Raw genomic sequence first — 56513 nt, 5'->3', positions numbered from 1 at the left:
GCTTGGTCATCTGGATGCAGCGCGAGGGCATCCTCGACGCCGTCGAACGAGCCTTGGCAGACCGCGGCACCAGCCTCGAGCGCGAGCTACCCGAGCTGTTCGTCTCCGACGACCTGCACGCCGCGCTGCTCGCCGCCAAGCCTGAGCTGGCCCCGGATGCGATGAGCGTCGGCGATCGCCTCATCGCCCAATACCCCGAGGTGCGGGACGTCTCCAACGACGAGATGATCCGCGCCATCAAGGACGCGCTGACCAACGACGACGGCTTCCCGCTCACCCTCATCGTCCTCGACGAGGTCCAGCAGTTCATCGGCGACAGCGGCGATCGCGCCTACAGCATCCAAGAGATGGTCGAGTCCTGCAGCAAGCACTTCGGCGGGCGCCTGCTGTTCGTTGGCACCGGCCAGACCGCCATGTCCGGCACCCCCTCGCTGCAGAAGATCAAGGGCCGCTTCACGGTCCCGGTGCAGCTCTCGGACACCGATGTCGACGCCGTGATCCGCAAGATCATCCTGCGCAAGACCCAGAGTGCCATCCCCGCCATCCGCCAGACGCTGACCGACAATCTCGGCGAGATCTCCCGCCACCTGCGCGGCACCAAGCTCGAGCACAGCACCGAGGATGAGACCTTCCTGGTCGACGACTATCCGCTGCTGCCGGTGCGCCGCCGGTTCTGGGAAAAGGTCCTGCACAAGCTCGACGAGTCCGGCACCATCTCGCAACTGCGTAGCCAACTGCGCATCGTCCACGAGGCCGCTTGCGCCACCGCCGCGCAGCCGCTTGGGCAGGTCGTCGCTGGCGACTTCATCTATGACCAGGTCAGCACCGACCTGCTGAACACCGGGCTGCTCTCGCGCGAGGTCTACGACCGCATCGGCAAGCTCGCCGCCGGCGATGAGGACGACCGACTCAAGGCCAGCCTGCTCAAGCTTATCTACCTGATCGGCAAGCTGCCCACTGACCCGATGGCCGACAGCGGCCTGCGCGCCACCGAGGACAGCCTCGCCGACCTGCTGGTCACCGAGCTGGCCGGCGGCTCCAGCGCACTGCGCAAGCGCATCCCCGGCCTGCTCGATGCACTGCACAACACCCAAGGGCTGGTGATGGCCATCGCCACGCCAGCGGGCACCGAATACCGGTTGCAGACCGCCGAGAGCAGCGCTTGGCACGACGAATACCGCAAGCAGGTCTCCGAGCTGTCGGCGAATACGCAACGCCTTGAGATGGAGCGCGTCGACCTGCTCAAAGGTGCCTATCGGGAGGCGCTCAAGGCGGTCCATCTGACCCAGGGCCAGACCAAGGAGGCGCGGACGCTAACGCCCTGCTACGACGACGCGCTGCCGCCGAACGCCGATCAGCAGATCGTCGCCTGGTTCCGCGACGGCTGGAGCAGCTCCGAGGCCGAGGTCAAGGGCGACGCCCGCAACGCCGGCCCCGGCAGCCCGGTCATCTTCGTCTTCCTGCCCGCACAGAATCGCAACGCACTGCGCTCGGCCATGATCGAGCACAAGGCCGCCCAGCTCACGCTCGATGTGCGCGGCCAGCCCGCCACGCCCGAGGGCCAGGACGCCCGCTCAGCGATGGAGACCCGGCGCAACGATGCCGCCCGGCGCATCAGCCAGTTGGTCAAGGCCCTGGTCGCCGACGCTCAGGTCTACCAGGGCGGCGGCCAGCGCGTCCTCGGCAACGACCTGAGCGAGCAGCTACAGAGCGCCGGCGCCGCCTCGATGGTGCGCCTGTATCGCGATTTCGATACCGCCGACCAGCTCGGCTGGGACAAGGTCATCGAGCGCGCGCGCAAGGGCGAGACCCAGCCCCTGCAGCCGATCAAACACAGCGCCGACACCGATCAACACCCGGTCTGCGCTGCCCTCATCAAGCATCTGGGCGCCGGCAAGAAGGGCAGCGACCTGCGTGACGACTTCAAGGCGCCGCCTTACGGCTGGCCGCAGGACGCCATCGACGGCGCCCTCTACGCCCTGGTCGCCAGCGGCCATCTGCTGGCGCTGAACAGCCTCGGCAAGCCGGTCGACGCCAAGGGCCTGGAGCGCCGCCAGATCACCCAATGCAGCTTCAAGCCCGAGACCGTCACCATCAGTCCAGTGCAGAAGATCCAGATCCGCAAGGTGTTCCAGGCCGCCGGCGTCGGCTGCCAGCCGGGTCAGGAGATCGACAAGGCACCGGAGCTGCTGCGCCGCCTGCGCGATCTGGCCGCCAAGGCTGGCGGTGAGGCGCCAAGGCCCGAGGTGCCAGGCCAACAGCAGCTGAGCGACCTAGAGGCGCTCACCGGCAACGCCCTGCTCGCCGAGCTGTTCAGCCAGCGCGCGACCCTGATCCAGCACAGCCAGGACTGGCAAGCCACCGGCGAGCAGATCAGCCAGCGCTGGCCGCACTGGAGCCAGCTGCAAACGCTGCTCGCGCACGCCAAGGATCTGGCACCTTACCCAGCGCTCGCCGCCGAGGCCGAGCAGATCCAGCAACAGCGCGCGCTGCTCGCCGAGCACGACCCGGTTCAGGCCCTGCTCGACAAGACCGTCGACCTGCTGCGCGCCAGCCTCAACCACCAGCGCGACGCCTACCAACGCAGCTATCAAACCGAGCTGGCCGCCTTGGAGCAGGACAGCCACTGGCTCGCACTCGACCCCGAACAGCGCCAGGCGATGCTCGCCAGCCACAACCTCAACGGCGGTATGGCGCTGGACCTGTCCAGCCCGGACAGCATCCTCGACGAGCTGGAGCGCTGCTCACTGGCGCAATGGCCCGACCGCACCCAGGCCCTGAAAGGTCGCTTCGAGCAGGCGCGCATGGACGCCGCCCGGCTGCTGGAGCCCAAGGTGCAGCGCGTCGACCTCCCGCGCCGCACCCTCAGCGACGAGGCCGAGCTGGCCGACTGGCTCGCCGAGGCCGAGGCGCGCATCCGCGCCAAGCTCGTGGATGGGCCGGTGATGATCTGACGGGCGCTGAGCCTCACCGATGAGACACATCATGCCAATCACCGTCGATCTCGAGGACAACCTGCTGCATGGTGCCCAAGCGAGTATGAGGTTGGCTCTGGGGTAGCCATCTGCACCCGTCCATGCCTATCCTTGAGCGACATTGGCCCACGGCGAGGATAGGGAGGATGGTCGCAATATCGCTCAAATTGCCCGATGACCTGGTCGAAGAAAGTACTCGACTTGCCAACAGGCTTGGAATCACGCAGGCGCAATTGATGCAGCAAGCGCTTCGGCATGAGCTCACGCACATCGAGCGTGAGCAGGAGCGGCGCGCGATGGCGTCCAGCTTGCGCGCGATGCGCGACGATCCAGACTACCTTGTGCAAGCGGATTCACTCGATCAGGAGTTCGCGGAGGTCATTGCTGATGAACCGGAGGCCTGGTGGAACGGCCATTCCCGCTAACCCGCGGTGCTGTCCACCTGGCTCGGCTCGATCCAGCAAAGGGCGCTGAGGTTGGCAAATGCCGCCCAGTGGTTCTCTTGACTGCGCAGTACCTCCTCGATGTCGATCCGCCGGTCTTTTTCATCTGCCCACTGAGTAGCCGATCGGACCCTGCCTTTGCGGCGATCCACCTTGCTATACCCGCTCGTGATCAACTTCAGCGAGAGAGCTACGCCTTGGTTGAGCACTGCCGTGCGATCTCCCGCCGACGAGTTCTCTCGGATCGAATTGCACTCCTTAGCGGCGATGAGATCGATGCGATCCTGAACCGCCTAGAGCGGATGCTTGGCCGTTGATCTGCTGGGCTTGGCTCCTTGTTGCATGTAACGCATCGACCATCTAAGCTGTTTCATGTAACGCAACGCAGAGGGAGAGCAACATGGCATCCACGCACGTCAACGCCCGCGTCCAAAGACACCGCGAGGCACTGCGCCGGGCGGGGCTGCGTCCGGTGCAGATTTGGGTGCCCGATACACGCCGGGCAGACTTCGCGGAGGAATGTCGCCGACAGTCTCGCCTCGCGGCCCAAGCAGATGTCGCAGACAGCGACATGCAGCACTGGCTGGACGAAGCCCTCACCGATCTGGATGGCTGGTCCGCATGACGCGCGGCGACCTGGTGACCATCGCCCTGTCCGGTGACTTCGGCAAGCCGCGGCCGGCGTTGGTGATCCAGGCCGATCAATTCCAAGAGCATGCCACCCGGGCAGTGCTGCCGGTGACCAGCACAGTGGTCGCGGCGCCGCTGTTTCGCATCACGCTGGAGCCCAGCGCGGACAACGGCCTGAAGCAGCCCTCTCAGGTCATGGTCGACAAAGCGATGACGGTGAAACGCGACAAGATCGGCCCCGTCTTCGGGCGTATCGATCTCGACAAGCTGGTCGAGATCGAGCGCGCCCTCGCCGTGTTTTTGGGTATTGCGAAATAACAGACATGCGAGTGACAGTCGATATTGATGACGACCTGCTGCAGCGCGCCCAAGCACTCAGCGGCATCAAAGAACCAACGGCCTTGGTGCATGAGGCACTCAAGGCGCTGATTGAGCGAGAGAGTGCGCACCAATTAGCGCAGCTTGGCGGCTCTAAGCCCTAGATCGACGAAACGCTCGACTGGCTCCGTCGCGCAGTCTGGTCCCTGCCCATCCTCGACCCTCGCAGCGACGATGAGATACTGGGCTACAACAGGTTTGGCCACTTTGACTGATCCAACGGCCAGATTGAACGCCCAATCAAAGCACTAAGGAGCACACCCCCCATGGACCCCCTCGCCAAACCCCTGCGCCGGCAGCTTGAAGACGCCATCGTCAAGGCCCGCGACCTGGCCGAGCAGGCCGCCCAGGCCGCGCTGCAGCATCTCGGGGTCGGCGACGCCGAGGCGCCTCCGCATCTCACCGACAGCGAGCGCGCCCTGCGCCGACGCCTGCGCGCCCACGGCCGCCAGCTCGGCGACCAGCGCGCGCCCAACGGCGTCCAGGCCATCGAGCAGCTGGCGCAGGAGACCGCCTACGAGCACTGGCACCGCATGCTCTTCGCCCGCTTCCTGGCCGAGAACCAGCTGCTGATGCACCCCGAAGGCGTGCCCCTGTCGCTCGCCGAATGCCAGGAGCTGGCCCAGGACGAAGGCGCCGCCAACGGCTGGGAGCTGGCCGGGCGCTATGCCGCGCGCATGCTGCCGCAGATCTTCCGCCCCGACAGCCCGGTGCTGGCGCTCGACCTCGCGCCCGAGCACCAACGCGCGCTCGAGCGCCTGCTCGCCAACCTGGCGCCCGAGACCTTCCACGCCAGCGACGGCCTCGGCTGGGTCTACCAGTTCTGGCAGACCAGGCAGAAGGACCGCGTCAACGCCTCTGAGGTCAAGATTGGCGCCCGCGAGCTGCCCGCCGTCACCCAGCTCTTCACCGAGCCCTACATGGTCGCCTTCCTGCTCGACAACAGCCTCGGCGCCTGGTGGGCCGCGCGCCAGCTGAGCGACGCCGACCGGCGCAGTGCCGAGAGTGAGGAGGCGCTGCGCCGCAAGGCGGCGATTCCTGGCGTGCCGCTGGAGTACCTGCGTTTCGTCCGCTCCGAAGCTGAGGTAGTCAGGGCTTCTAGCCCTGAGTCCCCAGGCCAAGATGGCCTGACGACGCAGCCAGGCATCGACGAACAAACCCTCACTAAGACCCGCGGCGAACACCTACCGCACTGGACCTGCGACAACGCCATCTACCACGTCGTTTTCCGACTGGCCGACTCGATCCCCCGAGCCAAACTCGACGAATGGACCGCAGCACGCGAAGCCCGGTACGAGCAAGCACGCTCCCCTGACGGCCAACTGCCGGAGCCCGTGCGCAGACAGGCCAACAACGAGTACCAGCAACGTATTGACACCTATCTCGATGCCGGGCACGGCGCCTGCTGGCTGAAACGACCCGAGAACGCCCAGATCGTCGCCGACGCTCTCCAGTACTTCGACCAACAGCGCTACCGGCTCCACGTCTGGTGCGTCATGCCCACCCATGTGCATGTCATCGTCGAGCCGCTGCCCGGCCATGCGCTGTCCAAGATCCTCCATAGCTGGAAGTCCTTCACTGCCAGCGCCATCAACCGGCACCTGAACCGCACCGGCGCCTTCTGGCAAGAGGACGCCTACAACCACATCATCCGCAGCGACAAGGAATATGGCTTCCAAGTCCGCTACGTCTGGCACAACCCCGACAAGGCCGGCCTGCCCGACTGGCCCTGGCGCGGCAGCATCTACGCCGACGCCCACGCCAACGTAGCCAGGGCTTCCAGCCCTGATAACGCCAACGTAGCTTCCAGCCCTGATACCCAAGATTCATCAGGCCAGGATGGCCTGACTACGTACGCGCAACACTGGACCACCGCCGCTGGCACCTTCGACGCCTGGCCGGCGCGGCTTGGCGAGCTGAAGCTGATGGACCCCTGCTGCGGCTCCGGGCACTTCCTAGTCGCCGCCTTACAGATGTTGGTACCGATGCGCATGGCACTGGAAGGGCTCGACGCCCGCGCCGCCATCGATGCCGTGCTGCGCGACAACCTGCATGGCCTGGAGCTGGATCAGCGCTGCGTCGAGATCGCCGCCTTCGCGCTGGCCCTGACCGCCTGGCGCTGGCCCGATGCCGGCGGCTACCGTCCGCTACCGGCGCTGAATCTCGCCTGCTCCGGGCTGGGGATTCATGCCAGCAAGGCCGACTGGCTGCAACTGGCCGAGGGCGATGTCGATCTGCAGCATGCGCTGGAGCGGATCTATGAGCTGTTTCAGGACGCGTCGACGCTGGGCAGCCTGATCGATCCGCGCCGGGCCTTCCGCGATGATGATCTGATCGACCTGGGTCCACAGCGGGGCTGGGAGCGGGTCGCGCCCCTGGTCGAGCGGGCGCTGGCGTCGGAAGACGAGCAGCAGCGTGAGCTTGGGGTGGTGGCGGCGGGTTTGGCGCGGGCTGCACAGCTGCTGGCCGATCGCTACCATTGGGTAATAACCAACGTTCCCTACCTGTCGCGCGGCAAACAGTCGCTCAAGCTTCGTGACTACTGCGAAACCCGATATACCGATGCGAAGAATGATCTCGCCAACGTTTTTCTCGAACGCTGCCTAGAATTCACAGAGAAAGATGGCTCCGGCGTTGTTCAGGTCGTCATGCCTCAGAATTGGCTATTTCTAGCTAGCTATCGTAAGCAGCGAAAGCGTCTACTACGGCAAACGAGCTGGAATCTTATCGCTCGGCTAGGTATGGCCGCATTCCAAGTTATGGACTGGTGGGCTTTCAATGTGATTCTTCTTACTCAAAGCCGAACGCCGCCTGATGAGGAGACGGGCTTGCGAGGCATTGATGCAAGCGAATCGCGAGAAATCTTAACAAAATCAAGCTTGCTCCAAAAAAACGAGCTGTATTTGGCGAGACAGTTGCAGCAGCTAAAAAATCCAGACTCTCGTGTTGCCTTTGAGGACTACTCCGACATGGTTTTACTAGCCAATGTCGCAGACTACGGAAAAGGTAGTACAACTGGAGACGGACCGCGATTCATTTTATGCTTTTGGGAATTTCCCTTAGTAGATGAAAATAGAGTTTATTGGCTTAATTCTCCAGTGGAGTCGTCAGCTTGGTCCGGGCGTTCGCAGCTATGCAAGGTTCCAATCGATGACGCGGCATTAAGGAGCCAGCTTGGCTGTCGCATTCATGGACAAATTGTTTTTGGACGTAACGGCGTCGCAGTTAGCAAAATGCGTAAGCTGGAGCCGTTTCTTTATAGCGGAGAGGTATTTGATGATAACATTTGCCCGATTGCACCTAGCAGCCCTTCTTTAATTCCCACTATCTGGGCTTTTTTGGAATCTGGCGAGTATCATGAGAGCGTCCGCGCAGTAGATCAAGCTCTCAAAGTAACCGCAGCCACACTGACCAAGGTTCCTTTTGAACAATCCAAGTGGGAGTCAATTGCCGCCGAGCGCTACCCCAACGGCCTCCCCAAACCCTATTCCGACGACCCCACCCAATGGATCTTCCACGGCCACCCCTGCGCCTCGGTGATCTGGGATGAGCAAACCAAATGGACCGCCATCGGCCCCAAGCGCACCGACGCCAGTGTGCTGCAGGTCGCCGTCGCCCGGCTGCTTGGCTATCGCTGGCCGGCCGAGTTCGATTGCGGCAGCGTAGTCAGGGCTTCCAGCCCTGAGGATTCTACGAGTGGTTTGTCAGGCCAGGATGGCCTGACTACGTCGGAGTCGGAGTCGGAGTCGGGTGCAGAACCAGTGTCGCGGGGGATGGAGCTGTCCGACGAATCCCGCCAGCTCCTCGCCGAGGCGCGCCAGCTCGATGCGCTGAGCGATGACGACGGCATCGTCTGCCTGCCGGCGCTGCGCGGTGAGCCGGCAGCGCATGAGCGGCTGCTCAACCTGCTGATCGCCGCCTATGGCGAGGACTGGACCACCGGCACCCTCTCGACCCTGCTGCAGGCCGCCGGCGCCGGCGGCAAGTCCCTGGAGGTCTGGCTGCGCGATTCTTTCTTCGAGCAGCACTGCAAGCTGTTTCAGCACCGCCCCTTCATCTGGCACATCTGGGACGGACTCAAGGACGGCTTCGCGGCCCTGGTCAATTATCACCAGCTCGACCGCGCCAAGCTCGAGCGGCTGATCTATACCTACCTCGACGACTGGATTCGCCTGCAACAGCGCGCGGGCGCGGGCGGTGGCGCCAACGCTGGCGCGGAGATTGGCGCCGACACTGGCGCGGAGACTGGCGCAGATCATGGCGCCAACGCCCGTGGCGGCGCCGACGAGCGCCTCGCCGCCGCCCGCGCGCTCAAGACCAAGCTCGAGGCCATCCTCGACGGCGAGGCCCCGCTCGACATCTTCGTGCGCTGGAAACCGCTCGCCGAGCAGCCGATCGGCTGGAACCCGGACCTCAACGACGGCGTGCGCCTGAACATCCGCCCGTTCCTGCTCGCCGGCGATGTCGGCAAGAAGGGCGCCGGCGTGCTGCGCGCCAAGCCCAACATCAAATGGACCAAGGACCGCGGCAAGGACGTCGAAAGCGCCCCCTGGTTCCCGTTCTTCAACGGCGAGCGCATCAACGATCATCATTTGACCTTGGCCGAGAAGCGCGCGGCCAGAGGGGACGCTTGATGCTGTTGACAGGCTTGAAGATTGAACACTACCGAGGCATCAAAGCACTGGAGCTTGCGTTCGGGAACACGACCGTCCTGATCGGCGAGAACAATTGCGGCAAGACCAGTGTGCTCCACGCGCTGCGCGCCTGCTTGCACACGCTGCGCTCGGGCGGTCGCGGCTCGCCCTTCGACGAGTTCGACCTGCACTTTGACAGTCGTGCCGCCGATCCGACGACAGCACCGCCCATCGTCATGACCCTCAGGTTCGAGGAGCAAACGCCCGGAGAGTGGTCAGAGGAGATCGAGCAACGGCTTGGAGGGGATGCTGGGGTGATTGCCCTCGTGCCCCCCGATGACCGCAGCCGGGTTGAGCTGCGCGTCAGCGCCGAGTACTCGCAGGTCACCCAGGACATCGAGACCACATTTGACTTTCTCGATGCGGCCGGAAACGCGTTACCAGCGAAGAACCGGGGCCGCTTGAGCACGCTTCAGCAGTTGCGCCCGCTGTTCTACCTCTCGGCATTGCGTGATGCCGGCAAGGAGTTTTCCCGTCACTCCCAGTTCTGGTCCCCCTTCGTCAAGAATTCCCAGATTGACGAGGCGGCCAAGACAGCCATCGAAGCGCAGCTTGAGGACATCAACGCACGGATCATCGAGGCCCACGGCACATTCAAAGGCGTCCGAGAACACCTGGCCAAGGTGCAAGAACTGGTCGCCTTGGGCAACCAGGATGTCGTCAGCGTCGACGCTGTTCCGGCGCGAGTGTTCGACATGCTCAACCGAACCCAAGTCAGTATCGCGTCGGCAACGGGGGCACGGCTACCAATCGGAAGACATGGTGAAGGCACCCAGAGTCTGACGGTGCTGATGCTCTTCGATGCGTTCCTGAAATCCGAGCTCGCCAGGAAGCAGGGAATGCTGCAATCGAAGCCGATTGTCGCGATGGAAGAGCCGGAAGCTCACTTGCATCCCAATGCCGTCCGGGCGCTCTGGAAGACCATTCGCGACATCGATGGACAGAAATTGATTGCCACGCATTCTGGGGATCTTCTATCCGAAGTCGATCTGAGCGCCATTCGCCGAATCCACAAGTCTCGCGGCCAAGTGAAAATAGGTGCCGTTACAGAGACGCTGCTCAAGCCCCGCGACCAAAGAAAGTTCGATTTTCTGGTGCGCAGGACGCGTGGCGAGCTGTTGTTCGCCCGTTGTTGGCTGCTCGGCGAGGGCGAGACCGAAGCCATTTTGTTCGCCGGGGCGGCGGAAGCGCTCGGCTTGGATTTGGAGCAAGCCGGTGTTCGCTGTCTCGAATATCGACTGGGCGACATTGGCTGGTTTCTCGACGTCGCCAACGCCCTCGGGATTTCATGGCACTGCCTAACCGATGCCGATACGCAGGGTGATCGCGATGCAAAGAAGGCCGCTGACCGCATTCTAGATAAGCCAAAACGCCCTTGGCGACACATCTCTGTTCTGGCCAACGCCGCATCGATTGAGCCCTATCTGGCTGCGAATGGCTTCCTTGATGTCTACGAGGCCATTGCGGTTCCTGCTAAAAGGCGCCAGACGCTGCAATCCGCTCCCGGTGACCCTGAGTACGCGGAGCAAATCATCAAATGCATTCCTGACAAGCCGAGCGCCGCATACGCGGTGGTCGAGGCGATGCGCGAGCGTGGCCCTGCCGCTGTTCCCAAGGTGCTGAGAAGCGCGATCATGAAGGCAATGGCCCTTGCGAGGAGGCAATGATGGACGATCAGAAAACGTTCAACGCCAATCAGCTCGCGGCGGCGCAGTGGGACAGAGGGCCGCTCCTTCTCCTAGCCGGACCTGGCTCCGGCAAGACAGCGACGCTGACCGCCCGCGTTGCCCGGCTGGTCGAACAAGGGCGCGATGAGTCCTTCCGTATACTCTGCCTCACCTTCACTAGAAAGGCGGCAGCCGAAATGCGAGAGCGCCTACTGAAACTGGTGCCAGAAGCGCGAGACAGAGTGCTTCTGACGACGTTTCACGCGTTCGCCACCGACATCCTGCGGCAGCACGGTAGCCATTTCGGGTTGAGTCCAGACTTCGAAATCCTTGAGGAGGCCGAGCGCGTCGGCATCCTCAAATCGGTGCTTGAAGAGAAATCGGACGTGCTGACAAGGTTGGTATCTGCCGAAAAGGTTCTAAAAGCCATCGACTTTCTGCTCAGAAATGTGACCCCTGACGCCAACGTATCGACCTTGGTGAAGGACGCCGAGACGGGCAGACAGCTTCAAACCCTCTTTGTCCGCTACAAGGAGGTATTGAAAGAGCGCAACTGCCTAGACTATGGGTCAATCCTGTATTGTTGCGAGGAGTTGCTTCGCCAAAGGCCACGCCTCAGCGCGCAATTGCGGACTGTTTATCGATACGTCTGCGTGGACGAGTTTCAAGACACGAATCTCGTGCAATACCGATTGCTCCGTGCGCTCGTTCCTGATAAGGATGGCAATCTCTTTATCGTGGGAGATGACGATCAGATCATTTATCAATGGAATGGCGCGAGCCCGGCGCGTGTTAGGCAGCTAGAACAGGATTATGAGCTGACCACCATCCAATTGCCGGAAAACTACAGATGCCCACCGGAGGTCGTGGAGTTAGCAAATGCGCTGATTATGCACAACGGCGACCGGGCACCGCACAAGAAGCCTTTGCGTTCCATGAAGGCAGGGTCTGGCGCAAACCCTGTAGAGCTTCTTGCGTTCGAAGACGACCAGAAGGAGGCGGAAGGTGTTGCGAAGCATCTGGCAACAAGACTAAATGACGCTGTCGAGCCTTCCGATATTGCTGTGTTGGCGCGTTCAACCAAGCTATTGGAGCGGGTGCAGGTTGCGCTTAGCGAACTGTCCGTGCGCAGCCACCTACAGCGACGTAAATCCCAGTTCGAGAGCGCGCCTTTGCGGTTTGTGACATCGGCCTTGAAGTTGGCACTGGTAAGGTCCGACGACGAGTTGGCCGCGACGGTGACGAAGGCGCTTTCTGACTGCGTGGATCAAGACTTCAGCGATGACTATCTCGCACAATTCTCAGCAGCACTGAACGGCGACCAATTAGAGGCCCTTGGCGCGCTGATGGCCGAGAGCGCGGCAGTGCCCGCAGAACTTCAGACAGCGATCTCGGCGCTGGTCAAGGGTCGGTATGCCGACTTCGCAAAAGCGGCATTGGCATATTTCGATCGTGTCGAGCATGCGACCGAGGATAACGGAAAGGAACAGTATACGGAGTACGCAACGGAGCGGATGCTGTGGCAAAGCATTATTCGCGAAATCGGTGGAGAGGAAGAAGCCTACTCGCTTTCATTAGGGCAGTTCTTGCAGGAGTTGGCCTTGGCGAATAAAACCCCAGAGGCGCCTGCGAACTCCGTGCGGTGCCTGACAATCCATGGCTCAAAGGGACTGGAGTTTCCGCACGTCTACCTGATCGGCCTGGCGGAAGATCAGTTGCCTTCGTTTCAGAGCAAGAAATCCGGAGATGAGAGTCGCGAGATGCAAGAAGAGCGCCGAAACTGCTTCGTCGCGATCACCCGGACCATCGAAACGCTGACCATGAGTTATGGGAAAAGGTACAACGGCTGGGCTAAGACGCCTTCGCGCTTCTTGACCGAGATGGGGTTGATGGGGCCTCTATGAAGCCGACCACCGCACCTGATCAGCTCACGCACCTGAAGCTGGAGGGCTACAAATCCATCGCGCAAGCTGACCTGCCGCTTGGCGCGCTAAACCTGCTGGTGGGCGCCAATGGGGCGGGAAAATCCAATCTGATCGACTTCTTCAAGCTCATTCGCGACCTGATCGAAGGCCATCTGCAGCTCCATGTCGGCCAGGCCGGTGGTCCGGATGCGCTGCTGCACTTCGGCCGCAAGACCACCGAGCAACTGGTCGCGGAGCTTTCTTTCGGCGAGCGCGCCTATTGGCTGCGTCTGGCGCCGACGGCGGACAATCGGCTGATGTTCGCGCTGGAAGGCTACTGGTGGCATGACTCTGAGTCGCATCGTTTGGGCTCGGGGCATTTCGAGACGCTCTGCCGTGCCGGAGAAGCCGGGGTTGGCGAGGAAGTGGTGGCCGCGATGGCGCGCTGGGTTCCCTACCACTTCCATGACACCGGCGAGGATGCGCGGGTCAAGCAGGTCCATGCGCTCAATGACAATGCCTATCTGCGGCCCGATGCCCGTAATCTGGCCGCCTACCTGCTGCGCCTGCGGGAGACGGACGCGGCGCATTACCAGCGCATTCTGCGCACCGTGCAATTGGTCGCGCCCTTCTTTGGCGATTTCCATCTGCGCCCGACGCCGGTCAACCCAGATCGCATCGAGCTGGAATGGGTCGAGCGCGGCCAGGATGTCCCCTTCAAAGCGTATGCGCTCTCCGATGGCACCCTGCGGTTCATCTGCCTGGCGACCTTATTGCTGCAGCCACAGGCGTACCGACCGGCCACCATCCTGATCGATGAGCCGGAGCTGGGGCTACATCCCTACGCGATCACCGTGCTGGCATCCATGCTCAAGTCTGCTACCAGCGGCAGCCAGATCATCGTTTCGACCCAGTCCGTCGAGCTGGTCAATGAATTCGATGCCGAGGATCTCTTGGTGGTGGATCGCCAACAGGGCTGCTCCACCTTTTCGCGCTTGAATGAGCGGGCGCTGCGCGAATGGCTCGACGAGTACAGCCTCGGCGAGCTATGGAAGAAGAACGTCTTCGGCGGGGGAGAATTAGAGGCGCATGCGTAGTCGGGTTTTCGACCCTGGAACAACCCAGCCAAGATAGCCTGACGAGGTTAGCGAGCACACAATGTCCAAAAAAACGATGCTCTACGACACCCAAGACGAACTGCTCGCTGCCATCGCCGCCGGTGAAGATACGCTGCTGGAACTCAAGGAAGTGGTCTTCAAGGGCGATCAGGTCCGGTTTGCGGGTGAGTCGGGGCGGGCGCCAAAGGCGATCGCCGAGGTCTTCGTGTCGATGGCGAACACCGAGGGCGGGCTGGTGGTGTTCGGTGTCGACGACCGGGGCGAGATCATCGGCATCGACCCCGCCAAGCGCAACAAGCTGGAGCAGTTCGTGATCCAGTGCGCACTCGATCATTGTGTGCCACCCATCGAGCCGGTGTTGGACTGGGTCATGCTACCGGGCGCCGACGGCCTGAACCAGTTGTGTCTCAAGGTATCGGTGCCACGGGCACGCTTCTATGTACATCAGACCAGCGATGGGCGTTTTCTGAAGCGGGTCGGCAGTCATCGCACACCGATCCCGGCGGAGCAATTGGGCCGGCTATTGGCGAGCCGGCAGCTGATGCTGCCTTTTGAAGAGCGTCCGGTGCTCGGCGCCGACCTGAGCGCCCTGAACCGCACGCGCTTCGAGCGCTACCACGAGCGGCGCTTCGGGCGCCGGCTGGCCGATTCCGCGCTGTCCTACGAGCGACTGCTCGGCAATCTGAAGCTTGCCGTGCAAGACGATGATGATGCCTGGCGACCGACCAATATCGGCCTGCTGCTGTTCTGCGACCGCCCTGATCAACATCTGGGCGGCGCCTATGTGGACCTGGCCGTCTACGACCACCCGGTGGCCGATGGCAATACGCGCGATTCCAAGCGCGTCATGGGGCCAGTGACCGAGCAGATCGAATGGGTGCTGACCTACCTGCGCACCAGCCCGATGATCAGCACCCTGTCCCGCAAGGACGCCCTGGGCCGCATCGACAAGCCCGCCTACAGCGAATTCGCGTTGCAGGAGGCGGTGGTCAACGCGCTGGCGCATCGCGATTACGAGATCGCGGGCGCCCAGGTCATCCTCACCCTGTTCCCGGATCGGCTCGAGATCCGCAACCCCGGCGGGCTACACAACAGCCTGACCGAAGAGAACCTCTATGCGGGCTGTCAGCCAGTGCGCCGCAATCAGATCCTGGCCGGTTTCCTGCGCGACTACGAAAGCCCGGCCACCGGGCGCCGTTACATGGAGACCCGCGGTGAAGGCTTCCTGACCTTGGTCAGCAGAAGCCTCGAGCTCTCCGGACGCCGACCCGAGCTGGTCAACATGGGTGGGGCAGTGAAGCTGACGCTATTTGCGGCGCGTCCGGATGCGACGGACGAGTTGCTCCGCTCCCCGGCCAACGCTGAGCATCTCGCCCGATCCATTGCTCAACACCATCAGGGGAAGTCCTCTGAAGACTAACAGAACAGCGCCGCTCGTCTTGCGGGTCATTCACCCACTGCTCCAAGGATTGTGCAGGGCAACGCCGGTGCCGGCAAAGTCGCGGGTGTTGCGCGTAACGACCGTGAGGCCTCGGATCAAGGCGGTTGCGGCGATCAAGGTATCGCGATCGGGGCGCGGGTCGGGAACCTGAAGCGCGGCGCAGCAACGCGCGATCTCGGTATCGACGGCGATGATCCGGCCGGCAAAGCCGTCGATGACTTGTCGCTCCAACCAGGTGCGCAGCAAGGCGCCTTGGGCAGGATCGCGACGCTCGTGAAGCCGTACGCCCAGCTCCAGCTCCAGCACTGTGATCACGCTGAGGAACTGCGCGTCGGCGGGCAGGCCCGCAGCCCAGGTCAGCACGCCGGGATCGGCCTTGCCGGTGCGCGCCTTACGCAGCTCGGACACCAGGTTGGTATCGAGCAGGTACATCAGTCCAGCTCGGCTGCAACAGCCAAGGGTCTGTCGAGCCGGGGCGGCTCGAAGTCGACGGCCTCAGCATCCGGCATGGCGAGCAGATCGACTAGGCTCTGGCCCGCACCGCTCAGGCGCCGATAGTCCTCGATGCTGAGCAGGACATGCGAGGGCTGGCCGCGGTCGGTAATCATTACGGGACCGCTGCGAGCGGCCTTCTTCGCCTTACTGGTCTCCTGATTGAACTCGCGACTGGTAAGCGTGGTGATGGTCATCTTGGCCCCGGATGGTTAATGTAGTAACGTGGCTAGTATAGTCCTTCTGCATCTGCTGACCCGGCGCATCAACGAGATCGAGACCTCTCCGCATGATCCAGCGCTCACCTAAGCGCCCCAGCGTGGCACCGATGCCTGACACCGTCCTCGACCACTTGCTGAGCTCCCTACGCAATGCCGCGAACATCAGCCGTGCCGAGCAGGTGCGCCCGGCGGCGGTGCTCTGGACCGATCACGAGGGCCAATGGCAAGGCGTTGCCGAGCGGCTGCGGCCGTTGCTGCCTGAGCTGCTGATCCTCGGCGACTATGCGCCAGCGCAGCGCCGCGGCCCGGCGATCTGGATCAAGTGCATGCTGGCGCGCACCCTGGAGGAGGCGGACTGGCCCGATAACGCGGTGCCGATCCTCTATCTGCCCGGCGTCTCGCGCACCGATCTGCGTGCCATCGAGAGCTGCCCGCGCGAGCTGCAACCGCTCGCCGAGCTGCAGTATCGGGGGCTGTTCTGGAGTCAGCTCAACGGCCGCGATTGGACGGTGAATGCCTTCCTCTCCAGCCGCCGTGGGCTGCTGAAACTGGATATCTCTGGCGATCAGGCGACCCAAGCGGCCATGCATCGGGCGCTGGATGTGGTGCTCGACACGCCTATTGCGGACCTTCAAGGCCGGCGACTCGAGGCGTCGGATTTCGACGCCCTGCTCAGCGCCGACCCGATCCGCGATCTGCTGGCCTGGATGAACGACCCGGAGACAGCGGCCAAGGACTGGCAGGGCGCGCGCTGGGATGCCTTCCGCAGCCGCTGCAAGGCGGACTGGACGCTCGATCCGCAGGCCGATGGCGCGCTGGTCGCCGCGGAGCGGGTCAGCGAGGGGCAGCGGCAATGGGATGCGGTCTGGGAGCGGTATCGCAGCGGTTGGCGCTCCTTTCCGAGACTGATCGAGCGGCTGCGGCAGGTCGCGTTGCCGGTGCATCGGGATCTCTTCACCGACCTTGGCCGCTACCCCAGGGCCAACGACGAGGCCGAAGACCAGCTCCGAGTCGATCTGCTGAAGCTGGCCGGGGTCCATCAAACGGAGGCCATCGCCAAGCTGCAGGCGTTGGAGAACGCGCACGGGCCTCGCCGGCTCTGGCTGTGGGCGGAGATGGGCCAAGCGCCCTTGGCCCGAGCGCTAGAGCCCTTGTCTCAATTGGTGGGGTTGATCGCTGAACCCTGTGGTGGGCAGCAGCTGCAGGATCTGGCCACTGCCTACCAACAGCGGTTTTGGCAGGTCGATGCGGCGGCCCGCCGCGCGCTCGCCTGTCTGGGGACCGGTTCGCGGGTCAAGGCCGACACCGAGGCCGTCAGCGCCGCGCTGCAGGCTGTCTATGTGCCCTGGCTGGATCAGACCAATCAGCACTTCCAGGATCTGGTGCGCAAGGACGGCTATCCGGGGTCGACGCTGGTCAAGGAGCCGGTTAGCACCTATCAGGCCGGCGGCGAGTGCTGGCTGTTCGTGGACGGGCTGCGCTATGACGTTGCCCAGGATCTCGCCAGCGTACTGGCCGTCGATGCCTTGGAGGCGAAGATCGACACCGTCTGGGCGCCAGTCCCCTCAGTGACCGCCTCGGGTAAGGTCGCCTGCTCGCCGGTGGCGCATCTGGCCAAGGGGCGGAGTACGGATCAGGATTTCGTGCCCAGTCACGCCACTCAAGACCGACCGCTGGACACGGACATGCTGCGCACGTTGCTCAAGGAGCAGGGCTGGCAGGTGCTCGGCGGCAACGAGACCGGTGATCCGACGGGTCGCGCCTGGACCGAGTTCGGCGACCTCGACCACTACGGTCATGAGCACGGGCTGCGGCTGGCCCGAGAGATACCGTCGATGTTGAACAGCATCCGGGAACAGATCCGCTTCCTGATCGATGCCGGCTGGAAACAGATCCGCATCGTCACCGATCATGGCTGGCTGCTGGTGCCGGGCAAGATGCCGAAGACGGAACTGCCGAAGTTTCTGACCGCGACACGCTGGGGCCGATGCGCGGCGCTGACGGACAGCGCTCAACCGACGTCGCTGACGCTGACCTGGAGCTGGTGCCCGGATGTGCGCATCGCGATGGCGCCGGGGGGCAACAGCTTCATTGCCGGGCGGGAGTACGCGCACGGCGGCTTGAGCCTGCAGGAGAGCCTGATCCCGGTGTTGCGGGTGACGCGGCCGAGGGGCGTTGCCGATGAGCCATCGATCGAGATTCTCGATGTCAAGTGGACGCGGTTGCGCTGCGCCTGCGTCGTCAGGGCCTCCAGCGCTGGCGCATCCGGCCAAAATGGCCACGCCGCGCAAGGTCTGAGGGTGCCGGGGCAGATGCCGCAGGCGTTGCGGGTCGATCTGCGGCGGAAGGTCAATGATCCGGCAACCAGCGTGGCCGGCGGCGGCAAGCCGTTGAAAGGTGGCAAGGCCTCGCTGGTGGTCGAAGACGATGAGCTGGAGGGCGAGGCGGTCTCGCTGGTGGTGCTGGATGATCAGGGTCGGGCCGTTGCCAAGGCCGCCACCGTGATCGGCGGAGACTGAGGTGATCGGAGGAGAGACATCCCATGCAGCTCGATGATCTTGACCGCAAGGCTGCTGAGCACTTCGAGGGCTATCTGGTGCGCAAGGATCTGGTGCGCCAATTCAGCCGCCAGTTCCCGGTGCCGACCTATGTGGTGGAGTTCCTGCTCGGGCGCTACTGCGCAACGACCGATGAAGAAGAGATCAACGAGGGGCTGGAGATCGTCCAGCGCCAGCTCGCCTCGCGTACCGTCAAGGCCGGGGAGCAGGAGTTGTTCAAGGCCCGCGCGCGGGAGGAGGGCAGCGTCAAGCTGATCGACCTGATCAGCGCGCGGCTGGATGCCAAGACGGATTCCTATCTCGCCAACCTGCCCAGCCTGCAACTGCGCGACGTGCGGATCGATCCCAAGCTGTTGCGCGAGCATGAGCGCCTGCTCACCGGCGGTTTCTATGCCGAGGTGACGCTGGGCTACGACTCCGCGATTGCCCAGGAGGCACACGGCCGACCCTTCGGCATCGACAGCCTGCGTGCGATCCAGCTCTCCAAGCGCGATGTCTTAGAGGTGCTGGCCAAGGCGCGGGAGGCCTTCACCAGCGACGAGTGGAAGGCGTTGCTGCTGCGCAGCGTCGGGCTGGAGCCGGAGCCGCTCAGCGAGCGGGCCAAGGATGCGCTGCTGCTGCGCATGGTGCCGTTCGTCGAGCGCAACTACAACCTGGTCGAGCTGGGGCCGCGCGGCACCGGCAAGAGTCACCTCTTTCAGCAGGTCTCGCCTTACGCGCATCTGATCTCGGGCGGCAAGGCGACCGTCGCCAAGATGTTCGTCAACAACGCCAACGGTCAGCGCGGGCTGGTCTGTCAGTACGACGTGGTCTGCTTCGACGAGGTCTCGGGCGTCTCCTTCGATCAGAAGGACGGTGTCAACATCATGAAGGGCTACATGGAGTCCGGCGAGTTCAGCCGCGGCAAGGAGAGCATCCGGGCGGACGGCTCGATCGTCCTGGTCGGCAACTTCGAGGTGGATGTCGAGCATCAGCAGCGCATCGGTCATCTGTTCGGCCCGCTGCCGCCAGAGATGCGCGACGACACCGCGTTCATGGATCGCATCCATGCCTACCTGCCGGGCTGGGATCTGCCGAAGATGCAGCCGAGCCTGTTCACCGATCATTTCGGGCTGGTCAGCGATTTCCTCTCCGAGTGCTTGAGCCGGCTACGCATGGAGAGCCGGTTGCCGCAACTGCAGGGCAGGGTGCATCTGGGCGGCGCGCTCAGCGGCCGCGACATCAATGCAACCAACAAGACCGCGAGTGGCTTGCTGAAACTGCTCTACCCATCCGCTGACACGCAGGTCTCCGATGCGGATCTGGAGTGGGCGGTGCGGCTGGCGTTGCAGGTGCGACGGCGCGTCAAAGAGCAGCAGAAGCGGATTGGCTCGGCGGAGTTTCGCAACACCCACTTCAGCTATCTGCTCGGCGAGGAGGGTGTCGAGACCTTCGTCGCCACGCCTGAGTTATCGAGCGAAAACAGCATCGGCGCCGACCCGCTAGAGCCAGGTCAGGTCTGGACGCTGAGCCCCGGCGGTCTGGATGAGCATGCCGGTCTTTATCGCATCGAGGTCAGCGAGGGGCCTGGCAGCGGGCTGCGCATCCTGAACAAACCGACCCCGCCGGCGTTTCAGGAGTCGGTGCGCTACGCGCAGCAGAACCTCTACGCCCGCGCGGCCCAACTCGTCGGCGAACGCGACCCCAGGGCGCACGCGTTCTCGGTGCAGCTCCGCGGCTTCGATGCCGCCAAGACCGGCAGCCAGGTCGGCGTCGGTGTGTTGATCGCCCTGTGTAGCAGCCTGCTCAAGAAGCCCCTGCGCGGCGGCCTGGTCGTGATCGGCGGGATCAACCTGGGTGGGTCGATCGAGCCCATCCACAACGCGGTAACCCTGGTCGAGATCGCCGTCGAGAAAGGCGCCCAAGTGGTGCTGATGCCGGTGTCGAGCCGACGCCAGCTCTTCGATCTCTCCGATGACATGGCGACCAAGGTCGATACCCAGTTTTATCAGGATGCACGCGACGCCCTGCTGAAGGCATTGGTCGAGTGATTGCGCCCTGCGCACGAGCGCCAAATGTCGATCACGGCGACTCGCCATTTAACGTGAATCTCACGCGATTCATTTTCCGGGATGGCGCCGCGCCATTAGCGTTAGGGCAAGGCTCTCTAGAGATCAGCCCTGAGGCTGGCGAGCCGTTCTTTTACCCCCTTCCCAAGGCCTCCAAGTCCCGATCGCGCATGCCGATCAGATAGAGGATGCCGTCCAGCCCGACGGTGGCGATGGAATGACGCGCCTGCTCCTTGACCAGCGGCTTGGCGTGGAAGGCGATGCCGAGCCCGGCAATCGAGAGCATCGGCAGGTCGTTGGCGCCATCGCCGACGGCGATGACCTGTTCCAGCCGGATGCCTTCGCGGGCGGCGATCTCGCGCAGCAACTCGGCCTTGCGCTGGCCATCGACGATGCGGCCGGTGACGCGGCCGGTGAGTCGGCCATGCTCGAATTCGAGCTGATTGGCGTGGACATCGTCGATGCCGAGCCGGCGTTGCAGATGTTCGGCGAAGTAGGTGAAGCCGCCGGAGAGGATCGCGACCCGGTAGCCGAGCTGCTTCAGCGCGCCGATCAGTCGTTCGGCGCCGTCGGTGATCGGCAGCCGTTCGGCGATCTCGCTCAGTACCGACTCGTCGAGCCCTTCGAGTAGGGCCATGCGACGGCGGAAGCTCTCGCTGAAGTCGAGTTCGCCCTGCATGGCGCGCTCGGTGATCTCGGCGACCTGGGGGCCGACGCCGGCGGCAGCGGCCAACTCATCGATCACCTCGGTCTGGATCAGGGTCGAGTCCATGTCGAAGCAGACTAAGCGCCGGTTGCGGCGGAAGATGTCGTCTTCCTGGATGGCGATGTCCACATCGAGTTGGCTGCCAAGCTCAAGGAAGCTGGCGTGCAGCGCGTCAACATCGGCGACCGGGCCTTTGAGCCAGAGCTGCACGCAGGCCGGGCGCTGGGGTCTGTTGGCATTGACGCTGGCGTTGCTACTGCCGCTCGCGCTGCCACTCGCGCTGGTGCTGATCTCTGCGCTGGTGCTCGCGTTGGCATTGATGCTGCTGCTCGCGTTAGCGCTGCCGCTGTCGTTGGTTCTTGCAGTTGCGCTGACAGCGACGCCAATGTCGGTACTAAGGTCGACAGCACCAGTAGTCCGGCGCGTGATCCGACCAGAGACCCTAGAGATCTGCTCAATGTTGAGCTGGTTTTGCGTGACGACAGCGGCGACCTGTGCGATCTGCGCGGCGCTGATCTCGCGCCCAAGAAGCGTCAGGATGTGGCGCGCCTGGCCCTGTTCAGCGACCCAGTCCTCGTAGGCATCGGCGGCGACCGGGGTGAAGCGCACATCGAGTCCGAGCTCATGGGCACTGAACAACAGCTCCTTGAACACCGGGCAGCCGGCCGGCTCTTCCGGTAGCTCTACCAGGAGGCCGAGGGCCAGTGTGTTATGGATCACCGACTGGCCGATGTCGAGTACGGTCACGTCGTAGCGCGCCAGCACCTGCGTCAGGGCCTTGGTGATGCCCGGCTTATCACTCCCAGAGATGTCGATTTGAACGATTTCGCGCATGAGCGTTGCTGTCTCCCGGTCTCGGCATGGGTCTCCTGTCATCCGAGCGCATCTTAAGTATCGCGAAAGGTCGAGCGCTGTTGGTTAGGCTCAAACCTTGCAGGTCTGGATCATGCCAGATAGAGCAGAGCTGACGCGAAGCCGCAAAGAAACTGTCGATCAACTTCTGCCCGATCTGAGGGCCATGGTTGAGTGATGATCGGGAAGTAGAACATGAACAGCCACTAAGTGACTGAGTCGGGTTGCAACTAAGTCGCGTCGATCAGCGACATGACTTCGGCGATCATCGGCTCTAACGCCTGCTGCGCGGTTTCGCTCAGGGCATAGCAGGCATAACCCCACTCGGCCCCGCCGCCGGAGACCAGCCAGGCCTCGGGGGCGCGCTGATAGAGCGCCTCGCACCAGGCCAGCAACTCGCGCGGGTCATGGAAGTGCGCCATGGTCGAGAGGGCGGTTCGGTCTGGCGATAGGCGCCGGCGTCTGACCTGCCCAGGCGAGGTGTCGATCGCGGCGTCGACGAAGATGACGCGCTCGGTGCGTGCCAGGTCGTCGACAAGCTCGGCGGTCAGGATGTGGCGCGCCTGGATCTCGACCGCTCCGGTGGGCGTCTCGGTCTGAGCCCGCGGCTGCGCGCATAGCTGTGGCTGGTTGGCAAAGCGCTCCTGGAGTCGATCGGCAACCAATGGCCCAAGCGCGTCATCGCCGCGGATCGGGCTGCCATAGCCGATCACCAGCGCCCGCAGCAGTCGTGCTTTGGTCTGCTGCTCCTGGTCTTCCTGCAGCTCCTGCTGCTGCCCCTCCTGCCGCTGCCCCTCTTGCTGCTCTTGGGCGCTTTCGACAGTCGCTTGACCAATGTTCATGCGTCGCGCACTAGCCGGTCGATCACAGCCCCAGAGGCATCCTTGAGTTCGATGCTCAGCGGCATCTGGCCAAAGGCGTGCGAGGCACAGGATAGGCAGGGATCGTAGCAGCGGATCACCGCCTCGACCCGATTCAGCATGCCTTCGCTGAGCTTATTGCCATCGACATAGGCATCGGCGACCTGCTTGATGCTCTGGTTCATGGCCAGGTTGTTGTGGCCAGTGGCGATGATCAGATCGACCCAGTTGATCAGGCCGGCCTCGTCGATCTTGTAGTGATGCATCAGGATGCCGCGCGGCGCCTCGGAGACGCCGATGCCCTCGTCGCGGTTGCCGCGCGCATGGGCGCGAACCCGGGTGTCGAGGATGCTCGGGTCCTTGAGCAGCCGCTGCATCATCTCGATGGCGAAGATGATCTCGACCAGGCGCGCGTAATGGTAGTGGAAGCTGGAGCGCACCGGGCTCGAGTCTTCCTGCAGCATGTGGAACTCGGCCAGGGCGACATCGGCGAACGGCGTGCCGCAGCTCTCGGCATTGTTGAGCCGGGCGAGTGGGCCAACCCGATAGATGCCGTTCGGGTAGCCCATCGGCTTGTAGTAGGGGAACTTCATGTAGCTGAAGTCCTCGACCGCTTCGCCGATGATGCGCGGGTAGTCGGACGGCGGCACCCTGTCTTCAACAATCCGGCCTTGCGCGTCCTTGATGCGGATGAGGCCGTCGTAGTGTTCGAGCTGACCCTTGTTCGAGACCAGCGACAGGAACAGGGTCGGCATGGTGCCGAAGTGCTCGGCCTCGTCCTTGAACTTGGGCACCATGGTCTTGAACAGGCCATAGGTGTCCTTGGCGATGGTCAGCGCTTCGGGCAACATCTTCAGCATGGCTTCGCGCTTGTCGCTGTCGAGCGGTTCGCTGACGCCACCCGGCACGACCCAGGTTGGATGGATCTTCTTGCCGCCGAGGATCTCGATGATGGTCTGGCCGATCTGGCGCAGCTTGATGCCCTGCTTGGCCAGCTCGGGGTCTTTGGCCATGACGCCGAAGATGTTGCGTTTGACGGGGTCGGAGTCCCAGCCGAGCAGCAGATCCGGTGATGACAGGTGGAAGAATGAGAGCGCGTGCGACTGCAGCAGCTGCGCTAGGTTCATGATCCGTCGTAGCTTCTCGGCCGTCGGCGGGATGGTCACTGCGAGCAGGTCGTCGCAGGCCTTGTTGGAGGCGAGCAGATGGCTGACTGGGCAGATGCCGCAGGTGCGCGCGGTGAGCGCCGGCATCTCGCGGTAGGGCCGGCCCTCGCAGAACTTCTCGAAGCCGCGGAACTGGGTCAGATGGAACTTGGCGTCTTCGACCTCGCCGCTGTCGGCGAGCTGCAGCGAGATGCGGGCGTGGCCCTCGATGCGGGTGACCGGGTCGATGCTGATGGTTCGGCTCATGGTCGCTTAGTCCAGGGCGTCAGGCGTTGTTGGGGGGTGTCAGGGTCTGGGCTCGGATGTAAGGCGCTTGGCCTGAGCTCAAGCGCCGAATCGGGTCATGCGCAGCGGCTCCGGCACGCGACCTTCGAGCAGCTCGCTCAGCACGTAATGGATGGTGTCGGCCTGCGGCGGGCAGCCAGGGATGAAGACGTCGACATCGACCACAGCATGCACCGGCAAGACGGTCTGTAGCAGGGCTGGAACGCCTTGGGTTGGAATCTGCGGACGGGTGTTCACGTTCTCGAGATAGGCGCGCTCATAGACGTTGTCGAGCTTGAACGCATTGCGCATTGCCGGGACGTTGCCGTTCACCGCGCAGTCGCCAAGGCTGACCAGGAGCTTGCAGCGCTCGCGGAACAGCTTTGCCTTGTGCAGGTCTTCTTCGTTGCTGATCGAGCCTTCGATGATGCCGACGTCGACCTGCTCGGGCAGCTCCTTGCTGTCGACCAGAGGGCTGTAGACGATATCGATCTTCTGCGCCAGGTCGACCAGACGCTCGTCCATGTCGAGGAACGACATGTGGCACCCAGAACAGCCGTCGAGCCAGATGGTTGCGACGGTGACCTTGCTCCCGCTGCTGTTGCTGGCTACGCCGAGTGGTGCTTGGGTGTCGGGGGTTGGATGGCCAGCCTGTGAGCTGGCTGCTGTGGCTTCGGGCTGAGCGCTCATCGTGCGGATCTCCGTCGAGCAAGAATCGGCAGAAAGTGCTGATCTTTGACCATTTCACCGACGGAAGTGCCCTGTTTGACCAGGGCGCCGGTCGGACAGACCTGCACGCACTTGCCGCAGCTGGTGCAGGTGTCACTGTCGCCCCATGGCTTGGCGAGATCGGTGATCACCTGGCAGTCGCTGCCACGGCCCATCACATCCCAGGTGTGGGCGCCCTCGATCTCGTCGCAGACGCGCACGCAGCGGGTACAGAGCACGCAGCGGTTGTGGTCGAGGCGAAACATCTCATGGGTGCTGTCGACCGCGTAGCCGTGATTGCGGTAAGGCATGCGCACATGGTCAACGCCGCAGCTGTTGGCGAGCCATTGCAGCTCGCAATGGCCATTGGAGACGCAGACCGAGCAGACATGATTGCGCTCGGCGAACAGCAGCTCGACCAGGGTGCGTCGATAGCGCTGCAGCTTCTCGGAGTTGGTGGTGATCTCCATGCCCTCGGTGACGCGCGTCGCGCAGGCGGCGAGTAGGCGGTTTTGACCGGCCACCTCGACCATACAGAGGCGGCAGGCGCCGACCACGGAGAGTCCCTCCATCCAGCACAGGCTGGGGATCGGGATCTTGTTCTCGCGGCAGACTTCGATGATGGTCTCGTCTTCGCGCGCGGATAGATCTTGACCGTCGATCCGGAGCGTGACGACGCGGACACTTGGTTGCGTGGCGATGATTGGCATCGGTCTTCCCGTATCAGGCGAGGAGATTAAGTGCTGCGTTAGGCCCAAGGCCTGACGATACACGACCGCTGCGACGGACGCATGTCTGAGCGTGGCTTCTTAAGCCATGCACTGAGCGGTGTTTCCATGTAACAAGCGCCTCATCGCCAGCGCCTCATCGCCAGCGCCTCATCGCCAGCGCCTCATCGCCAGCGCCTCATTGCCCTGAGTGGTGATGCGCCATGGTTGTGAATGTGAATCTCAAGTGATTCCTGTTTCAGGGTGCTGCCGCGCCATCAGCCTTAGGCGCGACGATCGGGCGCGTTTGGGGTTTGATCAGCACTGGAGTCGCTGCCTGTGTGCTCGAGTCGCTCGAGCAGTCGGCCAATCGATCGGATCGAGGGTTGTCGCTGCTCGGCCAACGCGGTGCGGTCGATCTCGTCGAGCAGGGCGGAGAGTGCGCCTGGATCGCGTGGGCAGCGGCTGAGGATGTAGCTGATCATCGCGTCGCCAAAGCGCAGGCCGCGCTGCTCGGCGCCAATGCGCAACAGTTCGGCGCGGCCGGCGTCGCTGAGTGGCCGCAGGTTATAGCTGGGGCCGGCGGCGAGGCGCGAAGCGAGATCGGGCAGCCGAATGCCGAGCCGGCCCGCGGGTTGGCGTGCAGCCGCGAGCAGACGTCGGCCGGCATCGCGCACCCGGTTGTAGAGATTGAACAGCGCTTGTTCCCAGACGGTATTGCCGACGATCGCCTGCAGGGCGTCGAGCAGAATGGCGTCGCGTTGCTCGAGGTCATCGAGTACGGCCGGTGTTAGGCGGGGCGTATCCAAGGGCAGGTAGACCACGCCGAGTCCACGTTGACGGACCTCGCCGGCGGCGCAAACCAGCAGCTGCGATTTCCCGCTCGCGGCGCCGCCATGCAGGTAGATATAAGGCTCGCCGCTGCCATCGGCCCATTGCCGAACCGCGGCCAAGGCAGCGCCATTGCCGTGCGCGATGAAGCCATCAAGGCCGCGTGGCTCGGGCTGGCGCAGTGCGAGCGGGAGCTGCGGTGGATACCGCTCTTGCACCGCGATATCTCAGCGGTGCAGGGCCGCGGCTGTGGTGGCGAGGCGGCGACCGAGCGCCTGGCAGAGATCGCGCTCGATCTCGTTCAGCGGTTGATCGTTATTGATGCCGGCGACATGCGAGGGGCCGTATGGGGTGCCCCCGGCTTGGGTATGAATCAGCCCGGTCTCGCTGTAAGGCAGCCCCATCAGCAGCATGCCGTGATGTAGCAAGGGCAGCATCATTGACAGCAGTGTGGTTTCTTGACCGCCATGGAGGCTAGAGGTTGAGGTGAAGACGCCGGCGGGCTTACCGCTGAGGGCGCCGGAAAGCCAGACCGATGAGGTTCCGTCGAGAAAGTATTTCAGCGCGGCGGCCATATTGCCAAAACGCGTTGGGCTTCCAAGCGCAAGCGCGCTGCAGTTGCGCAGGTCGTCGAGTTCGGCATAGGGCGCGCCAGACTCAGGGATCGAGTCCGCGGTTGCCTCACACACCGTGGAGACCGGCGCAACGGTGCGCAACCGCGCCTCTAGCCCAGCCTCCTCGGAGCCGCGCGCGATTTGTCGAGCCATCTCGGCGGTTGCTCCGTAGCGGCTGTAGTAGAGGACGAGCAGATAGGGCATGGATGGATTCTCGGGCTTGCAGTCAATAAACGGAGGTATGGCCGCGAAAACGGCACACCGGGCAGGATACCATGGGGCCATCCTGTTGCCGTTTTCGCGACGGTTCGCTAGTCAGCGTGTCAGCGCCGCTCAGGGGCTCTATCGCCGTGCGCTCGGGCCGTCGCCTTTAATGTTGCGCCGGCGGTGCGGTTGCGTTGACCACGCCGGTAAAGAGGCTTCTGGCATCGACGGCATCGAAACGATAACCGCGATTACAAAATTCGCAGGTGACCTCGATGAGTCCTTGCTGGGCGATGATATCGTCGATCTCGTCGCGCCCGAGGGCGCGCAGGTTATCGGCGACCCGTGTGCGCGAGCATCCGCAGCGGAAGGCCACAGGCTCTGGCTCGAACAGGCGCAGGCTCTCTTCGTGGAATAGGCGTCGCAGCAGATCAGGAGTGGATTGTTGGAGCAGTTCACGCGGCTGAACGGTATCAGCGAGGATAACAGCGCGGTTCCAGTCGTCTTCATCGTCAGTTGGGCCTGGCAGGCGCTGCAACATCAGGCCGGCCGCGCGCTTGTCGCTGACCGCGAGCCAGAAGCGGGATGGCAGTTGTTCTGAAGAGGCAAAGTAGCTCTCAAGGGCGGCGCCGATACCGGCGCCCTCAAGCGGCACGATGCCCTGGTAGCGGTCGCGATGCTTGGCGTTGATGGTCAAGACCAGCTGCCCTTTCCCAAATAGCGCCTGCAGATCTCCACCTTCGATCTCTCCTTCGATTCCTCCTTCGATCCCTCCTTCGATCTCACCTTCCCAGCGTGCGAGTCCACGCACTGTTGCTTCATGTGTGGCCTGGGCGACCAGGGTGCGAATCGGGCCTTCCCCCTGAGCCTGCAAGATCAGCGAGCCTTCAAGCTTCAGCGTTGCGGTGAGCAGTAACACGGAGACCAAGGCCTCGCCGAGCGGCTGCTTGACGGCCCCTGGATAGTTGTGACGCTCGAGTACTGCTTGCCAGGCTGCATCCAGTCGGACGAGCTCGCCGCGCACGCGCGAATGTTCGAATACGAAGCGGTGCAAGGAATCGGTTTCGGGCAGCATGCTGGCTCCACCATCGGTTGAACGCAGGCCTGGCTCGCATCAGCAGGCGGGCGTCGATCAGTTCGGTTGATATCCATTATGGGTGTTCAGACGCTCAGCTGATACATCCGGGGCTGTCTCGACCTTTGGTTATCGCCTGGAGCGCCTGTTCAGGGCCATGTCGAGCGATCTGGCTCGGTTAAGAAGTTGTAAAAAAGTGACCACAGGGTGCTTTCTGTTGTGTTTTTTCTACAGCTGTCGGCGGCCCAGGGTTTTTCATTGTTACCGGCTGTAACAATCGGCGTTTATTAGCAAAAAATTGTGACAATCACTGAAATATGAGGTGTTTTTGCTTGCTTAATATTTAAGCAGATACTAATGTTTAGTCAACATTTGTTGTATGGAGGGTACAGATATGTTGCCTCTCTCGATTGGTATCGCGATTGCTGTCGGGTTCGCTGCGTTGGCCGGCTTTACCTACGGGTTTGATGAACTCCTCAGCGGTAGCTGGCTACTTTTGGTGATCTGGGGGCTGATTGCCGGACCCGCTCTGATGTTCGTTGCGGGTAGTAGGGATCGCAACGGCTCGTGGCGAGATAGGCCTAAAGCCTGAGTCATCTGGTTGCCCGAAAAATGGACGGCGGCTGAGCGCAGCCTAGCGCCTGCGATCTATGGCATGCGCTCAATTTCGCCCCTCGCCCTCGCCACCTGCCGCTCGCCAGTGCATTGTGACCTGGCGAGCTTGTTGCATCAGCGCGCGGTCGCGCTCGGCCGTGTTACCGTTATCGCTCAGGATAACCACAGGGAAACCTTCCGCTCAGTCTGGCTGCTATCCTGAGTCCTATGACTGCTTTCCAATGGCTGATCCAGTACCGTCGCGCTACCCGGCTCGACGCCGCTCCAGAGTTGATCGATCCGCACAGCGAGCCGATGACCGCGCTGCCGCTGATGGGGCGCGTCAGCGCCGGACAGCCGCTGGAGGCCATCGAAGACCCGGATTGGGTCCAAGTGCCCGAGCGTCTGGCTCAGCTTGCCGATTTCGCACTGCGTGTCAGTGGCGACTCGATGACCGAGGATCAGATCGAGGACGGCGATCTAATCCTGATCAAGCCACAGGCCAGCGCCGCGAATGGCGATGTGGTGGTCGCGCTGATCGATGGCGACGCCGCGACCGTCAAGCGCTTTTATGACGAGGCCGGCGGGGTCCGCCTCCAGCCTGCTAACGCGGAGATGGTACCGCTGCGGTTCGCAGCGGAAGCGGTGCAATTGATCGGTGTGGTTACCGCCGTGCTGCGGCAGAACGCGGATTAGATTCAGGCGCGCACGCCTCGCGCTTTGTCGTAAAAGGCCCGGTGATCATGCCCAAGCGCGGGGATCTCGTTGAAGCGCGGCTCTCGGCGCTAGAGGCTGTCGGCGACCCAATTGAGAATCGTCTGTACCACCGGCTCGGTCATCGCGGGGCTTAGGATATCACCGGCGATGACATGGTTGTTAGGATGCACTCCCTCCTGCGGCAGTTCCTGCAGAGCGAGCGTCACTGGACCACCCCACCGGAGCAGGATCTTACGTGTGGCTGCGGCCGAGACCACCTGATCGGCGTCCGAGAAGAGTACGAGGACCGGCAGGTCAAGCGCTGCTACATTTCGCGCGCGGGTTTCGCGCATCAGGGTGCCGAGGCTGATCAATGCATCCGAGCCATAGCGCGTGGTCCAATAACGGGCATGTTGATCGCTGCTCGGCTCGAATCCACTTTCGGGCCCGACCAGATAGGGCAGGTAGTGGCGCGCGAAGCCGAGTTCCATCAGCACGCCCGCTGGGTTTGCTACCTGGAAGCTGGGCGAGATCAGTACCAGGCCCGCGACATCCTTTGCCATCTCGGGCTCGGTCGCCGCATAGGTGGCCAGCGTACCGCCGGCAGAGGTGCCAATGATCAACACCCGCTCTCCGGCTTTTCGTGCAAGCGCGATGAAGAGTGCCGCATCATCCACCCAATCTCCCGCTTGCGCTGCCGCTAGCGCGTCGCCATCGCGGCCATGGCCAGTCAGGCGGGCGAAGATGAGGTTGGCGCCGAGCGCCTCGGCGACCCGGTCTGGCACCGGGCGGATTTCCTCGGAGCTGGCGGAAAACCCATGTAGGTACAGAATCGAAAGCGGCGTTTGCACCTCAGGCTGGCCAGCCCAGATTACCCGCGCCTCGGCGCCAGGTGTGATGTCGTCAAATGCCGCTTCGCGTGCAGCGAGTATCTCTGCGACAGCGCGCCCGTCGATCGCAACCGCGCTGCCCCGGACGATTTGGTCGCGTGGGCCCAAGACCAAGGCTAAGACCAGCGCCGCCGCGACAAGCGTCACCAGCCCAACTATCAGCACGAAAAGGCGTTTCATAAGCGAGTCAGGGCCTGAGGTTGGCCAGCGTACGCAAGGCGAGCGATCGCTAAGAGCGCAAGCCTAGCCGCGCCTCAACGCTGGCCGTCTTTTGCGCTAGGCGTCCCGTTGGCCCTTCGCGAATATCCAGCTTGACCGTTGCATAGACACGCTTGCAGCCGGCAGCGGCGAGCAGAGCCTGTGCTTGCTCGATCAGGCGCAAGGCGTCTGCGAGCGCATCGGTCTCGAACAGAGTGCCCATCGCCGTTAGCTGGTAGCTGTGGCCGCTGTCTGCGATCAGGTCGACCACCGAGGCGACGAAAGGACTCAGGTGCTCGGCCTCGCCGACGGGGAAGATGCTGAAGTCTACGAGTACAGACATCGATGTACCTCTGGCGTTAAGCTAGCTTCTGGTTGGGTCTATCTTTGCCGCGCTGGGCGATCGATGACAAGCATTCAAACAACAGACTTTGATGTCGGCGCCGATCCTGACTGGGATAGCCCGCTCAACTTCAAACTCACCCCTGAGTTGATCGTGCATGCGCTGATGGAGACGGCCTCCGCGGTGCATACCGGCTGGGAGAGCTGTGTCGACGAGGATGCCATCCTGTCGCAGATCGCGGCGATGAATGATGTCGGCGACAAGAGTATCCGTCTGGTCGAGCAGGAGATGCTCGATGAGCAAGATCAGACGGCGTCTTGGCATGATTGGACGCTTGAGGTTCGGGTTGGCGCAGTGTTAACGGTCGGCCACTGGCAGGTGCGTTCGACGGCGTCGCCGCTCGACTGGGAGTGGACAGCGGCGGCGGCTGAAAGCGCCTTTGAGCGTGCTTGTGTTCTACTTGGCCGTCGGGTTCGTCGCGGTTTGGTGGTCGAGGAGCCGATGCGGCCTGAGCTACCGCCGCGCTCGAGTCGACATTGAGCGCGGGGTCATCATCCGGACGAGCACTGAGGCCAGGGCGGCACCTTGGCTTGCTCGGTTGCCGAAATCGCTGCAGGAGAATACATCTCATGAAATTCCATATCGACGTTGAAATGACGCCCGCCGAGGTTCGCAAGTTAATGGGATTGCCAGACCTCGAGATGTTGCAGCAGCGGATGCTCGACGATATTCAGGCTCGCATCGAGCAGGGTGTGGAGGGCTATGACCCGATGGAGATGATGCAGCCTTATCTGAAGACCAGTCTCGCCGGCATGGATATGATGCAGCGGCTGTTTGCTGCCGGAATGGGGGCTGCTGGAGCCAAGAAACAGGCGTCGGGCTCCGCTGGCGACTGAGTGCTAACGCGGCCGACCTCACTGGTGGTTGGCCGCGGTGACCGGGCGTGCCGCAGCTACTCAGTAGCCGCCTTTGCGGTGAACCTCGGGCAGGCCTGCAATCTTGGTGCCTTGCTTGGTCGGTGCCAGCGGGAATAGCATATAGACCTCCTTGCTGCTGGGCTTGCTGCCCCATTTCTTGCCCATGTCTTTGAGCAATACCCGTTCCATGGGTTGGTTTTGATTGTTGTTCAGATATTCGTCGCGCAGGTAGTTGAGGATGTCCCAGTGACGCTCGGTCAACTCAATACCCTCGATCTCGGCTAGGGCCTTGGCAACGTCTTCGTTCCAGTCGAGCGGGTTGGTCAGGAACCCGGAATCGGTGGTTTCGATACTGTTGCCGTTTACTTCAATCGCCATTGCGAATGCTCCTCTCGTCGTTGAGTGCCGCCGTTTGGTTGGCAGGCGGTCTAGGGTTAACGCGTGTCGGCGGGCGGCCGGAGAGGTGATCCGGCGCGCGCAGCTGAAAACCCACGAATATTAGTCAATTGTTGTAGAGACGTCACCTCTGTGCTTGCGGCGGTCGCGCTTGCGGCGGCTCTGGTCAGCTCGCGGTCTGGGCGACGGCGTCAATCCCTTTGTGCGGCAGGAAGATGCCGCAGCCCATGGTCTGGTGATCGCCGATGCCCTGCTGTTGGAGCGCGATGGCGTCGTCGAGGCTGAGATCGGCGAGCATCAGACTGCGCGTTAGCACAGGGCCGGCGGGGGTGCTCAGCGACAGGGTCTTGCCGCAGAGGGCCTTGCGGATCTTGATGCCTCGCTGCTGGAGTTCGCCAGCGACCCGACGCAGGAACTGGTCTTCGTCCTCATCGGTGTGGGCGACCACATAACGCGCAAACAGGGTCTTTTCCGCACTGAGTGGGCGTTCCTTGGCCGGGCCAAGGGTGAAGCTCGAACCCTTGATCTCGAGGGTTCGCCCCTCGAGTGCGGTCTTGAGTTCATCGAGCCGAACGCGCGGGATGCGGATGCTAAGCTTGGTCCGGCGTGATGGCAGCAACTGTTGCTCGCTATTGTGCGCGGGTCGCTCCCAACCGTTTTGTGAGCCGGCCACATGGATCGTGTGGATCGCCGTGCGCGGTTCCTCGGCGAGCCAGGGTACCGCGTCGATCAGGGCGTTTGCGAGTGCATGCGCATGGTCAACTGGCAGAGATTTGCATTTCTGCAGCGCGAACATGACGTCGACGACGTCGTTGGGGACTTGCGGATGGGTCTCCGGATCGGATTCTTGCCAAAACATGGGTTGGTCTCAGTTGACGGGAAGCTTGCCCTGCAGGGAGTCGCGATCAAACCACCATTCGTCTTGCACCAGAACGTCTACTACATTGCGCAGCCGGACCAGGAACTTCTCCGGCTCGCGGAGTTCCAGTCGATCACGCCAGAGGTCGAATGCCTGTTGCGAATCGACGCCGCTGTGACGGCGTGCGACCTTGGCTAAGATCTGGGTCGCAAAGAAGGTGAGATTGTCGCGTTGCACACCGTCCGCGCGCACATCGGCTAGGAAGAGGGCGGTTGTGGCCGCCACGGCAGCGCCGTCGGCATCATCGGGGGTTTCATCAACGACATGCGACAACAATTCGATCGACAGCTCGATGTCCATTGGATAGGTGACGGCCAGCCAGATCCCCTGGCCCAGGGCGCTTAGAGAATGTTCCTGTTCGGCGCGGAAGAGCACGTCGCAGCAATCCGCGGCTGATTCGAATTCTTCGGCCTCGATAAAGGCATCGAAGGCGTCGCGGCCTAAAGGCCAGGCCTCTTCGCCGCGACCGAGTCCGACCAGCGTGCGCGCCTGCTGCAACTGGAGTTCCGCCAACTGCTGGCGGTTGGCGCCGATGCGTTGCAGCGTCGCGTACTGCTCCTCGAGCGCCAATAGATGCGATTCTAGGGCGGCCTCTTCAGCGGCTTGGTTGGTGATGGAGTCGGCGGCGGTATCCTGCAAATGGGTCTGCGTGATGTCGAAATGCTTCATGACAACTGCTCTTGTCGCCGCGTGCGGCGCTGTCCTCGTTAAATGTGTGGCTCTCTCCGTGATGACTGCTCGGCCGGCCGCGAGCACAGTATCCAGGCATTCTCGTGTGCGCCGCGCTCAAGGGGCGCCTATGGCCAGCGGGATGCTTCGGAGCTGAGCTAGCGCAGCAGGCCGCTAAACGCCGCCTCAAGCCGGTCTTCCCAGTCGTCGGGGGTGTCGGAGAATGGTGGCTTGACATCGATTCGAAAGAATCGCTCGCCCTGGCGGGCCACCTCCTGGATCGCCGGAAGCAGTTCCTCAAAGCTCTCAATCTCCTTGTTGGAGACGAGAATGTCGCTGAGCATGAGCATGTGGGTTAAGCCTCTCTGACTAAAGTGCGCCGATGACCCGCGGTCGCCGCGCATCTGGCCGAGCGTGGTCGCCGAGGTGGTCTTTCTCGTTCCGAGCAGGTAAAGCCAAGATCGGGCAAAAACAACTCAGGTCTTTCGCCAGCTGAGGGAAGAATGCGTGTTGTGGAGAGACAAGTTGCCTGTTGCAACCAGTGCGCGTCGCGCCATGGGGCAGCGTCCTCAGCACGGGATCGGCCAGCGACATCGGCTGATTGGCGGCTGCTGCTCGGGCCGTGCTGAGTCGGCGTCAAGCCCTGAATAAGCTATTGGAATATTAGGATATGTTGACACAGGGCGGCTTGGCGCTTATGCTCTCCGCCCCATAAGGCTGGCTGCGATGGCGCTCTAGGTTGCTGATCGCAAAAGAGAAAAAGTATGGCTGTCAACTATCCCCAAGGGGATATGCCGGGGTAGGGTGCCCCTCCCTAAGGTGCGGTTCCCAGTTTGGCCTGCCACCCCGTATAGTGCAGCTCCGTGGCACACGGCGCCGCGAAAGAATCTGAATTCGTTCTGTGTCTTACCACGACGTTTCTCGATAGGAGAGATAGCGACATGGCCCTCGACAAGCACCAAACTCCGATGCTCGACCAACTTGAAGACGGCCCATGGCCGAGCTTCATCTCGGGCATCAAGCGTCTCCGCGACGAGCATACCGACGGACGCATCAATGCGCTCACCAACGACCTGCTCGGCCAGCTCGAGCACTCCTACGAGACTCGCAAGGGCTACTGGAAGGGCGGCACCGTCTCGGTATATGGCTACGGCGGCGGTATCATCCCGCGTTTTTCCGAGGTCGGTAAGGCGTTCCCGAAGTCTCGCGAGTTCCACACGCTCCGCGTCCAGCCGCCCGCGGGTAACCACTACAGCACCGCCATGCTGCGTCAGCTGGCTGACAGCTGGGAGAAGCATGGCTCGGGCCTGGTGACCTTCCATGGTCAGACCGGCAACATCATGTTCATCGGTGCCGATACCGAGTCGACGCAGCATTTCTTCGACGAGATCAACGAGTACGGTTGGGATCTCGGCGGCGCTGGCCCCTGTGTACGTACCGCCATGTCCTGCGTCGGCGCTGCACGGTGCGAGATGTCTTGCACTAACGAGCTGAAGGCCCATCGCGCGCTGGTCAACAACTTCGTTGACGATGTTCACCGCCCGGCATTGCCTTACAAGTTCAAGTTCAAGGTCTCTGGCTGCGCTAACGACTGCCAGAACGCCATCGAGCGCTCGGACTTCGCCGTGCTTGGCACCTGGCGTGATGACATGAAGGTCGACCAAGACGAGGTCAAGGCCTATGTCAAGGCCAAGGGTCGCCAGTACATCATCGATAACGTCATCACCCGGTGTCCGACCCAGGCGCTGTCGCTGAACGACGACGATACCCTGGCGGTCAACAACCGCGACTGCGTGCGCTGCATGCACTGCCTAAACGTGATGCCGAAGGCGCTGCACCCCGGCGACGACAAGGGTGTGACCATCCTCATCGGCGGCAAGCGCACGCTGAAGATCGGTGACCTGATGGGCACCGTGATCGTGCCCTTCCGCAAGCTCGACACCCAGGAAGACTACGACGAGATGGTCGAGATGGCTGAGAACATCATCGACTTCTGGGCCGAAAACGGTCTTGAGCACGAGCGCTGCGGTGAGATGATCGAGCGCATCGGCCTGGCCAACTTCCTCGACGGCATCGGTATCGAGCCTGATCCGAACATGCTCAGCCATCCGCGTCAGAGTTCCTACGTCCGCATGGATGGCTGGGACGAGGCTGCGGAGCAATGGTTCGAGCGTCAGGCCGAGAAGGCCGCAGGCTAAACGCTGCCTTTATAGGATCAGCCGCGAACGTTGGTGTGCAGCCCAGTGGCATGTGCGCCAACGTTCAGTGTACCGAATTTGATCAGCACCTAACTGTTTACTGATTTACTGGAGAGTTGCCGATGGCCAAAGACATGCGCGAGCCCATCGAGTCTGGCTGCCCCGACCCTTGGCAGTACATGCACCCGACGATGCGGAAGAACTTCGGTCAGTGGAAGTATCACGAGCATCCCCGGCCTGGCGTTCTACGTCACGTTGCTTACAGCGGCGACGAGATCTGGACCGTACGCGCTGGCACTCAGCGTATCCTCGACGTCTTCACACTGCGCAAGTTGTGCGAGATCGGTGACGACCTTGCCGACGGCTACGTGCATTTCACCCTGCGCTCCAACATCGAGTACATGGTGACCGAAGAAGCGCGCGTTGCCCCGCTGATCCAGGCGCTAGAAGACGCGGGCTTCATCGTCGGCGGCACTCAGAATACCGTCGCCATGATCTCGCACACCCAGGGCTGGCTGCACTGCGACATCCCGGGCACCGACGCCTCTGGCGTGGTCAAGTCGATGATGGACGAACTCATCGACGATTTCCGCAACGCGACCATGCCAAACCGCGTGCACATCACCACCAGCTGCTGCCAAATCAACTGCGGCGGTCAGGGCGATATCGCGATCAACGTGCAGCACACCAAGCCGCCGAAGATCAACCACGATCTGGTCGCCAACGTCTGCGAACGTCCGTCGGTCGTCGCCCGCTGCCCGGTTGCCGCCATCCGTCCGGCGATGGTTAACGGCAAGCCGTCGCTCGAAGTCGATGAACGTAAGTGCATCTGCTGCGGCGCCTGCTATCCGCCGTGCCCGCCGATGCAGATCAATGACGCCGAGCACTCCAAGCTGGCAATCTGGGTGGGTGGTAACCACTCCAATGCGCGCGGCAAGCCGACCTTCCAGAAGCTGGTCGCCGCTGGCATCCCCAACAACCCGCCACGCTGGCCCGAGGCAACCGCAATCGTTAAGCGCATCCTCAAGGCCTATAAGGAAGGCGCCCGCGATTGGGAGCGTGTCAATGAGTGGATCGAGCGTATCGGTTGGCCGCGCTTCTTTGAAGAGGTCGAGCTGCCGTTCACCAAGTACCACATCGACACCTGGCGCGGCTCACGTGCCAGCTTCAACGCCTCTTCCTATATCCGCTTCTGATCAGCGGCTCTGATTAGCAGCGGAAACCGGAGCCCACACCAGCGAGGTCGCAATGAAGTTCGCAATCCAGGTCAATGAAGGACCCTACCAGCACCAGGCTGCCGATTCGGCGTATTTCTTCGCCAAGGCAGCCCTTGAGAAGGGGCACGAGATCTTTCGTGTCTTCTTCTACCACGACGGCGTCAACAACGCGACGCGGCTGACTACGCCGCCTCAGGATGACCGTAACGTCGTCGAGCGCTGGGCCGAGCTTGCCGAACAGCATGACCTCGATATGGTCGTTTGCGTCGCCGCCGCGCAGCGGCGCGGCATGGTCGACGAGGGTGAGGCGAAGCGCAACGGCAAGGATGCCACCAACATCCACCCCCGGTTTCGTATCTCCGGCCTTGGCCAGTTGGTCGAAGCGGCGATCCAGGCCGATCGGCTGGTCGTCTTTGGCGACTGATCGCCGGTCTGAGACCAGAACCAAGGCATCCGAAACAAGGGGAACGCATCATGTCTGAAACCATTAAGAATTTTCTGTATCTGAACCGCAGGGCACCCTACGGCACCATCTATGCCTGGGAGTCGCTCGAGGTCGTGCTGATCGGCGCTGCCTTCGACCAAGATGTCAGTCTTGCCTTCGTCGATGATGGCGTATTCCAGCTCACGAAGGGGCAGGACACTGCGGGAGTCGGGATGAAGAACTTCTCGCCGACCTATGCCGCACTCGGTGACTACGAGGTCAAGAAGATCTACATCGAGAAGGAATCGCTCGAGGAACGTGGGCTGTCACTGGACGACCTCCAGCACTTGACCTGGGAAGACGAGGACGACGATTACGCCGAGAAGGATTCGATTCATCTCGTCACGCGTGCCGAGATGGCGGCTATCATGGACGGCGCTGACGTCGTCTTCAGCTTCTAAGATCGAGCGAATACCTGAGGAACACGATGAGCACACTGCACACCGTCAACAAGTCGCCGTTCGAGAAGACGTCGCTGGCTGCCTGCCTCGATCATTTGAGTGCTGGCGCTGCTGTCTTGCTGCTCGAAGACGGCGTTTACGCCGCGCTGACGCAGACCAGCGCTGAAGGGCAAGTCAAGGCTGCGCTCGACTCAGTCAAGGTTTACGCTTTAGGACCTGACCTTCAGGCTCGCGGCTTGTCTGAGGAGCGCGTCATTCCTGGAATCAGCGTCGTAGACTATGCCGGCTTCGTGGATCTTGCCGCGGAGCACGACAAGGTCCAGGCCTGGTTGTAATTTTTCCCTTTTCCACTGTTTAGGAGAGTATCGATGCCAATCGAAGTAGATGGTAAGACGTTCGAGACCGACGAAGAAGGCTACCTGTCGAATATCAACGACTGGGTGCCTGGCGTCGCCACGGTGATGTCGAAGGAAGATGATCTCGAACTCACCGACGAGCATTGGGACATCATCAACTACCTGCGCGAATACTACGAGGAGTATCAGATTGCTCCTGCCGTGCGCGTGCTGACCAAGGCCGTTGGTAAGAAATTTGGCAAGGACAAGGGTAACAGCAAGTACCTCTATGGCCTGTTCCCCTATGGTCCAGCCAAGCAGGCGTGCCGTTACGCGGGTCTGCCGAAACCGACCGGCTGCGTCTAAATAACGCTGCTCGACTTGGCCGGGCGGTTTCGCCGGCCAGTCACTCGGGCTGTTTGAAGTCCGGGCAAGCTGTCGGCAGCCTCCCGAGGCTGTCGACACGGATAACACGCTCGAGATCGTGCGCCTGCTGGGCTGCTCGATCAGGGCAGACGCCATTGAGCCAACGCCACTGAGGTAGCGGAAACATGTCGTTTCTGTCGGATGTTTACGCCGGTCTGTTTTACTTCGCGGCCTTTGTGCTGGTCGCTGGGTTGGCCAATAAGGTCATCCAATATGCGCGCACACCCGCTCCGCTGAAGATCCCGACCACCCCAGCGCCGACCACCAAAACCGGGGTTGCGCTGCGCATGACGCGCGAAGTGGTGTTCTTCGAGAGCCTGTTTCGCGGGAGCAAGTGGACCTGGATCTTCGGCTGGATGTTTCATTTCGGCCTCTTCCTAGTCACCTTGCGCCATCTTCGCTATTTCCTTGATCCGGTACCGCTGCCGATTGAGATGATCCAGCCCTTTGGCATCTATGGCGGTATTGCGATGGTGATTGGTCTGGCTGGGCTTTGGGCTCGCCGCTTCCTGGTCGATCGGGTTCGCTACATCACCGCGCTTTCCGATCACCTGATCCTGGCACTGCTGATCACCATCGGTCTCTCCGGGCTCATGATGCGTTTTGTGCTGCATACCGACATCATGCGTGTGAAGCAGTTCTTTCAAGGTCTGTACTCGGGTCAGGTCTTCACCTTGCCGGCCGATCCGGTGCTGTTATTACATCTGCTGCTCGTAGCGCTGCTGATGATCATCTTCCCGTATAGCAAGCTGTTGCATGCGCCCGGCCTCTTTTTCAGCCCATCGCGAAATCAGGTCGACAACCCTCGCGAGCAGCGGCATATCGCGCCCTGGGCCGAGCGCCTGGAACAGGACTGAGTAGCTCAGGCTCTGTCGCTCTGGCTCTATGAGCACTGCGACCCTGGCTGGCGACGTTTCGAAACGAGGTTGAATCATGGCGAAGGCCGACTTCCAAGTCCCCGTACTCAAGCAGTACCCAGAGATCCCGGAGATCGAGCCGGGCGTCATGGCGCACTCGAGCCCGTTCAAATCTAAGCCACAATTTCAGGCTGAACTGGGCTTTCCAGGCGAACTGGTCGATGACTGGCAGAGCAAAGCGATCGACAAGATGGGCGATCTGCTCAGCCGCTATCGCTCGCTGCGGGTCTATCTAGACTCTTGCGTCAAATGCGGTTCATGCACCGATAAGTGCCATTACTATCTGGGCACTCACGATCCGAAAAACATGCCCGTTGGTCGCCAAGACCTGATGCGTAAGGTCTATCGTCGCCATTTCACCCTCGCGGGTCGGCTTTTCCCTAAATTGGTGGGCGCCGAAGAACTGACTGAAGAGGTGCTCGGCGATTGGTACAGCTATTTTCACCAGTGCTCGCAATGTCGACGCTGTTCGGTATTCTGTCCCTACGGGATCGATACCGCTGAGATCTCAATGGCCGCGCGCGAGATCATGGATCACATCGGCGTAGGCCAGAAGTACTGTAACGAGATCATCGGTAAGGTCTACAAGATCGGTAATAATCTGGGTCTGCCTGGGCCGGCCTTGGCGGATACGCTCGAGGGGCTGGAAGAAGACGTCTTTGACGATACCGGCGTTGAAGTTAAGTATCCCCTGGACCAGGAAGGTGCCGAGATCCTGCTGGTCACTCCTTCAGCGGATTTCTTCGCTGAGCCGCATGTCGATGGCCTGATCGGCTATGGCAAGGTCTTCCACGAGGCCGGCGTCAGCTGGACCCTCAGCAGCCATGCGTCAGAGGCCGCTAACTTCGGCATGTTTATCGGCTCCTACGAGAACATGCGCCGGGTAGCGCTGCGCATCCGCGAGGCGGCGTTGAAGCTCAAGGTCAAGCGCATCGTCTTTGGCGAGTGTGGTCATGCCTGGCGTGTGGCCTATAGCTTTCTGAATACGCTGGCTGGTCCTTGGGACTTCCTTGATCCCCGTTATCCAGTGCCACAGCACATCTGTGAGTTCACCTACGGGCTGATTCAAGAAGGCAAGCTGAATCTGGATAAGAGTCGCAATGACGACATGGTGCTGACCTACCATGATTCTTGCAATGTGGCGCGTGCCTCACGCATGGGTGATCGGCCTGGTGGCCAATTCGATATCCCACGCGCCATCATCCGTGCGACCTGCAACAATTTCTACGATATGGACGAGGATACCATCCGCGATCGCACCTTCTGCTGCGGTGGTGGTGGTGGCTTGCTGACTGACGACCTGATGGAGATCCGCGTCAAGGGCGCCCAGCCGCGTGTGGAGGCCTTGAACAATGTCATGCAGGAGAAAGGCGTCACTCACATGGCGGCGATCTGCGCCATTTGTAAGAGCCAATTCACTAAGGTGTTGCCTTATTACGGGATGGACCTGGATCAGATCGTGAGTGTCCATCAATTGGTTTCAAACGCGTTGGTATTGACCGGCGAAGAGACCGACGACGAAGACGAGGTTGCCGATGAGGCGGCCTGAGCAGGCATCGACCATGATCCTGCTAATGCATTGAGACTGTAGCTAATACGAGCTTCGGGTGCGACGCACGCATCCAGCGCCGGTGATCAACCAAGAGCCTCAGCTCGACTTCGACTCTTGTTAGGAGCGTTATCGATGGCAACTTCCACTGACGAAATGACCAAGCTTTCCTGGCGCCGCTTTGAGGATGGCGACAATGTTTGGGACAACCTGACCGAGCAAATCTTTGTTCAGGATACGTCTCATAAATGTCCCACCTATGTGCACAAAACGCCGCCTTGTCAAGGTAGCTGTCCATCGGGCGAGGATATCCGCGGCTGGCTGCAGATTGTGCGCGGCCTTGAGCAGCCACCGGAGGGCATGACCTGGCAGGAATATGCCTTCCGTCGCTCCACGGATGCGAATCCCTTCCCGTCGATGATGGGCCGTGTTTGCCCGGCTCCCTGTCAAGACGGTTGTAACCGCAATGAGGTTGAAGACTTCGTCGGTATCAATGCTGTGGAGCAGTTCATCGGCGACACCGCGACCGCCAATGGCTACAAGTTCGAGCCTGCTCCGGTCGATACCGGCAAGCGTGTGGCCATCATCGGCGGCGGGCCGGCTGGACTGGCTGCGGCCTACCAGCTGCGTCGCAAAGGCCATGCGGCGACGATCTTCGAGGCGAACCAGGAGCTGGGCGGGATGTTCCGCTACGGTATCCCAGGCTACCGCGTGCCGCGTGATGCACTCGACGCCGAGATCAATCGCATCCTCGATATGGGCCAGATCGAGCTGAAGATGGGCTCCAAGGTCGGTGTCGACGTGACCGTTGAGCAGCTCGAAAAGGACTACGATGCCATTCTCTGGGCCATCGGCTGTCAGTCGGGCCGCGGCCTGCCAGTCCCTGGCTGGGAAGGCACCCCGAACTGCGTTTCCGGTGTCGCCTTCCTGAAGGCCTTCAACGAGGGCCGCATGAAGGTGACTGCCGAGAAGGTGGTCTGTGTCGGTGGTGGTGATACCTCGATCGACGTCGTTTCGGTCGCGCGTCGCCTTGGACATATCACCAAAAGCGGCAAGAGTGATCTGCCCGAAACCGTCATCCACGACGGTTACGTTGCGCATGACACCGCGATGACGGCGGCTGCAGAGGGTGCTGAGGTGACCCTCACCTCGCTGTTCACCCGCGACAAGATGACGGCTTCCGAGCACGAGGTTCACGATGCCCTGCATGAAGGCGTCACCGTCCTCGACGGCGTGATGCCAGTCGAGGTGATCAAGAATGCCGAGGGACGGGCAATCGGACTCAAGGTTGCCGACTGCGAGATGAAGGATGGTCGCCCTTCGCCGGTGGAAGGCACTGAGCGGGTGCTTGATGCTGACCTCATCGTTGCCGCCATTGGTCAGGGCGGTGAGCTGACCGGTCTCGAAGACCTCGACAATGGCCGTGGTCTGATGAACAGTGACAAGTTCTACCAGGTGCCTGATAAGCCCGGCCATTTCGTCGCTGGCGACATCATTCGCCCGCATCTGCTGACGACAGCCATCGGCCAGGCCTGGATCGCCGTCGAGTCGATCAATGAATACGTCAATAAGGAGGAGCACAAGCGCCGTCCGAAGGTTGATGTGCATCACTTCGACCTGCTGGCCAAGCTCAACGAGGCGAAGCTGGCCCCAGAGCAGTTCAAGGTCGACGGCAGCAGTGATCTGCGTGGTACCTCAAGTGCCAATTATGCGATTCACAACTATGAGGATCGCTCAGGTGCTGAGGTCATCCCGCACGATGAACTCTACCTTGGCCATTTCCCCTATACCCCGCGTGTCCTGCGCCGAGAAGAGGTGCCAAGCTCCGAAGAGGTGCTCGGTCACTTCAAGGAGCGCGTGATTGGCTACTCCGAGGAAGATGCCGTCAATGAGGCCAAGCGCTGCATGAGCTGCGGGATGTGCTTTGAATGTGACAACTGCGTCATCTTCTGCCCGCAAGATGCTGTGTTCCGGGTCAACAAGTCCGAGAGCACCACTGGCCGTTATGTTGACACCGACTACGACAAGTGCATCGGCTGTCATATCTGCGCTGATGTCTGTCCGACCGGCTACATCAAGATGGGCCTCGGTGAATAAGCAATCCGCAACAGAGCAGGAGACGTCGATGGCAGAGGTCATGACCAAAGGCGTCCTCCTCGCGCTACTGGCTGCCGTACTCGGGGTAGGGTCGGCAGCCTACGCCGAGGAGGTCGGAGATTTCGTGCTGCCTAGCTCAAAGGCGGCGGCGCTGGAGAACTGCGTCGAACCGACCGAGTACATGCGGCGCAATCATTTCGAGCTGATCCGCCACCAACGCGATGAGACCGTCTATGGCGGTATTCGTGGCGACAGTCATGGCCTCTCCGGTTGTGTTGCATGCCATGTTGGCTATGACGACAGCGGTACGCCCATCGAGATCGATGCGGAAGGCCAATTCTGCCGCAGCTGCCACGCCTATGCGTCGGTCGAGATGAACTGCTTCGACTGCCATGCAACGGTTCCTCGGGGCGAAGCTTGGAACCATGAGGTTGCCGCGGCACACGCGCATTTGACTGGGTCCGCTGCAGCTAGACCAACGGCCGCCGAGCGATAGGCATTCAGCGAGGCGAGGCAATCGTTACGATGAACCACGAAACCGAATCGATGAACCAAGGTCGCCGGGACTTTCTCGGCGCCGCTGCTGGGGTGTCCGCCGCCGCGGTTGCGCCGGGGGTGTTCTTGCACACCCCGGTGGCCAACGCCGCTCCACGCACCGATCCTGTGACCGACATGCACCGCTGGGGACTATTGGTCGATACCAGCAAGTGCGCTGATGGCTGTACAGCCTGTGTCGACGCCTGTGATAGCGAAAATGGTTTGAACTTGCAGGCCAAGCCGCATGGCCAGGACGAGCTGAAATGGGAGAATCAGCGAGCTGTTTGGATTCGCAAGGTCAAGCTGCAGGATAACCTCACGGGTCATGTGACCAACCTGCCGCTGATGTGTCAGCACTGTGAGCATCCGCCTTGCGTCGATGTTTGCCCGACGGGGGCATCCTTCAAGCGAGCGGATGGCATCGTCATGGTCGACCGCCACACCTGCATCGGCTGCCGTTATTGCATGATGGCATGCCCTTATAAGGCGCGGTCGTTCATCCATGAGCAGGTTGATCATAAGCTGACCCGTGCTCCGCGCGGCAAGGGCTGCGTCGAGAGTTGTAATCTCTGCGCTCATCGGCTGGACAATGGCGATATCTCCACCGCCTGCGCCGAGGCCTGCTCCGCAGAGGGTCATCAGGCGCTGATCTTTGGTGACCTGAAAGATCCAATGGGTCCTTTGCGCAAGGCATTGGCCAAGACCCCAAGCCGGCAGATTCGCCAAGACCTCGGCCTTAATACTGGCGTTCGCTACGCCGGCATCTGACCTTTGCGCTGCAAGCCCCTGATCGCTGTTCAGGCTGTTGACGCCATCGCACCACGTTAGAGAAGTGAGCATGAAAAGAATCGTCTATCGGGAATGGCTGCTCCAACCCCAGCGCTACTGGGGCTTACTCGCAATCCTCGCCGCAGTGATCGCGATTGGCGGGCTGTCGGCGCTCTACATGGAGCACCATGGTCACTGGGTCACAGGTATGACGAACTCCGTGGTCTGGGGCGTCCCGCACGTGTTCGCGGTGTTCCTGATCATCTCCGCATCGGGTGCACTCAATGTGGCCTCGATTGGTACCGTGTTTGACAAGAAGGTCTACAAGCCGCTCGGGCGTCTGTCTGGGTTGTTGGCGGTGGCCTTACTGATCGGCGGGCTATTGGTGCTGGTGCTGGATCTGGGACGTCCCGACCGCTTGCTGGTCGCGATGACGACCTACAATTTCAGCTCGATCTTCGCCTGGAACATCTTTCTCTACTCTGGCTTTGCGGCGATCGTAATCGGCTATCTGTGGACCATGGCCGAGCGCAAGGGTCAATATCTGCAAAAGCCGGTGGGCACCTTTGCTTTCCTCTGGCGTCTGGCACTGACGACCGGTACGGGCTCGATCTTCGGCTTCCTGGTTGGCCGTGAGGCCTACGATACGGCGATCCTTGCGCCCTTATTTGTGGTGATGTCCTTTGCCTACGGGCTTGCGATCTACATGCTGGTGCTGTTTTATGCGTTTGATGCCGATGGTCGGCCCATCGGTCCAGCCATGCTCAAGCGACTTAAGAATCTGCTTGGGCTGTTTATTGCGGCCATCTTGTATTTCACTCTGATCTATCACCTCACCAAGCTCTACGGCGCCAAGAATGACGGCATCGAGACCTTCTTGCTGATCAGTGGTGGTCTCTACACGGGTCTGTTCTGGGTTGGCTGGATCTTGATTGGTGGATTGTTGCCGCTCGGAATCATCTATCACCCCGAACTGAGCCAGCGACGTGATTGGATCACCGCTGCCTGTGGCATGGTGATCGTTGGCGGGCTCGCTGCGATGTACGTCATCATTATCGGGAGCCAGGCCTATCCGCAGGAAATGTTCCCAGGCTACAACGTGATCCAGTTTGGCGCACCGGGTGATATCGGCGGGCAGGTCGCCCCCTACTCGCCGAGCTTCCCTGAACTCCTGCTCGGACTTGGGGGCGTCGGGATTGCATTGCTGATCACTGCTGTCGGTGTGCGGGTGCTGCAGTTTCTGCCCGAATCTCTCGCTGATCGCGACGTCGATCCGCATGCGAGCGCGCGCTCGCCAGCCTGACGATCCTCGTCATCAACCGCGGGCACCTCGCGTGGTGCCTGCCAGAGCCATGACATGTTTTGCATCGACCCCAGGCGCCATCACAATGCTAGCGTCGGGTGACTAACAAGCGATGGCCCATCTCTACCTGGCGGCAACGCAGAAGTCCTCCGGAAAGACGACACTGAGCATTGGCTTGATTCGGGAGTTATCGCGTCGCGGTCAATGTGTTCAGCCGTTCAAGAAGGGTCCCGACTATATCGATCCGCTATGGCTGGCCCGTGCCGCCGGTGGGCTGACCTGCCACAATCTCGACTATCACACCATGTCGGTCGACGAGATCCGAGGCGATTTCAGGCGTCTGCTCGAGGCCTCGACGATCGGCCTGATCGAGGGCAATGTCGGTCTCTTCGACAGTCCTAGCCTTGATGGTGCTGGCTCGAACGCGGAACTGGCGAAGTTGTTGCGCGCGCCGGTTTTGCTCGTCATCAACGCTCAGGGAATGGGACGTGGGATCGCGCCGCTACTCCTTGGCTACCAGGCGTTTGATCCCGATCTACAGATTGCAGGCGTTATCCTGAACAAGGTTGGTGGCGCCCGTCATGAGGCGAATCTGCACCGCGTCATCGAGCAGTACACCGATCTGCCGCTGCTGGGGTCGATCCCGCGCGATGCTGAGTTGGCGATTGAGGAGCGTCATCTCGGGTTGATTCCAAGCAACGAGGCCGAGGCGGTGGAGGCAACGATCGAATCGATTCGCCACGCGGTCGCCGATTGCGTCGATGTTGATCAGATCCTTGCCATCGCCGAAGACGCGCCAACTCCTGACTGGGAGGTCTTGCGGCCGGTCTGGCCGCAGCAGCGCGAGGGCAGTCGCAGTTCGGTGCGAATCGGCATCGCGCGGGATGAGGTGTTTGGCTTCTATTATCCTGATGACCTCGCCGCGCTTGAGCGCGCCGGGGCTGAGCTGGTGCCTTTTAGTCCGCTCGCTGATGCCAGTCTGCCGGCCGTGGATGGGCTTATTCTGGGGGGCGGGTTTCCAGAATCGCGGATGCGGGAGCTTGAGGCAAATCGCTCAATGCGCGAGTCGATTGCTGATTTCATCGCCGATGGCGGTGTGGCCTATGCGGAGTGTGGCGGCCTGATGTATCTCTGCGAGCGGCTGCACTGGGGTGCCGACTCGCGCCAGATGTGCGCAGTGCTCGACGCCGATGTCGCCATGCACGCTCGGCCTCAGGGGCGCGGGTACGTGCGTCTGCGTGAGACCGAGGCCTGCCCATGGCCGCGCCTGCCGACCGACGTCAGTGAGATCTGCGCGCATGAATTCCATCATTCCGCTATTGTTGCGCCCCGGGCAGAATGGCGCTTTGCCTTCGATGTTCTTCGCGGCACCGGCATCGATGGTGTGCATGACGGTATCATTCAGCGCAATCTGCTGGCGAGCTATGCGCATTTGCGCGATGTCGGTGGGGTCAATTGGACGCGGCGTTTCGTCGATCGCGTTCGGTCAGTGCTTTAGCGGGCACTGTCGCTGCAGCTCGGGCGGAGGTCGCCTTGCAACAATTGCGTCAGGCTGTCCCGCACGATGAGGATCAGTCTCTTGGCGCATCTGGTCAGGCGAGGCGGCCGAATCTGTGCCCGAGCCCTTGGCAACGAGATAGGATGAGGGTTTATGTTCAAACTAACGACGGCAGCTGCTGAACAGGTCTTGAAGGCAGCAAAAGAGGCTGGAACCGATGGCCTGTCGCTGCGTCTCGCTGCGACCCAGCAGGCCGATGGCAGCATCGACTACCGTATGGGCTTCGATGCCCCGACCGAAGAAGACATCCGCTTCCAGAGCGAGGGCGTTGACCTGGTGATGACGCCAGAGGATGTCCCGCTGCTGGATCAGACGGTGATGGACTTCGTCGAGCTCGAGCCTGGCAAGCCGCACTTCATCTTCATGAATCCGAAGGACCCAAATTACCAACCGCCGGCCGATGCCTGACAGCGTCCTTTGAGCGCTGAGCGTTACTAAGCGCAGCCTCTGAGTCTGGCTTCCAAGAGAGTGGTCGATGGAACTGTCGAGCGAGGATAATCTGCGGCTGAACGTGCTGATCGCGAATCGACCGCAGGCGATTCGGATCGATGAATCACGCCTCGTTGTCTACGGCCTCTCGGAACGTGGCGAGGCGAAGGTACCGCTGAATCCGACCGGCGCCGTCGATGCCTATCTGCGGGCGGTCAAGGAGCTGATCTCCGGTCACATCCTTGGCTCGCCGGGTGGCTATCCGGTTTATCTGCGGCGTTGGACGCGGATGGGTCAGATGCGTGATCAGAGTCTCGAGCAATTGTTGATGCTCGGGGAATCAGAGGCTGTCGTCGCGGCGGTTGGCTCACCCGGGCTCACTCCGGAGTTGGCGCGCCGCGCTTGGTGGGCGATGGAGGATGCCGAGAATGCCCGCCGTATGTTGCGCAACCCAACCATCGTCGCAAGCGAGATGGGACCGGTGCTGGCGGATTATCTGGTCGAGTACCTGCCGTTCGAGACCGAGCACGAGACGATGATGGAGTCGGTCCGGTTGGTGCTGCAGCCGGGTCTCCTGAGTGATGAGAAGATCCTCGAGCTGTGGAAGAAGTCGACGCGCAAGCAGGCCTATCTGGTCGGTTTTCTGCGTGCGCGGCCCGATGACCTCCCCGAGCAGTTGCAGCCGCGGGTCGATGCAGAACAGATCGCGGCAGCGCTGGCCGATGAACTCAGTGCTGGAAATGCCGTGGCCGGTCTCTTGGTTCGCGTCACCAGTGCCGGAGGACAGCGCTTTCTCAAGACCCTCTCGGCTGTGTTGGCCAAGCCGCCGAATCAAGATATCGTCAGCGCTGGCTTCGATCTGCTGCGCGGTTACTTCGCCGTCGTGCGTCCGGAGGGCGATCCGAATCTGAACATCGAGGCCCTGCTCACCGATGGTGAGGCCTTTGCTGGGCTTGGTAGTCATGCCCCGGAAGGCATGGCGATCGATGCGGCTGGGCCTGCGCCAATCACGGAACAGGTTCAGCGCATCCTCGAGCGACTTCCAGCCGCCGCCCCAGACCTCGCTGCGATGCGCGTGCTCTCCGGCGCTGGCTACGGTTTGATTCGCCCCTTGCTCCCCGATCCAACCACCCTCGGCAGCCTCATGCGCCGCAAGCTCACGCCAGCAATCGATCCGCTCCAGGCGCAGATTTCGCGGCTACTTGGCTAGGCCGGTGGTGCAGGTTCACGCAGATCTCGGCAAGCAGCGAAGGCTAGGGGATGGGCCGCGACTTAGGCGGTGATCGTCCGTGGCCCTTCGGCGGAACCGAGGATCAACACATCCGCGGGCCGCAGCGCAAAGATGCCGACGGTGACCACGCCGGCGATGTTGTTGATCTGTTGCTCGAGCTGCATCGGCTCCATGATCTGCAGGCCGCTGATGTCCAGGATCAGGTTGCCGTTGTCGGTGGTGAAACCCTCGCGCCAGACCGGATTGCCACCAAGCTTCACCAACTCGCGAGCGACGTAGCTGCGGGCCATCGGGATGACCTCAACCGGTAGCGGGAAGGCGCCCAGCACCGGTACCAGCTTGCTTTCATCGGCGATGCAGACGAAACGCTCGCTGGCAGCGGCGACGATCTTCTCGCGCGTCAGCGCGCCGCCGCCGCCTTTGATGAGCTGCAGCGATTTGTTCGACTCGTCCGCGCCATCGACATAGAGCGACAGGCCGCCGGTGGCATTGAGATCGAGCACCGGGATGCCGTGCGCCTTGAGCCGCTGGCTTGAGGCCTCCGAGCTGGAGACGGCGCCATCGATCTTGCCTTTGATGGTGGCGAGATAATTGATGAAATGATTGACCGTCGAGCCGGTGCCGACGCCGATGATGCCACCCTCGACATGGCTCAATGCGGCCTCTGCCGCTTGTTTCTTTAATTCGTCCTGGTGCTGTGCAGAGTCCATGGTCGATCCTCGAAAACGATGTGGTGATGGTGTGAGACAGCGTTTGCGGGCGGTTAAATTCGCCGCGCTGGCAGCGGTCTGCGCTAAGCCGGGCAGTATATCAAAGGCCTTTGGGCATCATCTGTCGTATCCTGAGGTATTTTGCCTTGGCCGTTACGCGGCGACCGCGCTCTCTACGGACCGCTCTAACGCAGATGGCGCGTCGCCGCCTTGGACGATGCAGCGCTTGTTTTTAAGGTAACGCTCGAGTTGTGGTGCCACCCCGGAAAATGAATCGCGAGCGATTCAGGTCAACGTCTATAGCGCATCGCCACTCTGGACGATGAAGCGCTTGTCTCACGGTAATCGTCACGGTAATCGTCATGCTCAACGCCTACATCGAGCGCATTCTCAAGGCTCGCGTCTACGACATCGCCATCGAGTCCCCGCTAACCCTAGCCAAAGGCCTATCGCGGCGTGTCGGTAACCAGGTCCTGCTCAAGCGCGAGGATCTGCAGCCGGTGTTCTCGTTCAAGCTGCGTGGCGCCTACAACAAGCTCCGGCATCTGCCGGCAGCCGTGCTCGAGCAGGGCGTGATCGCGGCCTCGGCCGGTAATCACGCGCAGGGCGTGTCGATGGGGGCCTCGCATCTGGGGGTGCAGGCCGTGATCGTGATGCCGAAGACGACGCCCGGCATCAAGGTCGATGCGGTGCGCAACTGGGGCGCGAAGGCGGTACTGCACGGTGATTCGTTCGATGAAGCCTATGCCTACGCGATGGCGTTGGCCGCTGAGCGCAGCCTGACCTTTCTGCATCCCTTTGATGATCCTGACGTCATCGCTGGCCAAGGCACCATCGGCATGGAGATCCTGCGCCAGCTTCCTGAGCCGCCGCACGCCATCTTCGTGCCGGTCGGCGGTGGCGGGCTCATTGCTGGGGTCGCGGCCTATGTGAAGGCGATCTATCCCGAGGTGAAGGTCATTGGTGTCGAGCCCGAGGATGCGCCGACGCTGCATGCGGCCCTTGCCGCCGATAAGCGCGTTGTTTTGCCTGAGGTTGGGCTGTTCGCCGACGGTGTGGCGGTCCGGCAGATCGGGCAGGAGACCTTTCGCATCGCGCGTGAGACGGTCGATGAGGTGGTGTTGGTCAGTACCGATGCCATCTGCGCCGCGATCAAGGATATCTACGACGATACCCGCGGTATCGCCGAGCCGGCCGGGGCGCTGGCGGTGGCTGGGCTCAAGCAGTATGTCGAACGCCTTGGGGTGCGTGATACGACCCTGGTCGCGATCGAAAGTGGCGCCAATATCAATTTCGATCGCTTGCGCCACGTCGCTGAGCGTGCCGAGCTCGGCGAGCGCCGCGAGGCCCTGTTCGCGGTTGAGATCCCGGAGCGGCCCGGCAGTTTTCTCGCCTTTTGCAAGGCCCTGGGTAAGCGTCAAATCACCGAGTTCAATTATCGCTACGCAGATCAGCAACAGGCGGTGGTGTTCGTCGGAGTCGAGCTTGGTGGTGGTCTTGCAGAGCGTCACGAGATGATCGAGCGCATCGAGAAGAAGGGCTTTGTCGTTACCGATATGAGCGATAACGAGACGGCGAAGCTGCATATCCGTTTCATGGTCGGCGGTCATGCGCCTGGTATCTGCGATGAGCGCCTGGTGCGGTTCGAGTTTCCGGAGCGGCCTGGTGCACTGCTCAACTTTTTGAGCGGGCTTGGTCGGCGCTGGAACATTAGCCTGTTCCATTATCGCAACCATGGTGCCGCCTATGGGCGAGTGCTGATGGGGCTTCAGGTGCCGGATGCCGAGGTGCCAGCGCTGACTGAGCTATTGACCGGTTTGGGTTATCCATTCTGGGACGAAAGTGAGAATCCGTCCTATCGGTTGTTTGCCGGCATCGAGCGCGGCGGCTGACTGCTCAGGGCGAGGGCAGACTGAGGCGTTTGCCGGAAAAGCGCTGAGCGAAAGTGCCGGATTTACGTTCGTCACCACCGCGTCAGCTTTGGCGCTGATAAAGTCTGCGTTCGGTGACCACCGCATCCATCGGCCGGTCCCAGGGCTCGGGCTCGATGCGATCAACGCGTTGACACTCATGCGCCACGCCGATCAACCGGGGTCGTTGCCAATGCTGCCGATGACCGAGGAAGGCGAGGCTGCGATCATAGAAACCGGCGCCCATGCCAATGCGATGGCACTGGGCGTCGAATCCAACCAGTGGCACCAAGATGAGATCCAGCCTCTGCGGTGTGAGGATCTTGCGGCCACGAGCGGCGGGTTCCAGGATGCCGAAACGATTACGCTTGAACTTGGAACGGCTATCGATGCGGACGAACCAGAGGCGACCGGGTGCATGTTGGCGCAGCACCGGCAGATACCAGCGGCGACGGCCTCGAAGCCGCGCGCGGATCGGTTGTGGGTCGAGCTCGCCGGCGATTGGCAGGTAGAGGGCGAGGCGCTTTGCGGCATGCAGGAGGCCGCTGCTGATGAGTCGCTGACAAACGGATTCGGCGTGATCGCGCTGCTCGCGCTGGCTCAGCGCAGAACGTGCACGACGCAGACGGCGGCGAAGCAAGGGATCAGTCACGATGGTCTAGCGGCAGAAAGGAGAGACACCTCCCACCTGTGCCGGTGCAGTCCTTCGTTCTTGAACCTGAGGGTTCAAGTGGGAACGCCACATCCGGCTTCAGGCTTTCCGCTCGGGGCGGACATGCACAACGGCCAGATTCTCAGCGTCCCCGGGGTACGAATTAGGCTCAAGAAAATACCCAGGCCGCTGCCGTACACTGCAGGAGATGTCTGAGATCGAGACTATACCTTATCGTTGGCAGCGTCTAGCCCGGAGGGTTCTGATGCGGGTGCATCCTCGGCGCGAGGCGGCGGTTCAATGGCATGAGACAAGCGTTCTTGGATCATCTGCAGTCGGTCGCGTTGCGCGCTGATCTCGTCGCGCTCGCGCATCAGGTCGTAGACTAGGTTGAGGGCAGCCATGACTGCGATGCGATCGGCGCCGATGATGCGGCCGTTCTGGCGCACCTCGCGCATGCGCTGATCGAGCAGTCGGGCGGAATCGATCAGGCCGTGATGCTCTTCGGGTCCGCAGGCGATCCGGTACTCTTTGTCTAGGATGCGGATCGTGACTGGCATGACGCGGCCATCGTCGGATGGGTTCATTACAATTGCTCCTCCATCGCCTTAAGACGTGCGACCATGGCCTCGATTCGGCTGCGTGCGAGCTCGGTCTTTTCGATTAGCTCGGCACGCTCGGCGACCAAGTGCTCTTGACTCGCTCGCAAGGAGGCGTTTTCCTCGCGAAGTTGTTCACACTTGCGGATCAGCGTCTCGACATGTTGCTCTAGTAGATTGATATCGAAGTCGGCCATGCCGAGCCCCCGCGGAAAAGCTTGCCGAGACTATAGAAGGGGACCAAGGTTGGGTCAAACAATGGCGTCGATATTGTCGTCAGCATGGTCGGTCAACCTGGCTCTGTCCAGGCTTCGATACAGGTTTCGCTTTGTCTGCAGCAACGATTGCCGCCGCTCATGGCGCGGGCCACCCTGGAAAATGAATCGCGTGAGATTCAGGCTAAGAAAGCGTCCATCAACTTCTTCCCGATTTTAAGGCCAGTGTTGACGGTTGAGCGATCATCGGTAAGTAGAAAATGGACAGCCCCTAAGCGCTTCACGAGGAAAAGCGCTGCATCGTCCTGGGTGGCGGTGCTGATGTAAGTGAGCCCAGTTCCGCTGCGGTCCCGATTGACGATGACGATGACGATGAGGATGTGTTCATGGCGTTTGCCGCCGCCCCAGATTACGACAGATTGTCCCAGCTACTCGCGGGTGTCGAATTAGCGCCAAGCCCAGCCGAGGCGCAAGGGATACTCTGTGGCCTGCTCGCCCTGCATCAGCCCGATCCGCTCGCGCGCTGGCAGGCGCAGCTCTTGGCGACTCCAGCTACAGAGTCAGACCCCAGCTCGGAATGGGTGCTGGAGCCGGCGATCGACGCTGACGCGGCTCCGGTTCCTATCGACCTGACCTTTCAGGGGCGACCAACCTCTGCAGCCGAGCAGGCCGAGGCTGAAGCTTGCTGCGATGACCCAAGCCATGATCATGCCGGCACCTATGCTCATGTTGGAGTTCATGCTGGCGACAACCCCTCCGGCGACCAACAGGCCTGCAATCACGACCATGCCCACGACCACGACCACGACCACGACCACGACCACGACCACGACCATGCTTGCGCTGATGCCGACGCCGATGAGCGGCGCGCGCTGTTAGAGCAGCTCGCGGCCTGGACGCAGTCGGCGATGGGTCCCAGCTCGTTGAGCTTCGATCTGCTCTTGCCGCCAGAAGATCGCCCCCTCCAAGAGCGTGCACATGCCGTACTGGATTGGGTGCGCGGCCTGCTGTTCGGTCTGGCGCTGGGTGGCTTGGATCGTGAACAACTGTTCGGCCAGGCCGCTGAGGCGGTTGATGATCTGGTCGAGCTGACGCGCATGGATCTTGATGCGGTCGTCGAAGGCGATGCCGATGAGCAGGCGCTGACCGAGATCGTCGAATTTCTCCGCGTCGCAGCCATGTTGATCCGCGAGGATAGGGCCAAGGCCTTGCTCGATGAACGCGACCGACAAGTTGCCGAGATGGGAATACATTAGATGCCGAATAGGGTTCAACCGACAGTTCAACCAACAGTTCAACCAACACCAGCGCGAGCCGCGGATCAGTCCAAACACCCCTATCGTGCGGCTGAGCTGAAACGCCGAAGGCGGGCATTGCTCAAGGCGCTGGGTGATGACAGCGTCCTGCTGTTACCAGCGGCGCCAGAGGTGATTCGCAATCGGGATGTGCATCATCCTTATCGGCAGTCCAGCGACCTGGCCTGGTTGACCGGCTTTCCGGAGCCCGAGGCGGTCGCCGTACTGGCGCCTAAGCGCAAGGATGGGGCCTTCGTGCTGTTCTGCCGTGCGCGTGATCCGGAGCGCGAGATCTGGGACGGCTTCCGCTATGGAGTCGAAGGCGCGCTTGAGCACTTTGGCGCCGATCAGGCGTTTCCGATCAGCGAGCTGGATGAGAAGCTGCCCGAGATCCTTGCTGATCGGCGCCGAGTGGTCTACCCGTTAGGGCTCGATGATGGCTTCGATCGGCGCGTGATCAGTTGGCTGCGCGCGGTGCGAGCGCTCGCGCGCAAGGGTATCAGCGCGCCGACCGAGCTGGTCAGTTCAGATCGATATTTACATGAGCGACGGCTGATCAAGTCGAGGTCGGAATTGCAGACGATGCGGCGTGCCGCGGACATCTCGGCGGCGGCGCATCGGCGCCTGATGCAGACCGCGCAACCGGGCTGCTCAGAGCAGCGCCTTGAGGCGACCTTCCTCGCCGCCTGCGCCGAGCAGGGCGCCCGTTTCCAGGCCTATCAGCCGATCGTTGGCAGTGGTGCCCACGCTTGCGTGCTGCACTATGTCGAGAATGCCGATGTGTTGCGCGACGGTGATCTGGTGTTGGTCGATGCCGGCTGCGAGCTGCATGGCTACGCCTCCGACATCACGCGCACCTTCCCGGCCAACGGCCGCTTCAGCCCCGCTCAGCGTCGTCTCTACGATCTGGTCCTCAAGGCTCAGCTGGCGGCCATCGCCAAGGTGCGTGCCGGCAACCATTGGAACCAGCCACACAAGGTGGCGCTCGAGGTGCTGACCCAGGGGCTGGTCGACCTCGGTTTGATCGATGCTGCTGGTGCGGACCTGAAGCAGCTGATCAAGGACGAGCGCTATAAGCCTTTCTTTATGCACAAGACTGGCCATTGGTTGGGAATGGATGTGCATGATGTCGGTCAGTACAAGCAAGACGGGCGTTGGCGTCGGTTCGAGCCGGGCATGGTGCTAACGGTTGAGCCTGGACTCTATATCGCCCCGGATGCCGAGGCGCCGGCCGAATACCGAGGCATCGGCATCCGCATCGAAGACGATGTGCTGGTGACCGATGGCGAGCCTGAGATCCTTTCGGCTAAGGTGCCCAAAGCGCCTGATGAGATCGAGGCGCTGATGGCAGCAGCGGCAACGCCTGTTGCTTAAGCTTTAGACTTGTGACTAAATAATATTTTTTTATTTTTCAGTAACCTGACGAGCATTCTTTCAGTAAGTTTTTTCAAAACAACAGCTTAACCTTGAAAAGTTATAATTCGACCCTAATAATAATTGAATG

At 61.8% G+C, this 56513-nt stretch carries 54 protein-coding genes and 1 other RNA gene (1 of these 55 running past the window's edge); 34 read left to right on the top strand and 21 right to left on the bottom strand.

Features of this window, described 5'->3' with window-relative positions; genetic code table 11:
- The 11 genes from brxC to CCR96_RS10445 form a co-directional block, all read left to right on the top strand.
- Window positions 1-2954 carry the 3' portion of a BREX system P-loop protein BrxC gene (gene brxC, locus CCR96_RS10495; protein WP_201220083.1) on the top strand. Its footprint begins 511 nt before the window's first position, so the window shows 2954 of its 3465 coding nt (coding positions 512-3465); its start codon lies beyond the left edge, outside the window; its stop codon occupies window positions 2952-2954.
- Window positions 2955-3121: 167 nt separating this feature from the next.
- A complete protein-coding gene (locus CCR96_RS10490; RefSeq protein WP_201220082.1) occupies window positions 3122-3400 on the top strand; it encodes a ribbon-helix-helix protein, CopG family in 279 nt (92 codons plus the stop codon).
- The gene (locus tag CCR96_RS10485) at window positions 3379-3735 is read left to right on the top strand and encodes a type II toxin-antitoxin system PemK/MazF family toxin (protein WP_201220081.1); all 357 of its coding nucleotides are present in this window, start codon (window positions 3379-3381) and stop codon (window positions 3733-3735) included. The genes CCR96_RS10490 and CCR96_RS10485 overlap by 22 nt, the downstream gene beginning before the upstream one ends.
- Before the next feature lie 83 nt (window positions 3736-3818).
- A complete protein-coding gene (locus tag CCR96_RS10480; RefSeq protein WP_201220080.1) occupies window positions 3819-4043 on the top strand; it encodes an antitoxin MazE family protein in 225 nt (74 codons plus the stop codon).
- A complete protein-coding gene (locus CCR96_RS10475) occupies window positions 4040-4366 on the top strand; it encodes a type II toxin-antitoxin system PemK/MazF family toxin (RefSeq protein ID WP_201220079.1) in 327 nt (108 codons plus the stop codon). The genes CCR96_RS10480 and CCR96_RS10475 overlap by 4 nt, the downstream gene beginning before the upstream one ends.
- A 5-nt stretch (window positions 4367-4371) precedes the next feature.
- On the top strand, window positions 4372-4530 hold the full coding sequence (locus tag CCR96_RS10470; RefSeq protein WP_201220078.1) for a type II toxin-antitoxin system VapB family antitoxin: 159 nt from the start codon (window positions 4372-4374) through the stop codon (window positions 4528-4530).
- Window positions 4531-4692: 162 nt separating this feature from the next.
- Entirely contained in the window at window positions 4693-9060 is a 4368-nt protein-coding gene (locus CCR96_RS10465; RefSeq protein ID WP_201220077.1) for an Eco57I restriction-modification methylase domain-containing protein, read from the top strand.
- Window positions 9060-10787 carry an ATP-dependent nuclease gene (locus CCR96_RS10460; RefSeq protein ID WP_242518914.1) on the top strand — a complete coding sequence of 576 codons (1728 nt, stop codon included), beginning with the start codon at window positions 9060-9062 and terminating at the stop codon, window positions 10785-10787. Before CCR96_RS10465 ends, CCR96_RS10460 begins: the two co-directional genes overlap by 1 nt.
- Window positions 10787-12691: an ATP-dependent helicase gene (locus tag CCR96_RS10455; protein WP_201220075.1), complete on the top strand. Its 1905-nt coding sequence runs from the start codon at window positions 10787-10789 to the stop codon at window positions 12689-12691. The genes CCR96_RS10460 and CCR96_RS10455 overlap by 1 nt, the downstream gene beginning before the upstream one ends.
- Complete coding sequence (locus CCR96_RS10450; RefSeq protein ID WP_201220074.1) at window positions 12688-13788, top strand: AAA family ATPase; 1101 nt, start codon at window positions 12688-12690, stop codon at window positions 13786-13788. The genes CCR96_RS10455 and CCR96_RS10450 overlap by 4 nt, the downstream gene beginning before the upstream one ends.
- Before the next feature lie 61 nt (window positions 13789-13849).
- A complete protein-coding gene (locus CCR96_RS10445) occupies window positions 13850-15229 on the top strand; it encodes an ATP-binding protein (RefSeq protein WP_201220073.1) in 1380 nt (459 codons plus the stop codon).
- Window positions 15230-15259: 30 nt separating this feature from the next.
- On the opposite strand, the gene CCR96_RS10440 is transcribed toward CCR96_RS10445, so the two are convergent.
- Both CCR96_RS10440 and CCR96_RS10435 read right to left on the bottom strand, forming a co-directional pair.
- Complete coding sequence (locus CCR96_RS10440; RefSeq protein WP_201220072.1) at window positions 15260-15682, bottom strand: type II toxin-antitoxin system VapC family toxin; 423 nt, start codon at window positions 15680-15682, stop codon at window positions 15260-15262.
- Complete coding sequence (locus CCR96_RS10435) at window positions 15682-15939, bottom strand: type II toxin-antitoxin system Phd/YefM family antitoxin (protein ID WP_201220071.1); 258 nt, start codon at window positions 15937-15939, stop codon at window positions 15682-15684. Before CCR96_RS10435 ends, CCR96_RS10440 begins: the two co-directional genes overlap by 1 nt.
- A gap of 131 nt (window positions 15940-16070) precedes the next feature.
- On the opposite strand from CCR96_RS10435, the gene pglZ reads away from it, so the two are divergent.
- Both pglZ and brxL read left to right on the top strand, forming a co-directional pair.
- The gene (gene pglZ / locus CCR96_RS10430; RefSeq protein WP_201220070.1) at window positions 16071-18482 is read left to right on the top strand and encodes a BREX-1 system phosphatase PglZ type B; all 2412 of its coding nucleotides are present in this window, start codon (window positions 16071-16073) and stop codon (window positions 18480-18482) included.
- 23 nt (window positions 18483-18505) lie between these two features.
- Window positions 18506-20551, top strand: a complete 2046-nt coding sequence (gene brxL / locus CCR96_RS10425) for a protease Lon-related BREX system protein BrxL (protein WP_201220069.1) — start codon at window positions 18506-18508, stop codon at window positions 20549-20551.
- A gap of 151 nt (window positions 20552-20702) precedes the next feature.
- On the opposite strand, the gene serB is transcribed toward brxL, so the two are convergent.
- The 8 genes from serB to hslO form a co-directional block, all read right to left on the bottom strand.
- Complete coding sequence (gene serB, locus CCR96_RS24545; protein ID WP_242518884.1) at window positions 20703-22109, bottom strand: phosphoserine phosphatase SerB; 1407 nt, start codon at window positions 22107-22109, stop codon at window positions 20703-20705.
- 248 nt (window positions 22110-22357) lie between these two features.
- The gene (locus CCR96_RS10410) at window positions 22358-22969 is read right to left on the bottom strand and encodes a hydrogenase maturation protease (RefSeq protein ID WP_201220068.1); all 612 of its coding nucleotides are present in this window, start codon (window positions 22967-22969) and stop codon (window positions 22358-22360) included.
- A complete protein-coding gene (locus CCR96_RS10405; RefSeq protein ID WP_201220067.1) occupies window positions 22966-24399 on the bottom strand; it encodes a Ni/Fe hydrogenase subunit alpha in 1434 nt (477 codons plus the stop codon). Before CCR96_RS10405 ends, CCR96_RS10410 begins: the two co-directional genes overlap by 4 nt.
- Before the next feature lie 78 nt (window positions 24400-24477).
- Window positions 24478-25107 (bottom strand): NADH-quinone oxidoreductase subunit B family protein, encoded by a 630-nt coding sequence (locus CCR96_RS10400; RefSeq protein WP_201220066.1) that lies wholly within the window; start codon window positions 25105-25107, stop codon window positions 24478-24480.
- The gene (gene hoxU / locus CCR96_RS10395; RefSeq protein ID WP_201220065.1) at window positions 25104-25835 is read right to left on the bottom strand and encodes a bidirectional hydrogenase complex protein HoxU; all 732 of its coding nucleotides are present in this window, start codon (window positions 25833-25835) and stop codon (window positions 25104-25106) included. Before hoxU ends, CCR96_RS10400 begins: the two co-directional genes overlap by 4 nt.
- 281 nt (window positions 25836-26116) lie before the next feature.
- On the bottom strand, window positions 26117-26881 hold the full coding sequence (hda, locus tag CCR96_RS10390) for a DnaA regulatory inactivator Hda (RefSeq protein WP_201220064.1): 765 nt from the start codon (window positions 26879-26881) through the stop codon (window positions 26117-26119).
- Window positions 26882-26890: 9 nt separating this feature from the next.
- Complete coding sequence (wrbA, locus tag CCR96_RS10385; RefSeq protein ID WP_201220063.1) at window positions 26891-27481, bottom strand: NAD(P)H:quinone oxidoreductase; 591 nt, start codon at window positions 27479-27481, stop codon at window positions 26891-26893.
- 166 nt (window positions 27482-27647) lie between these two features.
- Window positions 27648-28553, bottom strand: a complete 906-nt coding sequence (gene hslO, locus CCR96_RS10380) for an Hsp33 family molecular chaperone HslO (RefSeq protein WP_201220112.1) — start codon at window positions 28551-28553, stop codon at window positions 27648-27650.
- Window positions 28554-29378: 825 nt separating this feature from the next.
- Here hslO and lexA point away from each other — a divergent pair.
- Entirely contained in the window at window positions 29379-29846 is a 468-nt protein-coding gene (gene lexA / locus CCR96_RS10375) for a transcriptional repressor LexA (RefSeq protein ID WP_201220062.1), read from the top strand.
- 89 nt (window positions 29847-29935) lie between these two features.
- Here the strand turns inward: lexA and CCR96_RS10370 are convergent, their stop codons facing one another.
- Together CCR96_RS10370 and CCR96_RS10365 are read right to left on the bottom strand one after the other, a co-directional pair.
- Entirely contained in the window at window positions 29936-30916 is a 981-nt protein-coding gene (locus tag CCR96_RS10370) for an alpha/beta hydrolase (RefSeq protein ID WP_201220061.1), read from the bottom strand.
- 49 nt (window positions 30917-30965) lie between these two features.
- The gene (locus CCR96_RS10365; protein ID WP_201220060.1) at window positions 30966-31277 is read right to left on the bottom strand and encodes an MTH1187 family thiamine-binding protein; all 312 of its coding nucleotides are present in this window, start codon (window positions 31275-31277) and stop codon (window positions 30966-30968) included.
- A gap of 63 nt (window positions 31278-31340) precedes the next feature.
- On the opposite strand from CCR96_RS10365, the gene CCR96_RS10360 reads away from it, so the two are divergent.
- Both CCR96_RS10360 and CCR96_RS10355 read left to right on the top strand, forming a co-directional pair.
- Complete coding sequence (locus tag CCR96_RS10360; RefSeq protein WP_201220059.1) at window positions 31341-31817, top strand: hypothetical protein; 477 nt, start codon at window positions 31341-31343, stop codon at window positions 31815-31817.
- A gap of 89 nt (window positions 31818-31906) precedes the next feature.
- Window positions 31907-32173 carry a DUF6489 family protein gene (locus CCR96_RS10355; RefSeq protein ID WP_201220058.1) on the top strand — a complete coding sequence of 89 codons (267 nt, stop codon included), beginning with the start codon at window positions 31907-31909 and terminating at the stop codon, window positions 32171-32173.
- A 60-nt stretch (window positions 32174-32233) separates the two neighbouring features.
- Here the strand turns inward: CCR96_RS10355 and CCR96_RS10350 are convergent, their stop codons facing one another.
- From CCR96_RS10350 to CCR96_RS10335, 4 genes are all read right to left on the bottom strand, one after another.
- A complete protein-coding gene (locus tag CCR96_RS10350; RefSeq protein ID WP_201220057.1) occupies window positions 32234-32572 on the bottom strand; it encodes a TusE/DsrC/DsvC family sulfur relay protein in 339 nt (112 codons plus the stop codon).
- Between the two features lie 184 nt (window positions 32573-32756).
- Complete coding sequence (gene cas6, locus CCR96_RS10345; protein WP_201220056.1) at window positions 32757-33449, bottom strand: type I-MYXAN CRISPR-associated protein Cas6/Cmx6; 693 nt, start codon at window positions 33447-33449, stop codon at window positions 32757-32759.
- A 9-nt stretch (window positions 33450-33458) separates the two neighbouring features.
- Window positions 33459-34178 (bottom strand): hypothetical protein, encoded by a 720-nt coding sequence (locus tag CCR96_RS10340; protein WP_201220055.1) that lies wholly within the window; start codon window positions 34176-34178, stop codon window positions 33459-33461.
- A 158-nt stretch (window positions 34179-34336) separates the two neighbouring features.
- Window positions 34337-34528, bottom strand: a complete 192-nt coding sequence (locus CCR96_RS10335) for a sulfur relay protein DsrC (RefSeq protein ID WP_201220054.1) — start codon at window positions 34526-34528, stop codon at window positions 34337-34339.
- Between the two features lie 591 nt (window positions 34529-35119).
- On the opposite strand from CCR96_RS10335, the gene dsrA reads away from it, so the two are divergent.
- The 15 genes from dsrA to CCR96_RS10260 all read left to right on the top strand — a co-directional run bounded on the left by dsrA (window position 35120) and on the right by CCR96_RS10260 (window position 49607).
- Window positions 35120-36376 carry a dissimilatory-type sulfite reductase subunit alpha gene (gene dsrA / locus CCR96_RS10330; protein ID WP_201220053.1) on the top strand — a complete coding sequence of 419 codons (1257 nt, stop codon included), beginning with the start codon at window positions 35120-35122 and terminating at the stop codon, window positions 36374-36376.
- 122 nt (window positions 36377-36498) lie between these two features.
- Window positions 36499-37572 (top strand): dissimilatory-type sulfite reductase subunit beta, encoded by a 1074-nt coding sequence (gene dsrB / locus CCR96_RS10325; protein ID WP_201220052.1) that lies wholly within the window; start codon window positions 36499-36501, stop codon window positions 37570-37572.
- Between the two features lie 52 nt (window positions 37573-37624).
- Entirely contained in the window at window positions 37625-38017 is a 393-nt protein-coding gene (gene tusD, locus CCR96_RS10320) for a sulfurtransferase complex subunit TusD (RefSeq protein ID WP_201220051.1), read from the top strand.
- A 50-nt stretch (window positions 38018-38067) separates the two neighbouring features.
- Window positions 38068-38478: a sulfurtransferase complex subunit TusC gene (tusC, locus tag CCR96_RS10315; protein WP_201220050.1), complete on the top strand. Its 411-nt coding sequence runs from the start codon at window positions 38068-38070 to the stop codon at window positions 38476-38478.
- Between the two features lie 26 nt (window positions 38479-38504).
- Complete coding sequence (gene tusB / locus CCR96_RS10310) at window positions 38505-38813, top strand: sulfurtransferase complex subunit TusB (protein ID WP_201220049.1); 309 nt, start codon at window positions 38505-38507, stop codon at window positions 38811-38813.
- Between the two features lie 33 nt (window positions 38814-38846).
- On the top strand, window positions 38847-39179 hold the full coding sequence (locus CCR96_RS10305; protein ID WP_201220048.1) for a TusE/DsrC/DsvC family sulfur relay protein: 333 nt from the start codon (window positions 38847-38849) through the stop codon (window positions 39177-39179).
- Between the two features lie 185 nt (window positions 39180-39364).
- Complete coding sequence (locus tag CCR96_RS10300) at window positions 39365-40096, top strand: respiratory nitrate reductase subunit gamma (protein WP_201220047.1); 732 nt, start codon at window positions 39365-39367, stop codon at window positions 40094-40096.
- Window positions 40097-40172: 76 nt separating this feature from the next.
- Window positions 40173-41705, top strand: coding sequence for a sulfate reduction electron transfer complex DsrMKJOP subunit DsrK (dsrK, locus tag CCR96_RS10295; protein ID WP_201220046.1), 1533 nt, complete (start codon window positions 40173-40175; stop codon window positions 41703-41705).
- A gap of 135 nt (window positions 41706-41840) precedes the next feature.
- A complete protein-coding gene (locus tag CCR96_RS10290) occupies window positions 41841-43802 on the top strand; it encodes an NAD(P)-binding protein (RefSeq protein WP_201220045.1) in 1962 nt (653 codons plus the stop codon).
- Window positions 43803-43830: 28 nt separating this feature from the next.
- Entirely contained in the window at window positions 43831-44298 is a 468-nt protein-coding gene (locus CCR96_RS10285) for a sulfur reduction protein DsrJ (protein ID WP_201220044.1), read from the top strand.
- A 29-nt stretch (window positions 44299-44327) separates the two neighbouring features.
- Window positions 44328-45107 carry a sulfate reduction electron transfer complex DsrMKJOP subunit DsrO gene (gene dsrO, locus CCR96_RS10280; protein WP_201220043.1) on the top strand — a complete coding sequence of 260 codons (780 nt, stop codon included), beginning with the start codon at window positions 44328-44330 and terminating at the stop codon, window positions 45105-45107.
- Window positions 45108-45177: 70 nt separating this feature from the next.
- Window positions 45178-46410 carry an NrfD/PsrC family molybdoenzyme membrane anchor subunit gene (nrfD, locus tag CCR96_RS10275; protein ID WP_201220042.1) on the top strand — a complete coding sequence of 411 codons (1233 nt, stop codon included), beginning with the start codon at window positions 45178-45180 and terminating at the stop codon, window positions 46408-46410.
- 112 nt (window positions 46411-46522) lie between these two features.
- Window positions 46523-47908, top strand: coding sequence for a cobyrinic acid a,c-diamide synthase CobB (locus CCR96_RS10270; protein ID WP_201220041.1), 1386 nt, complete (start codon window positions 46523-46525; stop codon window positions 47906-47908).
- A 153-nt stretch (window positions 47909-48061) separates the two neighbouring features.
- Window positions 48062-48376 carry a HesB/IscA family protein gene (locus CCR96_RS10265; RefSeq protein ID WP_200237708.1) on the top strand — a complete coding sequence of 105 codons (315 nt, stop codon included), beginning with the start codon at window positions 48062-48064 and terminating at the stop codon, window positions 48374-48376.
- 67 nt (window positions 48377-48443) lie between these two features.
- Window positions 48444-49607 carry a sulfur reduction protein DsrS gene (locus tag CCR96_RS10260; protein WP_201220040.1) on the top strand — a complete coding sequence of 388 codons (1164 nt, stop codon included), beginning with the start codon at window positions 48444-48446 and terminating at the stop codon, window positions 49605-49607.
- Window positions 49608-49669: 62 nt separating this feature from the next.
- Here the strand turns inward: CCR96_RS10260 and rpiA are convergent, their stop codons facing one another.
- Entirely contained in the window at window positions 49670-50338 is a 669-nt protein-coding gene (gene rpiA, locus CCR96_RS10255; protein ID WP_201220039.1) for a ribose-5-phosphate isomerase RpiA, read from the bottom strand.
- A 362-nt stretch (window positions 50339-50700) separates the two neighbouring features.
- Here rpiA and ilvA point away from each other — a divergent pair, with 362 nt between their 5' ends.
- Window positions 50701-52230 carry a threonine ammonia-lyase, biosynthetic gene (gene ilvA, locus CCR96_RS10250; RefSeq protein ID WP_201220038.1) on the top strand — a complete coding sequence of 510 codons (1530 nt, stop codon included), beginning with the start codon at window positions 50701-50703 and terminating at the stop codon, window positions 52228-52230.
- 82 nt (window positions 52231-52312) lie between these two features.
- On the opposite strand, the gene CCR96_RS10245 is transcribed toward ilvA, so the two are convergent.
- The 4 genes from CCR96_RS10245 to CCR96_RS10230 all read right to left on the bottom strand — a co-directional run bounded on the left by CCR96_RS10245 (window position 52313) and on the right by CCR96_RS10230 (window position 53696).
- Complete coding sequence (locus tag CCR96_RS10245) at window positions 52313-52900, bottom strand: 5-formyltetrahydrofolate cyclo-ligase (RefSeq protein WP_201220037.1); 588 nt, start codon at window positions 52898-52900, stop codon at window positions 52313-52315.
- A gap of 25 nt (window positions 52901-52925) precedes the next feature.
- Window positions 52926-53111, bottom strand: a non-coding RNA gene (gene ssrS / locus CCR96_RS10240) — 6S RNA.
- 13 nt (window positions 53112-53124) lie between these two features.
- Complete coding sequence (locus tag CCR96_RS10235) at window positions 53125-53487, bottom strand: cell division protein ZapA (RefSeq protein ID WP_201220036.1); 363 nt, start codon at window positions 53485-53487, stop codon at window positions 53125-53127.
- A complete protein-coding gene (locus tag CCR96_RS10230; protein WP_201220035.1) occupies window positions 53487-53696 on the bottom strand; it encodes a TIGR02449 family protein in 210 nt (69 codons plus the stop codon). Before CCR96_RS10230 ends, CCR96_RS10235 begins: the two co-directional genes overlap by 1 nt.
- Before the next feature lie 404 nt (window positions 53697-54100).
- Here CCR96_RS10230 and CCR96_RS10225 point away from each other — a divergent pair, with 404 nt between their 5' ends.
- Both CCR96_RS10225 and pepP read left to right on the top strand, forming a co-directional pair.
- Entirely contained in the window at window positions 54101-54970 is an 870-nt protein-coding gene (locus CCR96_RS10225; RefSeq protein WP_201220034.1) for a UPF0149 family protein, read from the top strand.
- A complete protein-coding gene (gene pepP, locus CCR96_RS10220) occupies window positions 54971-56383 on the top strand; it encodes a Xaa-Pro aminopeptidase (RefSeq protein ID WP_201220033.1) in 1413 nt (470 codons plus the stop codon).
- Window positions 56384-56513 lie beyond the last annotated feature (130 nt).

It is taken from the genome of Halochromatium roseum (genome assembly GCF_016653315.1).
In the GTDB taxonomy this organism is placed as follows: domain Bacteria; phylum Pseudomonadota; class Gammaproteobacteria; order Chromatiales; family Chromatiaceae; genus Lamprobacter; species Lamprobacter roseus.
The sequence above is the reverse complement of the archived record's forward strand: the minus strand, read 5'-3'. Positions and strand labels throughout refer to the sequence as shown.

Coding starts and splice junctions, on each gene's coding strand:
- tusD (WP_201220051.1), top strand. CDS start 37,625: ATGAAGTTCGCAATCCAGGTCAATGAAGGACCCTACCAGCACCAGGCT.
- CCR96_RS10270 (WP_201220041.1), top strand. CDS start 46,523: ATGGCCCATCTCTACCTGGCGGCAACGCAGAAGTCCTCCGGAAAGACG.
- CCR96_RS10350 (WP_201220057.1), bottom strand. CDS start 32,572: ATGGCGATTGAAGTAAACGGCAACAGTATCGAAACCACCGATTCCGGG.
- CCR96_RS10285 (WP_201220044.1), top strand. CDS start 43,831: ATGGCAGAGGTCATGACCAAAGGCGTCCTCCTCGCGCTACTGGCTGCC.
- hoxU (WP_201220065.1), bottom strand. CDS start 25,835: ATGCCAATCATCGCCACGCAACCAAGTGTCCGCGTCGTCACGCTCCGG.
- CCR96_RS10405 (WP_201220067.1), bottom strand. CDS start 24,399: ATGAGCCGAACCATCAGCATCGACCCGGTCACCCGCATCGAGGGCCAC.
- dsrA (WP_201220053.1), top strand. CDS start 35,120: ATGGCCCTCGACAAGCACCAAACTCCGATGCTCGACCAACTTGAAGAC.
- CCR96_RS10340 (WP_201220055.1), bottom strand. CDS start 34,178: ATGAAGCATTTCGACATCACGCAGACCCATTTGCAGGATACCGCCGCC.
- pepP (WP_201220033.1), top strand. CDS start 54,971: ATGCCGAATAGGGTTCAACCGACAGTTCAACCAACAGTTCAACCAACA.
- CCR96_RS10480 (WP_201220080.1), top strand. CDS start 3,819: ATGGCATCCACGCACGTCAACGCCCGCGTCCAAAGACACCGCGAGGCA.
- CCR96_RS10335 (WP_201220054.1), bottom strand. CDS start 34,528: ATGCTCATGCTCAGCGACATTCTCGTCTCCAACAAGGAGATTGAGAGC.
- ilvA (WP_201220038.1), top strand. CDS start 50,701: ATGCTCAACGCCTACATCGAGCGCATTCTCAAGGCTCGCGTCTACGAC.
- wrbA (WP_201220063.1), bottom strand. CDS start 27,481: ATGCCCTATCTGCTCGTCCTCTACTACAGCCGCTACGGAGCAACCGCC.
- serB (WP_242518884.1), bottom strand. CDS start 22,109: ATGCGCGAAATCGTTCAAATCGACATCTCTGGGAGTGATAAGCCGGGC.
- CCR96_RS10475 (WP_201220079.1), top strand. CDS start 4,040: ATGACGCGCGGCGACCTGGTGACCATCGCCCTGTCCGGTGACTTCGGC.
- CCR96_RS10300 (WP_201220047.1), top strand. CDS start 39,365: ATGTCGTTTCTGTCGGATGTTTACGCCGGTCTGTTTTACTTCGCGGCC.
- CCR96_RS10470 (WP_201220078.1), top strand. CDS start 4,372: ATGCGAGTGACAGTCGATATTGATGACGACCTGCTGCAGCGCGCCCAA.
- CCR96_RS10460 (WP_242518914.1), top strand. CDS start 9,060: ATGCTGTTGACAGGCTTGAAGATTGAACACTACCGAGGCATCAAAGCA.
- CCR96_RS10435 (WP_201220071.1), bottom strand. CDS start 15,939: ATGACCATCACCACGCTTACCAGTCGCGAGTTCAATCAGGAGACCAGT.
- CCR96_RS10410 (WP_201220068.1), bottom strand. CDS start 22,969: ATGAACATTGGTCAAGCGACTGTCGAAAGCGCCCAAGAGCAGCAAGAG.
- CCR96_RS10370 (WP_201220061.1), bottom strand. CDS start 30,916: ATGAAACGCCTTTTCGTGCTGATAGTTGGGCTGGTGACGCTTGTCGCG.
- CCR96_RS10400 (WP_201220066.1), bottom strand. CDS start 25,107: ATGAGCGCTCAGCCCGAAGCCACAGCAGCCAGCTCACAGGCTGGCCAT.
- CCR96_RS10230 (WP_201220035.1), bottom strand. CDS start 53,696: ATGGCCGACTTCGATATCAATCTACTAGAGCAACATGTCGAGACGCTG.
- CCR96_RS10235 (WP_201220036.1), bottom strand. CDS start 53,487: ATGAACCCATCCGACGATGGCCGCGTCATGCCAGTCACGATCCGCATC.
- CCR96_RS10490 (WP_201220082.1), top strand. CDS start 3,122: ATGGTCGCAATATCGCTCAAATTGCCCGATGACCTGGTCGAAGAAAGT.
- CCR96_RS10265 (WP_200237708.1), top strand. CDS start 48,062: ATGTTCAAACTAACGACGGCAGCTGCTGAACAGGTCTTGAAGGCAGCA.
- dsrK (WP_201220046.1), top strand. CDS start 40,173: ATGGCGAAGGCCGACTTCCAAGTCCCCGTACTCAAGCAGTACCCAGAG.
- CCR96_RS10360 (WP_201220059.1), top strand. CDS start 31,341: ATGACAAGCATTCAAACAACAGACTTTGATGTCGGCGCCGATCCTGAC.
- pglZ (WP_201220070.1), top strand. CDS start 16,071: ATGCCTGACACCGTCCTCGACCACTTGCTGAGCTCCCTACGCAATGCC.
- CCR96_RS10355 (WP_201220058.1), top strand. CDS start 31,907: ATGAAATTCCATATCGACGTTGAAATGACGCCCGCCGAGGTTCGCAAG.
- CCR96_RS10450 (WP_201220074.1), top strand. CDS start 12,688: ATGAAGCCGACCACCGCACCTGATCAGCTCACGCACCTGAAGCTGGAG.
- CCR96_RS10290 (WP_201220045.1), top strand. CDS start 41,841: ATGGCAACTTCCACTGACGAAATGACCAAGCTTTCCTGGCGCCGCTTT.
- dsrO (WP_201220043.1), top strand. CDS start 44,328: ATGAACCACGAAACCGAATCGATGAACCAAGGTCGCCGGGACTTTCTC.
- CCR96_RS10465 (WP_201220077.1), top strand. CDS start 4,693: ATGGACCCCCTCGCCAAACCCCTGCGCCGGCAGCTTGAAGACGCCATC.
- brxL (WP_201220069.1), top strand. CDS start 18,506: ATGCAGCTCGATGATCTTGACCGCAAGGCTGCTGAGCACTTCGAGGGC.
- tusB (WP_201220049.1), top strand. CDS start 38,505: ATGAGCACACTGCACACCGTCAACAAGTCGCCGTTCGAGAAGACGTCG.
- CCR96_RS10455 (WP_201220075.1), top strand. CDS start 10,787: ATGGACGATCAGAAAACGTTCAACGCCAATCAGCTCGCGGCGGCGCAG.
- CCR96_RS10365 (WP_201220060.1), bottom strand. CDS start 31,277: ATGTCTGTACTCGTAGACTTCAGCATCTTCCCCGTCGGCGAGGCCGAG.
- CCR96_RS10225 (WP_201220034.1), top strand. CDS start 54,101: ATGGCGTTTGCCGCCGCCCCAGATTACGACAGATTGTCCCAGCTACTC.
- rpiA (WP_201220039.1), bottom strand. CDS start 50,338: ATGGACTCTGCACAGCACCAGGACGAATTAAAGAAACAAGCGGCAGAG.
- CCR96_RS10260 (WP_201220040.1), top strand. CDS start 48,444: ATGGAACTGTCGAGCGAGGATAATCTGCGGCTGAACGTGCTGATCGCG.
- tusC (WP_201220050.1), top strand. CDS start 38,068: ATGTCTGAAACCATTAAGAATTTTCTGTATCTGAACCGCAGGGCACCC.
- lexA (WP_201220062.1), top strand. CDS start 29,379: ATGACTGCTTTCCAATGGCTGATCCAGTACCGTCGCGCTACCCGGCTC.
- CCR96_RS10440 (WP_201220072.1), bottom strand. CDS start 15,682: ATGTACCTGCTCGATACCAACCTGGTGTCCGAGCTGCGTAAGGCGCGC.
- CCR96_RS10445 (WP_201220073.1), top strand. CDS start 13,850: ATGTCCAAAAAAACGATGCTCTACGACACCCAAGACGAACTGCTCGCT.
- CCR96_RS10305 (WP_201220048.1), top strand. CDS start 38,847: ATGCCAATCGAAGTAGATGGTAAGACGTTCGAGACCGACGAAGAAGGC.
- cas6 (WP_201220056.1), bottom strand. CDS start 33,449: ATGTTTTGGCAAGAATCCGATCCGGAGACCCATCCGCAAGTCCCCAAC.
- nrfD (WP_201220042.1), top strand. CDS start 45,178: ATGAAAAGAATCGTCTATCGGGAATGGCTGCTCCAACCCCAGCGCTAC.
- dsrB (WP_201220052.1), top strand. CDS start 36,499: ATGGCCAAAGACATGCGCGAGCCCATCGAGTCTGGCTGCCCCGACCCT.